This is a genomic window from Finegoldia sp. BIOML-A4, from assembly GCF_009679635.1.
Classification (GTDB): Bacteria; Bacillota; Clostridia; order Tissierellales; family Peptoniphilaceae; genus Finegoldia; species Finegoldia magna.
Map to the genome: position 1 here is coordinate 1 of NZ_WKZC01000011.1, position 57671 is coordinate 57671.

Here is a 57671-nt window from a genome sequence, read left to right on the forward strand (position 1 = left end):
CGTTCGTCCTGAGCCAGGATCAAACTCTCAATTTAATGTTTGTTTGAAGCTAGCTTTTCAGCTGACTTTTGCTTTTTATTCTCACCGAATTATTGTTTGGTTTGTACTTCTCTCAAAGTATTTACTTTATTTAATTTATTAAGGTTCTTTGTTAAATTATTTCGTTGCCTCAAGTGACAACTATTAAAGTATACTATACTTTTTTTAGCTTGTCAAGACTTTTTTAAAACTTTTTTAAATTCTTGTAAACTTAATCAAGTTTTTGTTACGTCTCTCTCAGACAACTATTACAGTATACGCTCCTAAATCATACTTGTCAAGTGTTTTTTGAAATTTTTTTAAAATTTTCTGTAATCATGTATAATAATAAGTAAGAAAGGGGTGCTTATGGGATTTACAAATTATGATATTTACAAAGTTTTCGAGATGTATCAGGAATGTTTGATGATTAATTGCTCCCTATTAAATAAATTGGATGAGAATTTGAGTAACAGAGATCACGGTAGCAACCTTAATAATGGTTTCGGCGAACTTTTTATACAATTTCCCGATTTTAAAGATGAAGATATTTCTACGCAGTTCAAAAATCTATCATTTCTATTTACATACAAAGTAAAAGGTGCCACTGCACCTATATACTCATATGTTTTTGATAAGATTTCTGTATACACAAAAGATAAGGATTACTTGGATCGTGAAATGTTCGGAGAAATTTTAAAAATTACAAATGAATCTGTGAAACTAGTTGGAAATTGTAAGCTAAATGACAAGACAGTTCTAGATTGCATTCACGCTGCATCTGAAAGCTTTGAAAAAAATAAAAATGAAAACACAATTAGATTAATGAAAAAAATAAGTGTAGATTGCAAGATAGCTTGTGAACAAACATCAGAAATGTCTGCCAAGAAAGGAAAAGCACGTCACAACGCAATCTACTCCGTTGGTGTAATCGACCCTGGTGCTTATTCGTTGTTTTTGTTTTTCGACACATTATACAAATACGTCCTCAAAAAAAGGCGCACAAAATAAAATCTCAATTCAACTTTTACGTTAAATTGAGATTTTTTCTTTATTCTTCTTCTAGCCCAAGGATTTTTAACTCCTCATCAGTAAGTTCTCTGAAGTCTCCCTCTTCCAAATCATCTGGCAACATAAAATCGCCTATTTGTACCCTCTTAAGTTCTACAACTTCATTGCCAACTTTTTCGAACATTCTTTTGACTTGGTGATATTTACCCTCCTTTATTGTAAGGTAACAATTATAATCGTCGATAATTTCCATCATAGCAGGTTTCGTTATGATATCTTCCGGCATAAGCTTGATGCCTTTTTCGAATGTGTCGTTGTATTTCTCATCGACCTTATCTCTCAAAGTAACCTTGTACTTCTTAGATACATCTTTCTTTGGAGATATCAAATTATGAGCAAATTTCCCGTCGTTCGTTATAATCAAAAGCCCTGTCGTATCCAAATCAAGTCTTCCCACAGGGTTCAAATCAAACACACAAAGCTCTCCCATATCGTCAATCACAGTCTTGTGCATAGGATCTTTCGAATGACTCGTAACACCTTTTCTCTTGTTCATCACGAAATACAAATACTTTCTGTACTCAATGACCTCGTCGTAGATTTTCACCACGTCATTATTTTCGTCTATATGCTCAGAAGACTTCTTCACAGTCACATCATTCACCGTGATAATCCCCTTCTTCACCATTTGTTTTATCTCTTTTCTCGTTGCGATCTTCATCTCGCTAAGCATTCTATCTAATCTCATATCTCTCCTTATGGTACAATAATTTTGGGTGATGTAATGTTTAGTATATATTTTTTAACAATAAATTTAATAACTTTCCTAGCCTTCCTCATAGATAAAAGGAAAGCCATTCACAACAAATACCGAATTTCTGAAAATTTTCTGATACTCTTGTGCATACTCGCAGGCTTCATCGGAGCAATGAGCTCCATGATAATCTTCAAGCACAAACTATACAAGAAGAAATTCACCATAGCAATCCCAATTATTTCACTAATTTATCTTGTAGTATTCGTCTTAATTAGCCGAGGAATTTTTTCATTAAATTAAGCTTTTTGTCCGTAAATGGTTTGAATCTAAATGGATTGTCGACTTTTCTGGAAACATAGACCGATTGTTTGTGTGAAAAAGTGTCAAATCCCCATTTCCCATGGTAATGTCCAAGTCCACTATTCCCAAATCCACCGAAAGGCGCCTTGTTGTTGGAGATGTGCATCATACAATCATTGATACATCCTCCGCCAAATCCCACAGAATTAGTGATATAATCGCACAATTTCTTGTCCTTAGTGAACACATAAAAAGCCAACGGATTGTCCATTCTTCTTATATGCATCAACATCGCATCAATATCAGTGTATGAAATCACAGGAAGTAAAGGCCCAAATATCTCGTCTTTCATTATCTCATCATTAAAAGTCGCATCAGTGAACACACACGGTTCAATAATCATCTCATCATCGTGGTATTTCCCACCGATTCTGTCCGTTCTATCCATCATAATTTTTCTGAACTCATCGTATTTTGCCTTCGTTTTTATCCTAGACATCTCTGAAATATCAGAATAATTCTCATCAATCTCCTTCAGTATATAATGCATAAGCCTATCTTTGATGCTTTCTTCAACCACCAAATAATCAACAGCCACACAAGTTTGTCCAGAATTTGTGAACTTCGCCCAGCAAATCTTCTTCGCTGTATCTTGTAAATCGACATCCTTGTCCACAATACAAGGACTTTTGCCACCCAACTCCAACACACAAGGCTTCAAATTCTCAGCCGCTTTTTTATACACAGCTCGTCCTCTGTTTTTGCTACCAGTGAAGAAATAGAAGTCAAACTCTTCTTCCAACACCTCATCGTAGCTTTTGTCATTTTCAAGATGAACTACATCCTCCACAGGCTTCAAAACCTCTTTCATAAGTTCCCTAATCTTAGGATTTTTTCTACTCATCATCAAATAAACACTATTTCCAGCGGCAATGGCATCAATCACAGGAATCATACTCAAATTAAAAGGATAATTCCACGGACTAATAATCAAACATACCCCGAAAGCTCTGTTTCTGATTTCCGTTTTGTTTGGAAAAGTCAGCAAATCAAAAGAAGTATTCTTAGCTTGTGCAAGTTTTACAGTGTTATTAATGAAGAAATTAAGCTCCTGCATCACAGTTGCATACTCTGTCATGAAACCCTCATATTCGCTTTTTCCGATATCTCCCTTCAAAGCCGAGATTATCTCTTCTCTATGATTTTTCACAGAATCTCGTAGTTTTCTCAGATACAAAACCCTAATAGAAGGCTTCAACAAAACCGTTTGAGATTTTTCTCGTAAGTTTTCAATCATAATTTACCTCTCTATAAAAAATAAGCCAACTGATTCGTGTAAAATCAGTCAGCCTATAATTACTTTTCATTAATACGTACAAGTCCTATCAAATTACCGTTAACATTTCTAATTGAATCGATTGATTTTTCGATGTCGCTCTTCTTAGTTTCTCCAACCTTGTACACCAACAAAGTCGCATCGCAAATCGCTGATAACGCAACAGCATCAGAATAAGCTTCGATTGGAGGAGTATCGATAATCACATAATCGTAGTTATCTTCCAAAATACGGATGAAATTCTTCATAGCTTCACTTGAAATAATCTCATTCGCATTTGGTGGAATAGCTCCAGCGTGAATAATATCCAAATCCCATATCGATTCGTCGTGACTAATCGCAAGATTATAGTCCATCTTATTTACAACGACATTTGTAACGCCGATTTCAGTGTCAATATCATAGAAATTTCTCAAACTTGGTCTTCTCAAATCCATATCCACAATAACAACCTTGTGATTGGACAACGCAAAGCTTTTCGCCAAGTTAGCAGCCACAGAAGTCTTACCTTCTCCAAAAAATCCCGAAGTAACCACGATAGACTTAATATTTGCCCCTGCGAACTTCACATTAGTTCTTAGATATTTGTATTGTTCATTAAACAAAGTCTTATCCTTCATCTATCATAGCACCCCTTTCATCAACATAAGGAATATCTCCAATAACATTTACTCCCAAATCTTCCACATCAGTATTCACTCTCATGACATCATCGTGAGATTCTCTCACCATAAAAGCTATCAGTGAAATAAAAAATCCCACAGCATATGCCAACAAAGTGTCCTTAACCAAATTTGGAGACACAGCTTGTAATGGAGCAGAAGAGTATTCCAACACCTTAACACTGTATTCATCTGCATCGTTCTTCACAGTGATATCTGCCAATTCATCCGCAATATCTCTTGCACGTTGAATAACAGTATCCTCAACATTTATACTAACAATCTTTGAATTTTCATCTGAAATGCTGATTTTCTTTCCCAAATCTTCAACATTTGATCTCAACTTCAAGTTTTGCTTCACTTCAGTCAACACCATTCTAGACTTAACCAAAGACTTCACAGTTTCTATTTGAGTAGTAGAAGTGTTGCCACTTTTCGCGCTCACCACAACCTTGGAATCCACACTGTACACAGGTCTCACCCACATAACATCGTAGCAAATCATCGCAATCCCGAACAAAAGTGCCACCATAACAATAGGCACAAATCTATTTCTCAAAGTTCTTACAAATAAGTTATCTCTCATCTTATCTCCTCTTACCAAAAATCTTCGACAAAACCCCACCGCTCTTCTTCTCTAATACAGGAATCCTGTCTATTCTTTCATCTTCCACAATAAGTTGTGGATTAAGTCTCATAATCAAATCAAAATAATCCGAATCTATAATCTTATGAAGAGATTTAATCCCATCTCTAATATATTCTGCCTCATATGCATTTTCAGATTCCGTAGCCACAACATCCACCATTTGTCTGTCCAACAACTCCTTAGCAGTCTTGAACAACCTGCTAGATTTAGGCTTAACCACAGAACTCATATCCAATTGCACCAAACAGTCCCTTTCCTTCAAAGAAATCAAATAATCTGGATTTTCTTGGACATACTTGCATCTTTCCGGATGAACGATAATCGGAACATATCCTTTGATTTGGATATCGTATATAAACTTATTCAAATCCTTGTATTCAGTTGTACTTGGAAGCTCCAGCAAAATATATCTGGAATAATTAATCGAACTAATCAGATCATTGTGAAAATACTCCATCATCTTAGGATCACAGCTCATCAAATTGCCCGATAACACTTGAAAATCAATCTTTTGATAATCAAGTTCCTCATTAATCCTGTCGATAAGAAGTTGCTTTTCATCAGATGTCAGAACCCTTCCATTAGTAGAAATCTCAGAGGCACTCACAACCTTTTTGTAACCAAGTCTCGCATATTCTATTGCAGTCGCAATAGCCTGATCCATATTACTCGAACCATTCTTCATGTCCGCCATTATCTTGCTATTAACATCAATCATTTACTCACCCAAAAATTCCTTAGAAACAAAACCTACTTGACCATTAAAATCAACCTTAACCCAAGTAGTTCCATCATCATTCTTAGTTTCTTCAATAACCTTAAGCTCATCATTCTTTTTTAACTTAGTCACAATAGAAGAATTAGTGCTAGCTTCACTTCTCATATTCAAAACATCTGTCGTAACCTTCATAGTCTTCTTTTCAGTAGATTCTTCTGGTTTATTAGAATCAGTATTTTCTTCAGAAGGCTTTTCAGTAGTTTCTTCCGGCTTTGAATCCCCAGGCTTAGCTTGTTCTGTAGACTCACCTTCCACAGATTCTGTTATTTCCGTATTTCTCATCGATTCGTAATGTTCCGGTTTTCTCAAGCAACCCGTCGTCAACACCAAAACCAAAATCGCAATAGGTATCAATCTCTTCATCTTATCATCTCCTAATTAACAATTATTATTTTAACATATATTAAGACTTTTATACACATAAAAATCCGCAAAAAATCACTACTTACATTATACCATCAAACGCAAAAATAGTAACGTGACAACCTACTTATTATTATATATAATAATAGAAGATGATCATATTAATATAAGGAGAAAATTTTGAAAATTTCAATAATAGGATATTCTGCATCAGGAAAATCCACACTAGCACAAAACATATCACAAACATACGATCTGCCATTGCTTCATCTTGACCAAGTAAACATGACAGAAAATTGGCAAGAACGTGACCTTGACGAAGCGATTAACATAGTAGAAAATTTTATGAAACAAGACGATTGGGTAATAGATGGAAACTATGATAAACTCAAGAAAACAGAAAGACTAGCTCTATCTGACATCATAATATTCCTCAACTTCAACAGATTCAATTGCCTTGCAAGAGCCATCAAACGCTACATCAAATACCATGGCAAAACCAGAGAAAGTTTACCAGACAATTGCCCCGAAAAACTAGACTTTGAATTCATCAAGTGGATACTCATTGATGGTCGTAGCAAAGAAAAACGCGAAAACTACGCCAACATGAAAAAACATTACTCCCACAAATGGATTCAAATCAATAACCAAGAAGAACTCACAAAATTTAAGAAATACCTCCAACGAAGTAACGCGAGCCTGTAATAGGCTCTTTTTTTGGTTGGGGTTTTTAAGAATCAAATATTTTTGCATATAAAAATACCCGATCGTACGATCGGGTATTTTCAGTTCAATAAACTACAGAATTAAAATCTATAATTTACTCTTCATCTTCTTTTTTCTTCTTTGAAACATACAATCCACCCAAAGTAGATAGAGCTGCAGCAGCCATCATCATAGCTTCTGATTCAATACCTGCTTTTGGTAAATTCTTAGCTGGTTTGTCTTGTTTAGAAGGTTTAGAAGGTCTAGTTGGTGCATCGGCAATCTTTTCAACTAAATCACTACCCTTGATAGTATCCTTAGATCCATCTGGATAAGTGATAGTAGCCGATCCGTCGTTTCCGATTTCAACCTTAGTTCCTTGTGGGAATTTATCCTTATTAGCCTTTTCAATAGAATCCTTAACCTTGTCTTTTTCGTCCTTAGTTAAGTTAGAAGGATCTTCAACCTTAGTCTTTCCTGGAACTGTTGGATCTACCTTATCAGCGATATTCTTGTCTGATGGTTTATTGTTATCACCAGGTTTGTTTCCATCGCCAGGTTTTTGATCATCGCCAGGTTTGTTTCCATCACCAGGTTTTTGACCATCGCCAGGTTTGTTTCCATCACCAGGTTTTTGACCATCGCCAGGTTTGTTTCCGTCGCCAGGTTTGTTTCCATCACCAGGTTTGTTTCCGTCGCCAGGTTTTGATGGATCAGTTGGGCCACCTGGAGTTGTTCCTGGGTTATCTCCAGTAGATTTTTCATTAACCAACTTGTCTGCTGGAATAGTATCCTTTGATCCATCTGGGTATGTGATTGTCGCATTGCCCTTTTCGTCAACGTCTACTTTTGTTCCTTCTGGGAACTTATCCTTGTTAGCATCTTCAATCTTCTTCTTAACTTCTTCTTTTTCCTTATCAGTTAAGTTATCTTTGTCACCTACATCAGTCTTTCCTGGAATAGTTGGGTCGATAATATCAGAGATTGGAAGTTCTGGTCTATTATCAATTTCTGGATCTCCATGCTTGTATTTGAATACAAGGTCTTCTGCTGGGATAGTATCCTTTGATCCATCTGGGTATGTGATTGTTGCATTACCCTTATCATCAACTGATACTTCTGTTCCTTCTGGGAACTTATCCTTATTAGCATCTTCAATCTTCTTCTTAACTTTTTCTTTTTCCTTATCAGTTAATTTATCAAGATCTTTAACTCCAGTTTTTTCTGGTAGATTTGGTTGAACTTTTTCTGCATCAGTTGCACCCTTTTCAGTTATAGTTTGATCAGGAGTTAAAGTATTTGTTGATCCATCTGGATAAGTGATAGTTACTGATCCATCATCGCCTACTTCTACCTTGTCAGCTTTTGGATTCTTTTCTTTAACTTTCTTTTCTACTTCAGCTTTTTCGTCTGAAGTTAGTTTCTTTTTATTTTCAACTTCTGTTTTTTCTGGCTCAACTGCTGGATTCTTTTCAGCGTCTGTTTGAGTTTTACCCTTTTCTACTACAGTTTGGTCAGGAGTCAAAGTATTTGTTGATCCGTCTGGATAAGTTATAGTTACTGATCCATCATCGCCTACTTCTACCTTGTCAGCTTTTGGATTCTTTTCTTTAACTTTCTTTTCTACTTCAGCTTTTTCGTCTGAAGTTAGTTTCTTTTTATTTTCAACTTCTGTTTTTTCTGGCTCAACTGCTGGATTCTTTTCAGCGTCTGTTTGAGTTTTACCCTTTTCTACTACAGTTTGGTCAGGAGTCAAAGTATTTGTTGATCCGTCTGGATAAGTTATAGTTACTGATCCATCATCGCCTACTTCTACCTTGTCAGCTTTTGGATTCTTTTCTTTAACTTTCTTTTCTACTTCAGCTTTTTCGTCTGAAGTTAGTTTCTTTTTATTTTCAACTTCTGTTTTTTCTGGCTCAACTGCTGGATTCTTTTCAGCGTCTGTTTGACCTTCTACCACTTTTACAATAACTTGTACATATTGTTTAGATCCATCTGGATAAGTGATAACTACATTTTCGGTATATTTTCCAGCTTCATTATCTTTAGTAGGAAGTTTACTTGAATCTACATAAAGCCATGCGTTAGATTTATTGCCGATTGGAAGTGAGATATTATTTTTATCATCCACAACAAATGTTTGATCTTTGTAAATGAGCTTAACCTTCTCATAAACATCATGAGCTGTTACATCTGTACCTTTTGATACAACTAGCTCTCCGCCTTCAGCATCGAAAAAGTCTTTCCAAGCTTTTACTGTAACTGGTACGTCTACTACTTCACTTGATCCATCTGGATAAGTTACTTCAACTTTTCCTGTGTAATCGCCAGGTTTGTTTGTATCAATTGCTCCTTCTGGAGTTACATCTTTAACTGTTGTACCTTCTGGAAGTTTATCTAGGTTTGTTACGTTGTCTGTTAAGTCAACTTTTCCACCTTTTTCTACTTCTTCTTTTTCTACAGTTGGCGTATACTTATCAGCTTCTGTTGGTGCTGGTGTTGTATCTTTGATTGTTACTGGAACTGTTAACTTATCTGTACTTCCGTCTGGATATGTTACTGTTACAGCTACATCTGTTGTACCAACTGTGTTTCCATCTGGTAATTTACNTTTGGTGTTTGTCCAGGGAATTTTGGATTTTCTTTGAAATCTGGAACTTTTACTGCATCTGTAACGTCTTTTTCTGTTACTGCTGTTCCTTTATCTTTTTCTACTGGATCTGATGTTGGTGTATACTTATCAGCTTCTGTTGGTGCTGGTGTTGTATCTTTGATTGTTACTGGAACTGTTAACTTATCTGTACTTCCGTCTGGATATGTTACTGTTACAGCTACATCTGTTGTACCAACTGTGTTTCCATCTGGTAATTTACTTGGATCATCTACTGTTACCTTTGGTGTTTGTCCAGGGAATTTTGGATTTTCTTTGAAATCTGGAACTTTTACTGCATCTGTAACGTCTTTTTCTGTTACTGCTGTTCCTTTATCTTTTTCTACTGGATCTGATGTTGGCGTATACTTATCAGCTTCTTGTTCAGTTTTTTCTTTTATTACTAGTGGTACTAAATCCTTGTGATCTTTTTTAACTAGAACTTCTTCGCCCTTAGAGTTTAGCTTGTAGATGTCATATGTTACTTCTACGTTTGGTCCCATTGCTCCATCATCTGTTGTTTGAGTTGCTGAAACTTCTTTTGTTGGAGTACCTGTAATTTGGTTATTTTCTATAGTTAGACCGTCGATAGCTTTTCCATCTATGAATTTTGAAGTAACATTCTTAAATACATAGCCTTCGATTGCTTGTGGCTTAACTTCTTGGTTATATGCTTTCCCAACTTCTCCATTTTCAAGTGGTGAGTCTGTTATTAGGGCTTCATAGTTTCTTGAACCCTTGATGTCTCCACTTTCCTCTTGTATAGTTGTACTGACTTTTACAGAATATTCACCAGCCTTGGTTGGTTTTCCTGAAATAGTACCATTTGCTGGGTCTATAGATAATCCTTCTGGAAGACCTTCTGCTTCGTACATACCGTTCTTTTGAGGGTTTGGATTTTTTATTGAGAAGTCATCATATCTTGATGCAACTAGGTTAGATATTTTAACTACAAAAGAGTCTACAGCAATTAATTCTTTATCTTTTCCATTTTTATCAACTCTGTAAAGTTTGGCTGTAAGTTCTGTTGTTTTAGTTATACCTGTTGTATCGAAAGGTTCTGATGGGATTTGGCCTGTTCCATCCGGTTGAACTGCCTTTCCTTCTTTAACAACCTTTCCGTCTTGATCGTACCAAACGATTCTGAATCTTTCAGAAGTCTTTGAGTATGGTAAGCCTGTTGTCTTAGTCTCAGCAACGTCTCCTGGTAGGGCTGTGTTGGCACCTGAATCATAGTTAGTGATGTCGAATTTAACATCGTTTATACCAAATGCAAAGTCAGATCTTAGAACTCTTGTTAAAGCATTTGTAACACCTACACCAAAACCTGTTCCTGACCAACCTGAGTGAATACCCCAGTCGGAGTTCATTGAAGTGTAGTAGTTGTTATTATAAGGAGTCATTACACGCAAACCATCTGTATCATCGGTGGATACAAACATCCAGTCGTAGTTGATGTGCTTTTCGTTATAATTCAGTGCAGCATCTGCAAATGAACCATCGCTTGCCTCAGTTGCTACATTTCCCAATCTATCAATAGCCTGTTGTGTCCAACCAAACTTACCTGCTTGTTCAGTATAGCCTTGAGCTACAGCAGCATTTTGTTTGTAGCCCCAAACACCATTAAATTGAAGGATGTATTCACCTTCTGCATTAGTCTTGGCAGTTACTGTCTCTGCAATCCATTTTGTTGGGTCCTTGGCTACTTGTTCTTTAACCCACTTTTGTAAGTCTGCTTCTTGGGCTGATGTCCAACCTCTTCCTCTAATTTTAGATGCATCAGACACTCCCATAATCTTAGCTGTTTCAGCACTATAGATTTGCTTCATAGCATAGTCAGATAGGTAGGATGCCCTTACAGTTACATCTGGAGCTGGAGTTGTGTGGTCTGCAACAGTATTCCATTGAACTCCACCAACACCTGATGTATAGTCCCAAGATACTTTACCAGTCATATATCCACCAGTTTTAGATTGAACCGGTGTTTCCTTAGCATCTGTTCTATGCATTTCTGCTTTTGGCTTTTGCATTAAAAGGATCTTCCAGTTTTCGTGGGTATTTTTAGTAGTGTCTGAACCTGACCCACCTTGAGTTATAGTGGCAGCTCCTTGTGGAAATATTACTTGTTCACCTGTAATATATTGAAGTTGGTAACCTTCTGGAATAGTAGTTTGGTCTACCCAGAAACGATACTTTTCGTGACCAGCTGATACAGTAGGGTCAGCATCAAATTTAATGAGCTTTCCGTCTCCTGCTATATATGGTTTTAGACCAATGTTAAGTCTACCGTTAGCATCTGATACTGCTGTATAAACCGGAGACACATGTCCACCATCTTCAAACCATTGGAAATATGCTCTAACACCTTCGATTGGTTTAAATTCTTGACCCGTCGCACCAGCTAATGGTAAGTTTAAGTCTCCACCTGTTTGAACACCTACAAAGGCATGAACAGCATTTTTTGCTTTATTACCTACTTCTGATTCTTCTGGCTGTGCTGCATCTCTCACTGCTACTGTTTCTTTTTCTGGTGCTAATGCTAATTCAGGTTGATTTAGTTTTTCTATAGCATCTTTGATGTGTTTTTCAACATCGTAATTAGCATCTTTTTCTAGTTCTAATTTAATGTCGTTTTCAATCTTTTGGATTTGTTCTTCATCAAATCCAGCGTCAAAAAGTTGTTTCTTTTGTTCTTCTGTTAATTTGAATTCAGTAGTTTTTTCTGCTGTTTCTTCAGTTGTTGCTTCAGATGTTTCTTCTGCAGTTGTTCTAACAGTTCTCTCTTGTGCATTTGTTTCTTTTGCATTTGAAGAATAAGCTTCTACGTGAGAAACTGGTTTTTCAGTTTCTGCAATTTCAGCAGTTTCTTCTTTTGGTTGTTCTGATTCTTCTTCAACGTTTTCAGTGTTTGCAACTTCCGTTGATTCAACTGTAGCTTCTACAGCTTGTGGTTGGTCAACTTTTTCAGCTGCAACAACGTTTGGGGTGAAGAACATCATGTAACCTAAAAGGCATGAAACTACACCTACTGTTAGTTTCCTAAGACCATATTTTGGTCTTTCGTTAGAGCTTTTGGCTCTTTTTTCGGTAATGATTTTTTCAAATATCTTTTTGTTATTCATTACATTTTCCTTTCTTAGAATATTTTCTCTATTGGGTGGTTGGTTTTTGTGACAAAAATAAAATTTCGTATTAAAAATTGTTACTTTTTTGTAATATTTCTCTTTTAAACTCATTTTAAAAAGCAAACCACAACAATTGTGAACTTAGAATTTTATTTTTTAAATAATGAAAAGCCCGGAAATCGGCTTGTAAACTAATGTACAAAAGGAATGATTTGTTCAAAAGTTTTCTAACATTAAATAAAAAAATCAACTCTTCGTATGGATATTTTACCACAATGAATAAAAAATGCAAGCATAATGGAAGCAAATTAAACAAATCTATTATTTGTTGAATTATCCTGATTCATAGGGATTACATGTTAATCAACCTGTCTATGACAACATTTGTGCATATGTTTTTATCGTGCTAAATAATGTATCGTTATTCTTTTATATTCCTAATTATCACATTTAGTAAAAAACACCTATTCTTTTAAAAATTATGGTTTTTTTGAAATTAGTTAAAGATTTTAAATTTTTGTTTGATTTGTTAAGTTTATATTGTTTTAAACATTATTTTTTCACTAGTAATGTTAATTCTATTTGGTTTTAAATTGTAAAATGAATTATTATTTTCAATCTAAATTAGTAATTAGACTTAATTAAAATAAAAGTATCAATATTTTCACAAAAATAAAGTGGTTTTTCAATCAATATGAATTTTTATGATTTTTGACATTTTGGGACAGAATTTTTTTAACCCGAAAATTTATTTCAAATTAAGTTACCAATCTATTACATAAAAAAAGAGAGGACTGACGTCCTCTCTAAATCTTTTTAGTATAATCTATTTGCGTAAATTATTTACGTTTTTTAAGTGAAAGATAAGCTCCACCCATAGTAGCCATTGCTGCTGCTGCTATTGTAGCTGCTTCAGCTGCTGCACCTGCTTTTGGTAATTGTTTCTTTACTTTTTTAGCTGGTTTAGCTGGTTTTTTGTTATCTTCTTTTTCTGGTTTTTTGTTGTTTTCTGGTTTCTTTTCGTCGTCTTTTTCTTTTTCAACTACGATTGTTCCACCTTCGATAACTTTTTCGTCATCTTTTTCTTCTTTTTTGTCTTCTTTTCCACCCTTGATAGTTACATATTCAGGAATTTCAACTTCTGTATCTTTAGCTTCTTCTTTTTTTTCAGATATTTCTTCAACGTTGTTTTCAGCTTTTACTTCAGCTTCTGGTCTGAATAATCCTTTAACTTCAGAAACTAATTTACCTTTTTGAACTACTTTGTATCCTGTTGGAACTTTAGTTACTGTAATCTTGTAAGTTCCTTCAGCAATACCTTTAACAATGATGTCTCCGTTTTCATCAGAAGTTCCAACGTAAACTTTTGAACGATCTTCGATGTTTGTGAAAGTTAATGTTAATCCTTGTACACCTTTACCAGCTGTGTCTTTTACTGCGAATTTGTAAGTGTAAACTGTTTTAACTTCTTTGATTTCGTCTTTAGTTTTATCGTATTCTTCTTTAAGTTTATCTAATTCTTTTTGTAACTTAGCAATTGCATCAGCTTGTTCACTCTTGCTTAATTGTGAGAAGTTTTCAAGTTCTTTGATCATGTCAGCATTTAACTTGCCAGTTAAAGAATTAATTCCTTGATTTTGATCTTTTAAGATAATGTTAATTCTAACATATTTTTCTTTTAATTTCTTTTCAATTGATTTTAATTCTTCAGTAACTTTGTATGCTTTTTGATTAGCTACTGCATATTCTTTAGAAGCCTTGTCATAAGCATCTCTAGCTGCTAAATAGCTTTCATAAGCTGCTTTTGTATTAGCTTTTGCATCATCATATGCTTTATTAACTTTCTTTGTTTCTCTTTCAATTTTAGTTAATTCAGCTGCAGCATCTCCATAGTTATCATTTAAGATATATTTTTTATCTAATTCTTGTTTTTTAGCTTGATATAAAGTATCAGCTTGTTTTTCAGCTTGTTCTAAAGTTGCTTTTGCTGCTTTTTTAACATCAGTTCTTTCATTAGATGCTTTTTCAGCCGCATTATTAGCTTTTGCTAATTCTAATTTAGCATTTTCAACAGCTTTTCTAGCTTCAGTAATGTGCGCTTCATCAGCTGGTTTTTGAGCTTCTGCTTCTTCTAATGCTTTTTCAGCTGCGTGTAATTCAATCAATGCTTTATCAGCTGCTGCTGAAGCTGATTCGAATTTTCTTTGCATATTAGCAATTGTAGTATCGTATTCTCTTTGAGCTTGTTTTTTAGCTGCATCACGAGTTGCTTCTGCTTCTTTTAATTGCTTGTAATATTCTCCAACTTTAGCGTCATATTTATCTTTTTGTGCAATTTTAGCTAATCTAGCTTTTTCTTCAGCATCTTTTGCTGCTTCCCAAGCTTTTGTAGCTGCTTCGTAGTTAGCTTTTGCTTTTTCGTATTTAGCTTTTGCTGCTGCTTCTTGAGCTTGTAATTTTTCAATTAGACCTTCAGAAGTTTGGCCTGAAGCCCATTCTTGAGTTACAATAGCTGCTCTTCTCTTTGATAATTCAGCGATTTCTTTTGCTAATTCATCCAATCTAGCAGCTGCTTGTTCTTTAGTTAAGTTTAATTCTTCAGTGTAAGAATTTTCTGCAGAATTCTTTTCAGCGAATGTTCCAGCTGGAACTGCTGTTACGATTAAAGCACCAGCTAATGCTGCTGTCAATAATTTTTTGTTTAATTTCATTGGTTTATTCCTCCTAAAATTTTTAACCTTCATAAACTTAAACTTATATCATTTATGACTGTTTATCTGTAATTATATTTTAAATCAAATAATTTAATAAATCAAGCCTTTTAATAAAAGTTTAGTGCTGATTTATCTAAAATATAACTTAGTAAACTTTCACTTTATGATAACGTGTGTCTATGTAACTTTTATTATACTATAATGAATTAAAATTTCAACCTTTTTTCGGGAAATTTTTGTGTTTTTACATATTTTTAATGGATTTTTTATGTTTTTTTGATATTAGATGTATTTATTCTTGGTTTTTCTTGGTTTGTATTTGTAGATTTCTCTTAATTTAAATTATTTTTTTGAGTTTGTTTTTGATTTTTATGTTCTAATTTTTTTCGATTTCTTTCCTTATTTATTATTATATGTTCGTGTGGTAATTATTAGAAGTGTTGTTATGTGAATATTGTGATATCTGTGAAAATATTTACCTGTCAATTTCGTTATAAAATTATTACTAGCAGTGGTACTTACAGCACAATGTTATTTCATTTTGAGTTTGTTTGATTTATGTCAGGTGCTTTGTGTTTACGCTGTTTTGCTAAAGTATCTGTTTGTTCGATGTTAACTATCGGTATTGTTAGTATAAATGAGATTTGTTTTTGTAACTTTTTTGTAATTTTTTTAAAATTATCTCTTATTTTTATTTTTTTCAAAGAAAAAACACCAAGTTTTTTTGTCCTTGGTGTGTTGTCGTGTTTTAACTTACAATATATTTCATTTGTATGTGTGGGATTCCATCTTCATCGAACGGTTCTGAGGTTTGAGAGAATCCTAATTTTTCATAAAATTTTTGGGCGTAGGTTTGAGCTTCTATGATTATGGTGTCTGCGTGAAGTGTTTTTTCTGCAAACTCGATAGCTGATTTCATTATTTGTGTGCCGTATCCTTTGCCTCTTTCTGATGCGATTACTCTTCCGATGTGGAATGTGTCTTCTATTTTGTACAATCTACAGTAAGCCAAGATTTTTGAGTTGTTGTTTTGCAAATATATGTGGTGGCTGATTGTGTCGATGTCGTCTACTTCGTGATACGGGCATCGTTGTTCAACTACGAATACATCGACTCGGAGTTTGTAGATGTTAAATAGTTCTTGTGTTGTGAGCTTGTCGAATAGTTTGATGATTGTGTTCATTGTTTCTCCTAGAATTATGCGATTATTGTTGGATAGTAAGTTGTGGTTCGGGTTGTCGATTCTTAAATGATTTGTTGTGTGTTTTTTCTGCAATTGTAATCAAAGATGTGATGATTAATGTCATTATTAGGAATGTGACTTTTGGTGTGAATTTCACTGGTACTGATTGTGGAAATTGTACTAGGTATCCGTAATTTGTGTGGATTATTAGGTTGACTGTCATGATTAATGCGTTCATTATGGCGGTTATGATGAGTGAATGTTTTAGTTTGAGTGTTGTTTGTTTTGTGAATAATATTGTCGCTCCACAATATCCTAATATCAAATGATTGATAATGTAGGTAAGGTTGGTTACGTGCGGCCACAGATATTTGGAAGGGTCCGGGAATGCAAATGATATTATGGCTCCGATTAATCCGAGCCACGCAAAGTATCGCATTAGTTTGTCGTTATTCAAGATGTAAGCTATTAGCATCATGATTGCTGATATTCGGCAATGAAACAGCGGCAATCCTTCTTTGATGAAAAGTGTATTATTTCCTGCGTACCATGCAAATAGTAGTATTTGACCAAACAATCCAACAAACAATGCTGGTTTGAGTAGGTTGGTTTTGTGTTTGAGTTTGTATGCCAAAAAAATTACTAGGACTAATGATAGTCTTAGTAATGTTATGTTGATATTGGTGTAGGTATCTTCGTTGTATCTGAAAAATTCTGTCATTAATTTACTCCTCGTAGATTTACGGTTTGTCCAGTGTTACATACTTTTTTGATTTTGCCGTCTTTTATGACGTAGCAATTTCCGTAGATTATGTTTTCTGTGGCTACGATATATGCTCCATCTTCTATGGCGTAGAATTTTTTTCCGTAGCTGTCTGGTAGTGTGACATCTTCCATGATTCGTTGGTTGTCAATTCGTTGATGTTTGATTTCTTTGTAGTGTGGAAGTACAGATATATCCACAATTCCTAGTCCTTTGAGAAATCTACGGTAGTGAGTGGATTTGACTTCGCCAAAATTTTCTGGCTGTGCGTATACTTCTGCTGCTGCATTCATGCTCCCTGCACTGATTCCTATTACAAGTCCGTTGTAGTTTTTGATGTATTTTTGAAGATGTATGTGATGGAAGAATTTGTTCTGTGTGGGAACGTGACCTCCTGCCAGTATTATTAGGTTAGATTTTGATATTAGCTGTTGTATGATTGATTTTTTGTAAATGGATAGTACTTCCCAGTCTTTTACAGTGAATCCACTTTTTTCGAAGGCTCTTTTGTGGTGCGAGCTAATTGTGTTGGTTAAAAGTGGTGTGTGTGGATCTGATGGAACGTACAGACAGTAGATATCCTCTACGTATTCGTGGATTTTGTCGACAAAACCATTTTGGCTGTTAAGTTGTCTTTTGTCAGGAGACATTATGTCGCTTGTAAGTATCACGTTCATTGCGTTCTCCTATATTTCGTGCAAATATATTTCGATTTGGATTTTGACCCAATTATCCAATATTTCCTTGGATATTACTTTGCCGTAGAGTAGTTTACCGGCGTCCATTAATCGTGAAAATACAATGTTGTCAGCTTTTGGTACGTATCCAATCTTTACGTTCATATCATTTCTGATTTCGATGGCGTTAGCATCGTAGGGGTTGTCCTGTTGTCTGTAAAATTCCAGCCTATCTCCTATGTGGATGTGCTTTTCTAATTCGTCCATTCCTTCGATGTGTGTGGTCCCTGCGATATGCGTATCGAACAGCAAAATATCACGTTGGAACGGTTTGATTCCAGCTAAGCCATGTCCATCAGTGTATTTTATTCTCAAATAATCGTTGTTCTTTTTTATGATGTCACTCATTTTATTCCTCTTTCAGAAAGTTTTCGATTTCTTCGGTGTATATTTGTATTTCATAAGAATACCTGTCGAACATTTCGTTAAGTTCCTTGTATCGTTCGATGGTTTTTTCTTTGTTTACCAATGTTTCTTTTAATATATATGGATAAGTCGATTTGATTTCTTGAATTTGTGAGGTGAGTTTGTCAACTAATTTGGTGAGTCTTTGTTTTTCTTCAAGGGAATTTTCAACTGTGATTGATTTATCCTCCAATGATATTTCTATCATTTGTAATTCAAGCAAGTTCCCGTTTTCGTAGCATTCTACAACCTTGTTGAAAAGTTCCTTTTCGTATTCTGTGACATTGGGATTCATGTCCGGATGTAGTTTTTTAATTAGTTTTCTGTAGAGCGATTTTAGTTCCTTATCTTCCTCAGCGGATAATCGCGGTAACCCTTGGCGAATTTTCGCATCTTCGATTTCTCCAAGCTTAGCGTTAAGTATCTTGTAGAATTCCTCTAATTCTTTCTCAAGTTGTTCGTCAATCGTATCCAAATCAATAGGCTCGTTGTGATTGCGAGAAGTTATAATTAATTCCAGCTTTCTTTTCAGCCTGCGATACTCACATTCCGCTTCATAGACCTTGTATTCAAGCTTTCCGAATTTCAGAACGTATTCAGCTTCAATATTCTTGCATTCATGAAACAACAAATTATCGCGTTCAAGTAAAAGCATCGACACAGACACTCTGAGCTTGTCGAGCTCATCGTCATATTTATCATTGTAATCCACCTTAACGATTTTTTTAATCATAGCCTTCTCCCCCGATAATTTCTTTAGTTTATTTTACCACAATATTGGTGATTTTGGAGTGTGGGGTGAAATGTTGTTAGTGTTTTGAGTGAAAAAAAAAGATAAGAAAATTTGGCTGAATTAATTAGCAATAAAATAAACAAAAAAGATCGTAGCTAAATGAGTCATCTGGAGAAAATTGTGCAAAATTCAATCGAAAAAATCCGGCTAAAATTTGACCGCGTAAGCAAAGCGTGCTTCAAATTTTAGGATTTTGAGATTAGAATTATCCAATTTTTGTAAGCCAGACGAATGTAATACGACTTTTCTTGTTTTGTAGTTATTGAAAAAAGTAGATTTCCGTGTAAACACGGTTTTCTTCCTCTCTCCCCTCCCTTTTTATAGAATTGAAAAAAGTAGATTACCATGTTTGCTAAGAATATCATATGGAGAAAATATTTATAAATTCAAGCGAAGCAATCCGTTAAGAAATCGCACTGTTTGAGCTTCAGCGAGTTTGCGATTTTAGGATTGCTAGCTTAGAATTTATCTATTTTCGTAATCTAGATATTCGTGCAAATATGGTTTTCTACTTACTATAACTAATCTACTGATTTTAATGCTTCAAGCATATCTACTTTTTTCAATTTGTGGTTGACTATTACTCCCAGTGCGTAAAGTATAACAATTACTAAAATCACTGGTAGGATGTATACCCACACTTCGATGTTTGGGTTGAAAAATATTTCCGCTGGTGCAACTTTTTCGAGGATTACTTTGTGAAGTATTTTCCCACCAAATATTCCAGCGATTATTCCAATAATCGACAAGCAGATTGTCTCACGATAGATGTACATGGTTACTTCATTGTTGAAAAATCCCAATACTTTTATCGTGGATAATTCTCTGATTCTTTCTGCTACGTTGATGTTGGTCAAGTTATACAGAATTACTATTGCAAGTAATAGCGACATTATAGTTAGCACTGTCATTACTTTCGTGAGCGAGTTGGTCATCGTTTCAACTTGGATGATGACGTTGGTGTTTTGTGACACGGCTTTGATTCCGTTTGACGCCATGAATTTCGCTGTGATTTTTTCGACGTTTGTTTTTGATTTGTCTTTGAGGGCAATGAAGTAGCTGTTGTTTGTCGGTTTATCATTTGTAATTTTCGCAAAATAATCATCACTCATGAAGATAAAATGTCCAGCGTACATTTTGGTGATTTGTGCGATTTTGAATTTTCTATCTTGGTTTGCGATTTTCAGCGTTATGGTGTCGCCTGTATTCACTTTCATCAAATCGGCTAGTTTCTGCGATATAACTATGCCGTCATTCGTTATTTTGAGTGCGTCTTCGGAGTTTTTGTGTTCCAAATTGATATATGGCGAAAATGTGTCGGCTTGTGTGACTAGCATGGTTATTGTTTGTTCGTCTTCAATTTCCGGGATGTTTTTCGTTATATTTTCAAAGTGGATTGGAATGTAGCCCTGAATATCATCTGATTTTAATAATTGATCGATTTTTGCTTGTTCTTTTTCTGTGACGAAATCTTTCTTAGCAACTACTGCATCGTATTGTATGATTTGTCCGTATTGTTTGGTTTGGATGCCTTTAATTGATGATGAGATTCCTAGTCCTGCAAATAATAGTGCGACAGACCCTGCAACTCCAAATATCGTCATGAACATTCTTTGCTTGTATCTGAAGATATTTCTGGCTGTGACTTTTTGCGTGAATGTCATTCTACTCCACAATGGTGTGATTTTTTCCATGAAAATCTTGGAGCCTTTTGTCGGTGGTTTTGGAAGTAAGAGCTGTGCTGATGTTTCTCTTAGTTCTTTGACCGAGATGTAAACCGCTGGCAACACGCTGCAAATTATCGCGAATAGAACTGATAGTCCGAGTATTTTTAATGAAAAATAGTACTTGACTGGTGGTATGGTCATATTTGCCAAAAGCGACGTGCACAAAATGTACGGAAGTGCGTACGTTCCAAGTAGCGTTCCCAAAATCGTGCCCAATCCTCCGGAGATTAGCCCGTACAACACGAATTTCTTGATGACATCAGTATCATTGTAGCCCAATGCCTTCAGAATTCCTGCATTGTTTCGTTCTTCTTGGACAAATCTTGTCATTGTCGTGACTGTTACTAGCGCTGCGACAAGATACAAGACTACCGGGAATAAGTTACTTACTTTCGTAATTCCCGATGATGTCGTTTCGACCATTTTGATTCCGTCGCCACCCGGCATTGTCCTTCTCGTGTATGTCGAATATTCAGGAAGCGACAATCCGTCGATTTCGATTTGCGCATCGTGAATTTTGGATTCTGCGTCTTGGATTTTGTCGTCGGCTTTTTTCTTTTCATTTTCAAATTCTTTTTTATTGTCGTCGAGTTCTTTTTGTGACGAGGAAATTTTGTTAAGTCCTTCTTGGATTTGTTTTTTTGATGAATTCAGCTGTATTATTCCATTCTTGTATTTTGTTTTGGAAGCGTTAAGCTGATTTCTTCCAGCGTCATACTTAGCAACAGATTTTTGATAGAGCTTCTTCTTTTCGTATAGTTTAGTTTGTGCTGTGTCGAATTCATCAATTTTTTTCATTCCGGCTTTGTATTGTTGAATTCCCTGATTGTACTTCGCCAACCCTTGGTTGTACTGAGCTTCGGATTGTTGTATCATTTTAGATTGTTCTGCGATTGAACTTTCAGCTTGTTGGATTTCTGGAACAATTTCAGGATTTATTCCCTGTTTTTTGAGTTCTGCTTTCTTTTGTTCAAGGTTTTGTTTTGCTTGTTGTAGCTTTGCTTTTCCTTGTTGGATTTGGGCGTTTGATGAATCAAGCTTTGCTTTTGTAGCATCAAGGGTTGTTTTTGATTGTGATAACTTCTTTCTGTTTGCTTCGACTTCTTTTTTCTTAGAATCCAACTGTTTTTGTCCGTTGTTAAGCTGAACTTTCGCATCGTCTAATTGTTTCTTGGTTGCTTGAAGACGACTTTCTGCTGATTCGATTTGGTATTTTGAATTCTTGATTACGGACTCCTTGTCTGCGATTTGTTTTTGTGCCGATACTAGTTTTGCTTTTTCGTCGTCGATTTTCTTTTGTCCGTCGGATAATTTCTTCTCTGCATCAGTTATTTCTTTTTTTGCATCTTCGATTTTCTTCTTGGATTTTGCGATTTTGTCGTTTGCCTTGGATTTGATTTCTTCGAGTCGTTGTTTGCCGTTATCTTTCAGTATTTCATCGAGTTGTTTCTGATGTTTGTCGACTTTTCTGGTGTATTCAGAGTCTGTATAATTAAGCCCACGTACATCGTGAAAGCGTGCACGTGCAATAGTGTAGACGTCTGTGTCGAAGTTGTCTGATGTTACTACTGCGTATCCTTCCAAGTTTCCAGATCCCGCAGAAGAATTTCCCAAAGCTGTCTTGGAGATTATTTCCGTAGAATTGACGAATCCCGTTACTGTGAATTCTTCTTTTTTCAAAATCTTACTGTCTTCGTCTTTTTCTTTGAATTTGATTGTATCTCCGATTTTGTATTTAGTTTTGTATTGATCGGTAAGTGCTATGTCTCCGACTTTTTGTGGAAATTTGCCACTTACTAGCTCGAACTTAGATATGTTTTTAGTATTAGAAAATATTCTGAATGATGTTGGCGTGTCATTTATCGTCGCATCTGAGAAATATCCGTACTCAACGTCTGCGATGTTTTTGATTTGGTCGATCTCCTTCGCATCATTTGTCGTTATTCCGTAATCGCTGATGACATTGACATCAGACAAATTATAATCTTCGTAGTATTTGTTAGCCGATTTGTCGATGTCAGGACCTGTGACTTTGAGAGCTACAAGTGTCATGGATCCAAGCATCATCAACAACATTATCGACAAAAATCGTCCCTTAGATTCTATAAACGATTTAAAAATCGTCTTGTTTAATGTTTTCTTCTTCATTTTAGTATTCCAACGTTTCTATGTTTTGTGGATTTGAATTCAATACGACATCGCGAATTTTCGAGTCGTGCATGTGAATAACTCTGTCTGCAATCGGAGCCAACGCTTGGTTGTGCGTAACGATAACAACGGTCGCTCCTTCTTTTCTAACCATATCTTGCAAGATTTTCAAAACTTGCTTGCCTGTGTGATAATCGAGAGCCCCAGTTGGTTCGTCACACAAAAGTAGCTTGGGATTTTTCGCAACTGCACGTGCGATTGCGACACGTTGTTGCTCTCCTCCGGATAATTGTGCTGGAAAATTGTCAATTCTCTCTCCAAGGCCAACTGATTTTAAAACTTCTGTTGCATCAAGCGCATCTTTTACGATTTCAGATGCTAGCTCGACGTTTTCTTTGGCGGTTAGATTGGGAACAAGATTGTAGAATTGAAACACAAATCCAACGTCATTTCTTCTGTAATTTGTGAGTTCTTTTTCGTTGAATGTGCTGATGTCCTTGCCATCTATGAGGACATTTCCTTCATCGTTTGTATCCATTCCGCCGAGAATATTTAAGACGGTTGATTTGCCCGCTCCTGATGAGCCGAGAATAATCGCCAATTCTCCTTTTTCTATTTCAAACGATATGTCGTTATTTGCAATTATTTCAGATTGTCCTGATTTATAGCGTTTATAGCTGTTTTTCATTTCAATATATGCCATGTTTCACCTCTTAAATAAACAATGTGTTGATTTATCTTATAAATTATTTTATATTAAAAGTAGAATTGTAACAAAACAATAGTGAACAGTTTGTTGATTTAAGGAGATTTTATGATTAGAGAAACAGATACCAGGGACAAATTAAAAAAAGCGTTGACGATTTTGTTGAACGAAAAAAGTTTGAACGATATTTCTGTGAGCGAATTGACGAAAGAGGCTCATATCAATCGTGGAACTTTTTATTTGCACTACGATGATAAAATGGATTTGGTGGATAATTTGGTGGAGGAAATCTTCGAGGAATTGAAGGAGATTTTGACGTCGGAAAAGGTCGGCAGCAAATATTCTTACGATATCATCAAAAAAGTTATCGATTATGTAAAGGATGATTTCGATTTTATTTACGCGTTGACGATGAATAGCTACAACTACATCAACGATATGTTGAGGAAGTTTTTGTTGGCGTTGATTGAAACACTTCCGGAGTTGAAGCATTCGATTGACAATCATCCGTTCTTGCCGAAAGATTATTCTACGGAGGTTTTTTTGTCGTTGAATTCGGGAATTATTTTACATTGGATTAGAAAAGGTGGCGTGGAAAGTACGGAAGAATTGGCAAATTATTTCTATCAAGTGAGCAATTTAAAAACGACTTAGCCATCAATGTGACTGAGTCGTTTTACGATTAATCTTCAATTATATAACTGTCGACTATTTCTCCGAAATATGTGATGTGAAAATCCTTGTTGGAGCCAGGATTTGTGCTATCGACATCTTGTGGGTAATTTCTTTTCAAAATATCGTCTGGAAGTAGGGACAAATCCTGTTCTTGACGATAAAGAAGTTTGCATTCAATAGTTAAAGGAAGTTCTTTGATTCCATTTACAGAAATAGTTTCTGGCTCAACGAGTGTGAGATTCGCTTCTTCTACTTTATCAACATCTCTTCCACTTTGACTGCCACAAACTTTCATGACTTTTTTGTCGTAGGAGCCGATTGGAACGCTGATTGTGAATTCTGGATTTGCATCCAATAATTCTCTTGTAAATCTTCCTTCTCTAACGTAGCAAACAAACACTGGCTTGTTCCAATTGTAGCCAATAGTTCCCCATGCAATCGCCATGCTGTTGAATTTGCCGTTTGCTTTCGTGTTCAAAAATATTCCTTTCGGTAGTTCCTTGACAATGTCTGATGCGTAGTCCATTACGTCGATTTTTCTTTTGTTCATTAGTTTTCCTTTCGTTTTGTTAATTTAAATAAATTTTACTGTTTCTGACAAATCTTTTCTTTTGTCGTGAAGTGGATTGATTTCAGAATCTTCTGCAGGATATCCAAGGTCTAGCATCATTAGCACTTCTTCTTGTGCAGGAAGACGGAACTTCTTGTGTGTGATGTCTGGATCCAAGAAATTAATCCAGCAACTTTCCAATCCTTGATTTTTTGCTGCTAACATCAAATGAGTAGCGACGATGGATGCATCTTCAATTCCAGAATCTCTTCTATCGCCAGGATATGTAAACACGTTTGTCTTATCAAATGTTACAAGCAAAACTGTACTTGCTCCATATCTACAAGGTGTCACTTCGTCGACTTTCTTCAAGTTTTTTTCTGATTGTATTACATAAATATGATGTTCTTGCAAGTTTTTCGCTGTTGGGGCTAGTCTTCCAGCTTCCAAAATCTTGTCCAATTTTTCCTTTTCTACCTTTTTGTCGCTATATTTTTTGCAAGAATATCGATTTTTGATTACTTCTTCAAAATCCATACTATTCCTCCCGTAATTTTTAAAAATCTAATACTAATATATCACATTTATGAGATTTTGTAATATTTTGACAAACAAAAAACCAGTACACATTTTCACGCGTACTGGAATATCCTATTAATTACTTTTGTTGAGTGAAGTTGTTGAAAACTTCTGTCAATTTTTGTTTTACATCTTCAGGGATTTGACCTTCTGATTCTTCAACTTTTTTGTAAAGATCAGGGTGTTGTTCTTTTACTTTGTTTACAATTTCTGATAGTGCACTACCTTGTAAAAATCCCGGTAATTTGTTCTTCAATTCTTCTGGAATTAAATCCATAATTTTTTGTTCTGTGTTTGCCATTGTTAATCCTTTCTTGATTTAAAATTATTTCGACGTTCCTACAGTACATTTATACCCACATTTGAACAAATTAAAAAGGTCCAACCAAAATGATTGAACCTTGTTGTATTATAATTTAACTACGTTAACTGCTCTGTCGCCTTTTTCAGAAGCTTCAACATCGTAGGAAACTTTTTGTCCTTCTTCTAATGTTCTGAATCCTTCTTGTTGGATTGCACTTTGGTGAACAAAAATGTCCTTGTTGTCTTCTCCTGTGATAAATCCGAATCCTTTAGTAGAATTAAACCATTTAACTGTTCCGTTACTCATAATATCCTCCTCGTTATTCCGCAGAATAACCGTACCACTGTACATTTTTATTTTTTGTGATAACTAATTAATTTAAGAGAATAAAATATTTTACAAAACTTTGATTCACTACCTTAATTACTTACTACTTTTTCAGTATACAACTTAAAAGTTATACTGTCAAGCATTTTTGATTAATAGTCTTTGTGTTTTATAAGTTTATCTTTTCATTTCTTTATGCTTCGCAGTCATAGATGTGACTGTTAATTTAAAAACTCTAGTTCTTGGAATTGCTTTTGGATTGAATTCAAAATGTTTTGTATGATATTTATCAGTCATCACGGTCAACGCTCTGAATTTTTCCTCAGCATCTGTCACATATTCTACGACTCCTTTTCCCATTATGCTCGAATAATTCATCGTGCAGTATCCTATTTTTCTATCAGAATACAAATCATGACCTGTGTCCATCTCGAAAGATGCCTTGTTGTTTTTGTCTATGAGTTCGTATTTGTATCCTTCCAACGCTCCATGAAAATACAACACCAAATCATCATCAATCACTTCATACCCAAAATTCAGCGGCAAAATATACGGATAGCCATCATCATCCACAAGCCCAAGCCTTACGACATCACACCAATCTATTATCTTCAATTGTTCCTCAAAACTTGTAATTTCACGATCTTTTCTTCGCATCTTATCTCCTTTTCTTTAACGATTTTAGATATTGTTTTTGTTCTGGTGTTATTCTGAAACTTTCCCTCGCTTTTTGAATGGTTTTATCGTGTGTCCAACTCTCCAGCAAATTATCTTCCAGCACGAATATAACATCGTCCCATTGTTTTGCCAATGCTGTCGCGAAAAACCACGCAACCATCATATTTACATAGTATTCTTCGCTTCTGATATCAGTCGCTATTTTCAAATACTCTACCTTGAACTCATCATCCAAGAAATATTTCATCAACAGGCAAATCGCCACTCTAATGGTGTAAGTGTGAGAGGATTGTGCCCACAATTTTATTTTTCCGATTAATTTATCGGTATTTTTGGTGAAAATTTTTGGCGAAATACAATCGCATACTGCCCAATTATCTATAAACGGAAGAAATTTTTCCAGGTGATTGATACAATCGTCGTAACTTTTCATATTAGAAATCATAATAGAATGAAGCATATTTTCTTCGTAGTATGTGTGTGGCAAATCTTTCATGAAAATTTGTGCCTGTTTTTCATCTATTTTCTTGGCTAATTTTCTCAAATCAGGCATTCTAACTCCAATTATCGTTGACTTGTCGATATTAGGAATTAGTTTTGCTTGAAAATCACGATATTTAAAATCTTGTAGAGATTTAAGTTCATTAATTATTTTCATTTTTATTTCCAATCAAAGTATAAATCTTATAACCAACGCTTACAGTCATCAAAATTCCAAATACAAAAAGCTTTACTGCAACTGACGAATTTCCTTGTTTGAAATATCCGTAACCTGCCCAGTACAGCAAGACTGTGACGATAGTAGCAATTATCCAAAAAATCACCACTAATATTTTGTAAATTTTGTTGAGCGTCGGATTGTCTTTTCTATTTCTAAAAATTCTTTCGAATAATGCTATAAGTCCTACAACTATCAGCACGTAAATTATATTATAAACAAATTTATTCATGACATCATCCTTTTTGTAAAATTCTATGTACAGCAATTTATGTTTATATTATAATATGAATGGTGATTAAATGAAATACGTGTTTTTGTTGAGTAGCAAGGCTGGAGCAGGCTCATTCTCAGAGTTAGAGCACTCAATTGTGAAGTGTTACTCAAGCAATAATTTGAAATATACAATAATAAAAACAGAACACAAAAACCACGCCTGTGAAATCGTTCAAAAATATTGTGATTGTTCGGACGTCGTTTTGTATGTGTGTTCAGGAGATGGAACATTAAACGAAGTAATAAATAAAATGAAAGAAATCAATGCTAAGTTCAGCGTGGGACTTATTCCATTGGGAACAGCGAATGATTTTTCTAAGAATTTCGATTATTCAAACTTCAAAATCGAAAACACAATCAAGCCCGTTATCGACGATATCGATTTAATCAAAGTCAATGGAAGATATTGTGTGAACGTGCTAAGTTTCGGTTTTGATACAGTGATTTTAAATTCTGCATATAATTTGTTGAAGAAAAACCCAAAACTCAGGGCAAATGCATACCCTCTTGCCGTTTTTCAAAATATATTTAAAATTCCAAAATACAAGCTGGAATCTAGTACAAGTAACGGACAAAACGGAGATGTGAATTTGAAAGGATATTATCTTTTAGGAGCCATTTGCAATGGTGGTTTCTACGGAGGAGGGTTCAATCCTTCACCATATGCAAATTTGACCGATGGAGTGTTGGAAATGTGCTTGGCAGAAACAATGCCATTGTACAAGATAATTCCTTTGATTTTCAAATACAAAAAAGGTGCTCATCTGTCACATCCCCTTATTCATTTTCAAAAATTGACTAAAGGAAGTATCAAATTCGAAAAGGAATTAATGGTCAACGTCGATGGAGAAATCTTCACGACTGATTTCTTGGATTTTGAAGTTATTTCAAAAGCATTGCGATTTGCTAAAGTTTGCGATTATAGGAAGAAATAAAGTTTTTGTCACGGATATGATACAATATCTGTGACAAAGGAGAATTTAAAATTACTCATTAAAAAATCAGAGCTTTTTAATCAGCTCTGATTTTTGTGTGTTATTTTATAAGATTTTTTAATGAATCAACATTTTCTTGTGGAACATATTTTTCTCCATCCACAAATATACATCTCTTACCTTAAGACTTGTAATTTCATACATTATTCTCTGTACTACCCTTCTTTTTTTACTCAAAAAAAACTTCCAAGATCGTTACAATCCCAGAAGTTATCCCCTATATTTTTACCTATTCAATTATTTTACATCATAGTCGAATTCATTTATTGACCTTTTGACGTCTATGTTTTGTTCTTTAAGAAATTCCATTTCTTTCAACCCTTTAGATTTTGCGACAACTGATTTTGGAAAAGACACGATTTCTTGGTTTATTATGCTGATATTGTTGTTTACGATTCTTTTTGCAGCGGCTAATTGTTCATTTTCGTCGCTAATTTCATCTTGTAGATTGATGAATTCTTGTGACGATTTAAGATCCGGGTAGGCTTCTGCAAGTGCAAATATTTTGCTGATTTCACGGTCTTGATTTTGTATTGCGGAGTTGAATTCTTTGATATTTGCATTTTGTCGAAGCTTAATTACATCCGAAAAAGTTGAGCTTTCATGTTTTGCGTATGATTTGGCTACTTTTATCATTTCACAAATTGTGTCGTATCTTTTGGCTAATGCTATATCCACGTTTTTCTTGGATTCGTCTATAACGACTTTGTATCGGTTAAATCTATTCGATGTTTTTACCCACCAAATTAATACTATAAAAATGATTAATGCAATTATTCCAATTGCTGTGAATTCCGAATTTAAAAATCTGTCCATAATTTCTCCTTATAATTTTTCACCTATTATATCTATTAAAGAGTAAAATCCTGATAATTTTTCTCTAACTTTTTCGTATTCTGTTGAAAGCGACAATTCATCAACTTGTTTTTTCGTTTGTGGTAATGCAAATAAAAACACATTCGATTCGAATGATACGGAGATGTATTGTTCATTCATGTATAAGCACACTCTCATTTTTTCTTTCCAATCGTTCAATAACTCTATAATTTTAGGATCTAGAATTAATCTTGTGTAGAAATCATCTGTTGAATATATTGCGTATGAGTTGTTGAATTCCAGGGATTCCGTCTCAATTCCTTTTTCTATTTTTGTTTTCTTGCCGTAGTTTCCATGATTTCTAAACCCAAGTACTTTACCTTTTTTTATGGGTACTACTCTTATGTGTCCATTTATTTTAGTGTCAAATTTGGCCATCAAAACCTGTCCACAAAAATCGATAATTTGTCGTGTGTGTCCTTCGCTATCTTCAGTTTCTGTATATGCTTGCATATTGGAAAACTCTGTTTTGTAATCATCACCAAATACTATGTGGCAGTTTCCAAAATAATACTGAGAATCAGGAACCAGCCTTTTCATTACTTTCACATCAATTTTCTTAGAATAATCAATTGTTGTATCCGGCAAGATTTCATTCAACACTGGTAATAGGAAATTATCAATGTAGGAGTTTGCAAGTTCATTTCTTCGTTGTTTTGAATATTTGTTCCAAAAATACACTATAGCAGCCATTACAAGAAGCGAATAAATATCTAGCATCGCTCTTAATGCAATAAATCCGAATATGGCACCTATAACTAATACAAATGGATTAATGATGTTATTCTTCATTCCATTTTTTACTGAATGTAGTTTTGATTGCATTTGTGGAGAATTTTCTATTTGTTTAATTCGTTTTACGATTTCGGGATTGGTAAATTTATCCCTGTATTTTTTCCTCACTGCTTTTCCTTTCACTCACTTTAATTGCACGTGTATTTATTTATATTTATACCCGATTATTCGTGAAAAATAAGCTATTTATACTAATTTTTGATATTTTTACAAATATTTTACACATATTTATTGTGTACACAAAAAAGACACCTTCTTACTGGTGTCTTCTACGTATAAATTTATTTTTTTGTTATGCTCATTCCTATAACCATACCCAAAAGCATACCGATCGATATAAAAGTCGCGATGTTGTCTTTCCCAAAAGCAGTTCCGAAACCCGCGCCTAGCATCATTCCTAACGCCATTCCAAGTGACATATAATTATCATCGGATTTATCTGATTGCTTTTTCGATTTTTTGATGACGATTAGGACTAATATCACTACTATAATCAAAGGTAAAAGTATTTTAAATATTTCCATATCTTCTCCTTATTATAAACCTTTCTTGAAACAAGTAATACTGTTTGATTCTTAATCTAATTGTAGAATTTCTTTAAATTCTTCTAATTCGTCTTCATTTTGGTTTTGCCGCATTTTCGTGGCCATTTTTATGACAATAAGTGAATCTTTTTGTGTAGATTCTAATATTTTCATTTATTTTACCTTTTTCTCTCAATTAGATTTTATTCTTAGTAAATTAACTTGTCAATGATCACAATAAAAAAACTGACCTTCTAAGTCTTATAACTTTTGAAGATCAGTTATATTTTATTCAGATAAATTTTTCCCCGATAATTTGTACACTTTTTTCGCTCTGTTTTTGAGTCTTGAATCGTGTGTTACACATATTAGTGTTGTTTTTTTGTTCAATTCATCGAGCAAGTCCAAGAATTTGTCGACGTATTCTTCATCCAAGTTAGCTGTTGGTTCATCTAGTATTAATAGCTCTGGTTCATTAATTAACGCCCTTAGAATCATTAATTTTTTGATTTCTCCCCCAGATAAGTTCTTAGCGCTGTTTAGTTGAAGAAGTTCTTCCATGTCGTATTTTTTGATGAATTTCTCATAATCAAAATTATCCACGCCTGAAATGTCTGCTTTCATTTCCAAGTTTTCCTTAACTGTTAGCGCTGGAAATACTATCAAATCTTGTGGTACAAATGATATTTTCTTGGAGCGAAGATCAGATATTTCTTCATCTGTAAAATCTTTTACTTCTTTGGAGAAAACTTGTACGCTTCCTTCATCGTAATTTAAAAAACCTAAAATCACATTTAGAAGTGTACTTTTACCTGCGCCACTTGCTCCGACTATCGCGATATAGTCATTTTCATTTACAGTTAGGTTTACATCTTTTAGTACTTCGTTTTTTCTATCAGAATTGATAAGGTAGCTTTTTGATAAATTTTGTATTTTCAATATTTCCATCTAATTACCTCTCAATGTTAGCGCTAATTCGTCTTTGGATATTTTGATTACGTTGAATATTTGCGTGATTAAGGCAATTACAACTACAACTAATAATGTTATCGCCGAAATAATTAGTATTTCTTTTGCATTAACGCTCATAAATGCCAAGTCCAAAGATTTCTCGATTTGACCGGAGAATAGCTTCACTGTGAGTATGGATAATCCAATTCCTATTACTGCCCCAATAAATGATAGTACTACTGAGTATTTTAGGATAATGGATTTTAGTTTACTCTTTGTTATACCAAGTATTCTAAGTGTTGCCATTTGTTTTTCTTTGTCTTTGAAATCAACTGTAAATATCGAAATTAATACGATTATTGCCATTATCAATGTAAATGTTAGTAGTATTTTCAAATATTTCATAAGAGAGAACATTTCTTTGGATAGATTGTCTACGAAGTTTTTGTTCATGACAACCATAGTGTGTGTACCTCTAAGTGATTTCATAAGGTTAACTGTTAATTGTTCACTATCTGCATTATCTTGTTTTTTTATTAAAATTGAAGATATTTCAGAATTTGGAACGTATTTTTGTGGATGAACTTTAACAGAATCTTGTAGCATTTTCTTCGCCGTATCAAAATTCATGAATATTGCATTATCAAATCCAAGACCAGTTTTCATTAATTTTGATTTCACTTTGTATTTTTTGCCGAAAAAAGTCAATGTGTTTGCATCAACTACACTCACATTATTTCCGATTAAAATTTCTCCGTCTTTCAATTCCTTTACATCTTGTTTCATCCAAGGTTTAATTGTAAAGTCCTTTTCAAAATCAATTCCTATAGCTTGGACAGGGAATGAACAACAAGATTCTTGAAGAGTCGCAATGTACAATTGTGGAGCTGCTTGTTTTACTCCTTTGACTTTTTGTACTTTATCAAGCACATCATTTTTCATGTAGAACTCAGAAGGTTTACCAGATACGAATAATGCTTCCTGTTCTTTGCCACTTTTTTCTGGAACAATCATCATATCTGCGCCCAATCTTTGTTTCATATTATCAATTGAATTGTTAAGTCCAATTGAAAAATACATGCTTACAAACAAAAGTGCAGACACTATCGCCATAATCAAAACTATTATAAATGTTCTGACAGGATTTGATGACATCCAGTTTTTAAGGTAAAGTTTATCTTTCATTGATACTCTTCTTCAATACCACAAGATAAGCTATTGAAATTATTGCAAGGATTATCGAGCAGATTGACACTGCTGGAATTGTCTTCATTTGACAAGCGGCACCTGCGTGTTTACAACCACCTATTACAAATTTTGCTAATAAGAATAAATCAATAGCTAAAACTGGAACTGCGATATTAATTCCCCATTCGATTTTTTCGTCTTTAATGATATATGCTATGATTAATAAAATCACGATACTTATTGCTATGACAAATACCGCATTTGACATGTGAAAGCATTTCATTGGCATTTTGCCTGGCATTACTTTGCATGGTTTTGCGATAACTTTTGGTATTAATGCTAAAATAACTGCCGCTACCAATTGTAAAATTTTCAAAATTTTCTTCATATTTTCCCTCTTAAATATTTAATGTTTCTAATATTATTTACTTTTTACATACAAATTATTTTATCATAAATATCATTAGTTCATTAATTGAAATTTTCTATAAATAACGCCGTTTTTTTAACTTTTTGCAAATTTTTATCATTTATATTCTAAAAATTATCTTACAAATATTGATTTATTAACATTTTGTAGTTTTAAATTACTTATAGATTTTTCCTATAAATAGTAAATCGTTTGTTAAATTTATTTACAATTGGGTATATTACTACAAAGTATTTGCGTATTTTGTAAAATAAAAGGTATATGATAAAATATATATATTAAATACCACGAAGAGAGAGATATTATGGATTTAAAACAATTAGAAACGTTCATAACTGTTGTGGAATGGGATAGTTTTTCTGAAGCTGCTAAAAGACTTTATCTTACACAGCCTACGATAAGCACCCACATCAAACAAATTGAAAATGAACTTAATGCAGAATTATTAAAAAGAACAACTAAAAAGTTAGAGCTTACTCCTGAAGGAAGAGAATTTTACAACTACGCTAAGGCTATTTCAAGGATTATGGAAAGCATGCAGGATTCTTTTTCAAAAAAAAGTCTAACTACTTTTAACATCGGTGCAAGTTCTGTTCCTGCAACCTATATTCTGCCTTCTCTTTTAACAAAATATCACAAATCTCACATCAAAACTTTGGTTAATATAATTCAATCAGATAGTTTAACTACGATTGACGGAGTTATAAATGGTTCAATCAATATTGGAATTGTAGGCATGACTACAATGGATAAAGAACTTACCTTTGAAAAAGTTCTAAGCGATAAGTTAGTAGTAGTCACACCATATAACGATTATTATAATGCATTGAAGAAAAATAATGTCAAGATAAGTTCTATTTTGAAGGAACCAATAATTTTTCGTGAACAAGGTTCTGGAACATTAAAGGAATCTATGAAGATGATAGACGCTTTAGGAATCAGCAAGAATTCACTGAATTTGATTGGAACAGCAAATAGCACAGAAACTTTGAAGCAATGCATTCGAAGTGGAATGGGAATATCAATTATGAGTAAACTTTCAGTAGAAGAAGAAGTTGCAAATAATCAATTGATTTCTTTCAAAATCGACGATTTCGAATCGGTACGTCACTTCTATCTTGTATATCGTTCCAACTCTTTACTCTCAGAGCCAGTTATAGATTTCGTAAAATTCACAAAAAAATACTTAGAAGAGAATTTTTAATTCATAAAAATAACCGCAATAGCTCATACTGTAAGCATTGCGGTTTTTTTTGGTTTGTTTTTATTAAACGAGATGAATTAATTTATATCAAAGTATAACGAGTGAGTCCTCTGGAAAAAATTTTATAAAATTCAATCGAGAAATTCGTAAAAAATTCAACTGTTTGAGCGTAAGCGAGTTTTGAATTTTAGAATTTCGAGATTAGAATTTTCAAATTTTTGTAAGCGAGACGAAATGAGTTATACTTTGATATATTTTAGGTCTCACTCACTTTACTTTTTTAGGACATTTAGCTACTACTCCCTTTTCATCAAATCACTTCAAATTTTTTTGCTTTTCCTTGTCTTTTTTGTCGATTATTTTAGCCATTATCAAGCTCACAACAGTAAGTCCTACTACCAAAATAATCGCTTGGTAGAATTCCTTGGATCCTACATTCAACACTTTATCTCCCAAATTCAAATACACAAGTGTTCCAGGAATTATTCCAAGAACTGATGCAAACATATATTTGGACAGGCTTATGTTCGTCAATCCAAATCCGTAATTTATAAGATTGTATGGAATAATCGGAATCAATCTGCAAATGAACAAAAGAGTGAACAGTTTTGAATCTGGTGCATTTAGTATTCTGTCCCTATTTTTTTCGGAGAATTTTTCATTAATCATCTTAACAACATAATCGTGTCCAATTTTTCTAGAAAGTTCAAACATAAGCAAGCAGTTCATCGATGCTCCTATAACTGTGTAAATACTTCCCTTAACAAGTCCGAAGCTAACTCCACCGATTAACGCTAATGCTGGCACTGGAAAAAAACCAATTGGAAGTATTGTGAACAATAAAATATACACAACTGCTCCCCATGGGCCAGATTTTTGTACCAAGTTTCTGATTGAATCATAAGGAACAAATACCATTAATCCGACTGTCAATGCTATCAATAGGACTATCAAAAATATTTTCTTAAATTTTTCCATATTTCACCTACTAATTATATTTGAATTCATTGTATCGTATAAATTTAATATAATCAACTAAAAAAATGCACACAGCCTACTAAGCCATGTGCATTTCTAATATTTTTAAACTTTCAAATCAACAGAGTATTCTGTGTCGTATTTTGAAATAACTGGTTTGACGTCTTCTTCGATAAATTCAACCACTTGTTCTGGACTTCTTCCAATATAAAGTTTGCCGTCTAAAAGTGAATTCAAATCGTCTTTGTTAAGATTAAAAGCTTCGTCTTTTTCCAATAATTCTAATAAATTGTTGTCTAGTCCTTCTTCTTTTACTCTTCTACCTGCAACCATTGAATATTCTCTGATTTTTTCGTGAAGTTCTTGTCTGTCGCCGCCACGTTTTACAGCTTCCATCAATATGTTTTCAGTCGCCATAAATGGTAATTCTTCATTAACGTGTGCTTTGATTTGGTTTTCGTAAACAACAAGTCCGTCTGTAACGTTGATTGCTATTTCCAAAATACTATCCACAGCCATGAAGCTTTCTGGAACGCTCATTCTCTTGTTTGCAGAGTCATCCAACGTTCTTTCAAGCCATTGAGTACTTGCTACAAATTGTGGGTTTTGAACCAAACTCATCACGTATTTTGAAAGCGATGAGATTCTTTCGCATCTCATTGGATTTCTCTTGTAAGCCATCGCTGATGAACCGATTTGTGTTTTTTCAAACGGTTCTTCCAATTCTTTTCTGTTTTGCAAAAGTCTGATGTCGTTTGTCATTTTGTGAGCTGATTGTGCGATTGATGATAGAACTTGAAGCACGTGATAGTCGATTTTTCTTGTGTATGTTTGTCCACTCACGCTAACCGCGCTGTCAAATCCCATTTCCTTTACGATTTTCTTTTCCAATTCTTTTACTTTGTCGTGGTCATTGTCGAAAAGTTTTAAAAATGATGCTTGAGTTCCAGTAGTTCCCTTTACTCCTCTCAATTTTAAATTTTCTTTTCTGTAGATGACTTCTTCCAAATCCATAAGAAAATCTTGAATCCACAAAGTCGCACGCTTTCCAACCGTCACTAATTGTGCTGGTTGGTAGTGAGTGTAGCCAAGTGTTGGCAAATCTTTGTATTTAATTGCAAAATCAGACAAGTGTTTAATCAAAATCGCTAACTTTTTCTCTACGATTTCAAGAGCATTTCTCATCACTATAATATCAGTGTTATCAGTTACATAGCAACTTGTCGCTCCCAAGTGGATAATTCCAGCTGCGTTTGGACACACTTCACCGTATGTTTTCACGTGAGCCATTACATCATGACGAAGAACTTTTTCGTATTCAGCAGCCTTGTCAAAGTCAATATCTGAAATGTGCGTTTGCAATTCTTCTATTTGTTCGTCTGTAATATTAAGTCCCAATTCTTTTTCAGATTTCGCCAATGCCAACCACAATCTTCTGAAAGTTTCAAACTTAACTTGAGAGCTGAAATTGTGGCTCATTTCGTGGCTTGCGTATCTCGTGTTTAATGGACTTTGGTAAATATCGTTGTTCATTATTTCTCCTTGAAGTATTCTACTGCATTTCTAAAAATATTTTGCTTGTCGATATCGTAAATATTTTTGTACAAATCGTCTGCGATTCTTTCAGTGTGACACATTCTTCCCAAAATCTTACCATCTCTGGATAAAATTCCTTCGATATTATAGTCTGATCCGTTTGGAGAGATTTTGTAAGCGGAGAAAACTTGTTCATTATCTAAAAGTTCTTGGAGTTTGTCTTCTTTGATTACAAATCTTCCTTCACCGTGTGAAATCGGCATTCTGTAAGTTTTGTTCAAGTCGATTCCATTTGTCCAAGGACTGTTATTAGTCAAGCACAAAGTGTCTACAAATGTCGCAATGTGTCTTCTGTTTGTGTTGAATGTCAAGTTTGGATCATCTTCTTGTGGTGATGTAACTTTTCCATAAGGAAGAAGTCCAGTCTTCACCAATGCTTGGAATCCGTTACAAATTCCAATTACCAATCCGTCGTTTTCGTTCAACAAATAATCTATCGCACTACTTATTTTCTCATTTCTTAGGATATTTGCCAAGAACTTAGCTGATCCGTCTGGCTCATCTCCTAGTGAAAATCCTCCAGGAATGGCAAATATTTGCGCTTTTCTAATTTTTTCAGCCAAAACATCAATAGAATTCAATATATCTTCTTGGTTTCTGTTTTTGAATAGAACAATTTCTCCATCTGCTCCATTTTCTTTGAACGCATTCAATGTATCCCATTCACAGTTTGTTCCAGGAGCTGCCAAGATTACAACGTGAGGTGTATCAGTTGGTTTCTTGGATTTCATTCTACGTTGTTCGATTTTTTTGTTTTCTATTGGTTTGTACTCGATTTTTTCTTTTGGTGTGAATACTTTATTTAAGACTGTAGTGTAGCCTTCTAGTAATTTTTCTGAATCTAATTTAACATCATTTACGATAATTTCATCTGCAAAATCACCGATGTGTTCGATGTTTTCGTCGTCATCGATGTATTCAACTACGAAACTTCCGTACATTGGGTTGTACAAATTATCAAATTTGATATTAAATCCAGTGTTTCCTACAGATTGTTCAAATATATTTGCCAACAAGCCTTTTTTGTCCAATGCAATCGCGGAAATAATATTTTTCTTTCTGATTTGTTCTGTGATAAAATCGAAATTTTCTTCTAATTTTTCAAGGTTCAATGTTCCATCTTCTTCGTAAACAGTTTTGACAAGACCGATTTTACCCTTACCTTTCAAATCATTTGTAATGATATTGTCCACATCTTCGTGAGTCACTGCAAATGAAATCATTGTTGGTGGAACCTTGATGTCCTCGAAGTTTCCACTCATACTGTCTTTTCCACCGATTGGCATTGCTTTAAAATATTTGGAAACAGTGAACGCTCCAAGTAATGCTTTCAATGGTTTGGACCAGATTTTTTTGTCTAGCATTTTTTCGTAATATTCTTGGAATGTCAATCTGATTAAGTTTTTGTCAGAACCCAATGCGATTAGTTTACTGATTGATTCTACAACTGCGTAGTATCCTCCCAAGTATTGAGATTGTTCCGACAAATCAGCGTCAAATCCGTAACTCATCATAGATACAGTTTTCATAACTCCATCCATTGTTGGAATCTTTGCAACCATCGCTTGTGATGGATTCAATTGTAATTTACCACCCATTGGATTGATAACAGTGTTTCTTCCGATTGTGGAGTCGAACATTTCGATCAAATCTCTCTTGGATGTGATGTTAAGTTGTTTTACTTTTTCGTATAACTTGTCGGCATCGTCTGATTTTCCAGTCAAAATTTCTGGAACATCTTCTGATACAACTTCAACTTCAGCGTTTCTGTCTGAACCATTTGTGTTGATGAAATCGTAGCTGATATCTGCAATCAAATCTTCGTCGTAGAACATTCTCATTCTGTTAGTGTCTGTGATGTCTGCAACAACAGTCGTTTCGATGTTTTCTGCGTCTGCGTATTTTACAAATTCTTCCAAATCTTTCTTGGCGATTACACACGCCATTCTTTCTTGTGATTCACTGATTGCGATTTCAAATGGTTTAAGACCTTTGTATTTCAATGGAACTCTGTCCAAATAAATATCTACACCATCGTGAAGCTCACCAATCGCAACGCTCACTCCACCTGCTCCAAAGTCGTTACATTTTTTGATTAAACTTGCAAGTTCAGGAATTCTGAAAAGTCTTTGGATTTTTCTTTCTTCAGGTGCGTTACCTTTTTGAACCTGTGCAGATTCTGTTTTGATACTTGTAACTTTGTGACTCTTTGAAGAACCTGTCGCTCCACCAATTCCGTCACGTCCAGTTCTTCCGCCAAGTAAGATTACGATGTCTCCTTTTTCAGGTTCAATTCTTTTGACATTTTCAATTGGCGCAGCTGCCATTACAGCTCCACATTCCAATCTCTTAGCAACATATCCGTCATGATAAATCTCATCTACAAATCCAGTTGCCAAACCAATTTGGTTTCCGTAAGAAGAATATCCCTTCGCAGCTTCTTGTGTGATTTTTATTTGTGGAAGCTTTCCATCCATCGTATCTTCCAATGAAGTAAGAGGATTACCTGCTCCTGTAATTCTCATAGCTTGGTAAACGAATGCTCTACCGCTTAGTGGGTCTCTGATTGCTCCACCCAAACATGTACTCGCGCCACCGAATGGTTCGATTTCTGTTGGGTGATTGTGTGTTTCGTTTTTGAACATCAACAAATAATCTCTTGTTTCATAGGCACCATCAACTTCCACGCGAACTTTGATTTTTACAGAACAAGCGTTGATTTCAGATGAAATTTCCAAATCATCAAACTCGTTTTTGCTTCTCATGTATTTGGACAAAATCGTTCCAAAACTCATAAGATTGATTGGTTTTTCTATTTTTAATTCTTCTCTGACTTTCAAATATTCTTCAAAACTGTTGTGAATTGCTTCATCAAGTTTTGTTTTTGCATTGAATTCAATGTCCAAGAAAGTGTTGAACGTTGTGTGTCTACAGTGGTCAGACCAATAAGTATCCAAAATCTTGATTTCTGTTTCGTTTGGATCACGGTCTTCTGATTTGAAATAATCTCTGATGCACTTCAAATCCTCATCATTCATCGCCAATGAGTGATCGTCGACGAATTTTTGAAGCTCATCATCTTTCATATCTCTGAAATTTTTGTATGTTTCGTTTTCCAAATTCTTAGGATTTTCTTGTTTCAAAGTTGTTGGAATACCAAGCAAATTAACCTTGTGACTGTCAACAGGGTTTACCAAATATTTTTCGATTTTTGCCAAATCTTGTTTGCTGGCGCCTTCGATTTCGTAAACTGTCGAAGTCTTGCAGTCGACATATTCATCCAAAATCAAGCTTACTGTGTCAAGCACACCTTGTTTTCTTTGGTCGAATTGTCCTGGCAAATATTCTACAGCGATTGCGTTTTTCATATCAGCTTGTAATTTCAACGCATCTTCTCCATAGAACACATCATCTACAGATTTTTCGCTAAGGACAGTGTAGACAATTTTTCCCAAATTATCATCGCTAATTTCCAAATCGTATCTCTTGTAAATTACGAATTTATCCAAATCAATTCCAAGTAAGTTTTCAATTTGCTTTTTCTTTTCCTTAGATTCATAATCGTATTCATCTTTTTTTCTGACATAAACTCTTTTAACTCTAGGACCAATATCAGTTCTGTGATACATATTTTTAAAATCCACCTTTTCTATATCTTCATAACAAGCCTTAATAACATCATCGAAATTCTTCTTAGAATTTACAATATTTAACACACGACCGCCGTTTGTGACGATTTTGCCGTCGACTTTTTTCGTTCCTGCATGAACTACAACGCTGTCCATCTTGGATATTGTAATCTCATCGCCCTTGTCATAACTATCTGGATATCCACCAGCACTTAGCACAACGCAAAGCGCCTTGTTGTCATTTATTTTTAAATCGACATCGGATAATTTCCCCTCGCTTGTTTTCATCATTATATCGAGCAAATCATTGTCGATAAGTTCAAGCACGACTTGAGTTTCAGGATCTCCAAATCTCGCATTAAATTCCAACACGTAAATTCCATCATCAGTAATCATAAATCCTATGAACAACAATCCTCTGAAATCAATGTTTTCTTCTTTTAATCCTGTGAGAATTTTGTCCAAAACGCTTTTTTTGATTCTATCTACAAATACTTCTGCCTCGACATTTGGAGCATAAGTTCCCATGCCACCAGTGTTTGCTCCCATTTCTCTTTCAAAAATCTTCTTGTGATCCTTCGCAGTTGGAAGTGGAAGAATCGTCTTAGAATCAGTAAAGCACAACAAACTCATTTCAAATCCGTCGAGAAATTGTTCGATGACAACCATGTTGTCTTTTTCTAGAACATCTTGCAGAATCTCCTTCAAATCATCAGAATTATCTACAATGTAGACACCTTTTCCAGCTGCAAGGCCATCTCTTTTAACGACAACTTTGCCATTTTCTTCCAACAATTTATTTGCAAAATCATAAGACTCATCATAATCTTTGCTTTCCAAATACTTCGCTGTTTTGATGTCGTATTTTTCTAAGAATTTTTTCGTAAATGATTTTGAATTTTCAAATTCCGCAGCTTCTTTTACAGGTCCAAATATTTTAAGACCATCTTCTTCGAACAAATCTGAAATTCCGTCGCACAATGGATTCTCAGGGCCAACAACTGTGAAGTCTATTTCATTTTTCTTTGCAAATTCAAGCAGACCTTGCAAATCATCTGCTTGAATATCTACGTTTTCTCCGATATCTTCAGTTCCAGCATTGCCTGGTGCGAAGAAAACTTTCCTATTTTCATCAAAAGATTTTATTTTACGTCCAAGCGCGAACTCTCTGCCACCTGAACCTACAACTAAAATTTTCATAAAACCTCCCAATTTTTAATGTTTGAAATGTCTGTTTTTTGTGAACACCATGCTAATTCCGTACTCATTGCATTTATCGATGGAGTCTTGGTCTTTTATACTTCCACCTGGTTGAATAATAGCTTTTACTCCTAATTTGTGTGCAAATTCTACGCAGTCAGAAAATGGGAAGAATGCATCTGATGCCAATACGCATCCTGAAAAATCAACGTCCGGGTGATTGTTGGCTATGTTTTCTAACGCCCAAATCCTAGATGTTTGTCCTCCACCAATTCCCAAAGTGTGAGAATCTTTTGCTAGTACAATTGCATTTGATTTTGTGAATTTAACCACTTTCATGGCAAATTCCAAATCTTTCTTATCTTCATCACTTGGTTTTTCGTCAGTAACTACGTTGTATTCGTCAACACCGAAGTCCTTGTCTTGGATTAAAACTTTTCCGTTCAAATACTTAATGTCTTCTTTTACTGAATCGTTGTCGAATTTTATCTTAACAAGTCTGATGTTTTTCTTTTTAGTCAAAATTTCAAGCGCTTTTTCATCGAAATCTTTTGCAGCTATAATTTCCAAGAAAATTTGACTCATTTCTTCGGCACATTTTTCATCTACAACTCCATTGATGGCGATAATTCCACCGAAAATCGAAGTTGAATCTGCCAAGTAAGCCTTGTGGTACGCTTCAGAAACGCTGTCTGCAATTGCAACTCCACATGGAGATTGGTGCTTCAATGCAACACAAGAATTTGCACCCAATTCGTCTGCTAATTCCACTGCAACATTCAAATCGTTGTAATTGTTAAAGCTCATTGCTTTTCCGTGAATAACCTCGCAATCTGTCAATTTGCCGTTTACAAATGGGTCTATGTAAAGATTGGCACTTTGATGTGAGTTTTCACCGTATCTAAGTTCTTCTTCTTTTTTGAAACCAAAAGTTCTGTAGTCACTACGTTCTCCAACTTGTTCTTGGAAATATCTTGAAATCACAGAATCGTAGTAAGCTGTCAAACTAAAAGCCTTCATTGCTAGTTTTTCTCTGTATGAATTATCCACGTTGTCGTTTTTCAATCTGTCGATAAGTTCGTCGTAATCAGACGGATCTGTTACAACCAAAACGTCCTTGTAATTTTTTGCGGCACTTCTTATCAAAGTTGGACCACCGATATCGATGTTTTCAACGATGTTGTCATGGTCACCTGTTTTTAATGCGTTTTGGAAATCGTACAAATTAACCACAACAATGTCGATTGGTTGAATGTTCAATTCTTCTACAGTTTTCTTGTGTTCTTCATTATCTCTCTTATACAAAATTCCACCGTGAACGTATGGTGACAAAGTCTTCACTCTGCCTTGCAAAATTTCAGGAAAATTTGTAACCTTGGAGATGTCTATTACATTTACTCCAGATTTTTCGATTTCCTTGTAAGTACCACCTGTAGATATGATTTCATATCCCAATTCTTGTAAACTCTTTGCTAATTTTCCAACATTTGTCTTATCCGTAAGTGAAATTAATGCACGCATGAACTCTCCTCCAATTTTTTTATAGCATCTTTTAAAATGCCATGTTCTATTTTCAAAACTTTCTTTGCTATCTCATCTTCCGATTTACAATCAGAAATATCCACAGACCTTTGAAGTAAAATATCTCCATCGTCTAATTTTTCATTCACGAAATGCACAGTTGCACCGCTAATTTTTTCCTTATTAGCAAAAACTTTTTCGTGAACATGGATTCCATAACATCCCTTGCCACCGTATTTTGGAAGCAATGATGGATGGATATTTACAATTGTAAACTCATTTATAATTCTCTTTGAAACTTTAGGCAAGAAACCTGCCAACACGATCAAATCTACATTTTTTGATTTTAAACAATTGATGATTTCTTCGTCATCTTTTGAAACCAAAGTATCCACGTTGAAATCTCTTGCAAAACCAAGACCAGCTGCATTTTTGTTACTAACCACAACAACAATATCGCTTTTGAAATAATTGTCTTTTTTTGCATCCAACAGAGCTTTCAAATTGGTACCAGTACCTGAAATAAAAACTGCAATATTCATTTAATCACCTATATAACTATCGGATCTACTGGATAATCTCCATCAAAACAAGCCTTACAGAATTTGTCGATTTTGTCGCTGCTGGATTTTACCATTCCTTCCATTGAAATAAACGCTAAGCTATCTGCCCCGATTTTTTCACGGATAGCTTCGATATCCATGTTTGCAGCAATCAAATGCTTTCTTGAAGGAGTATCGATTCCGTAATAGCAAGGGAATTTTACAGGTGGCGATGTAATTCTCATGTGAACTTCTGTCGCACCAGCTTCTCTAATTCTTTGAATCAAATTAGCGCTTGTAGTTCCTCTTACAATGGAATCATCTATAAGTACAACTCTCTTTCCTTTTAATACATGTCTTAGTGGATTTAGTTTCAACTTAACGGCCATTTCTCTTTCTTTTTGAGTTGGTTTGATGAATGTTCTTCCCATGTATCTGTTTTTTACCAAACCTTGTGCGTAAGGAATTCCTGTTTTTTGCGCGTAGCCAATCGCTGATGGAATACCTGAATCTGGAACTGGAACTACCAAATCAACATCACATGGAGATTCTTGTGACAAATATTCTCCGCATCTTCTTCTAAAATTGTATGCATTTGTTCCATCTAATGTGGCATCTTCTCTTGCGAAGTACACATATTCAAAGAAACAATGACGTGGTGCTTCATCTGTTGTATACATCGAAGAATTTGCTCCTTCTTTGTCTACGACAATTATTTCTCCTGGTTTAACATCTCTGATTTCAGTTGCTCCGACGATTTCTACTGCTGCATTTTCAGATGCAAACACAACATCTTCATCATTTTTCCCCATAACAAGAGGTCTAATCCCCAAAGGATCACGAAATGCTACAAGCTTATCCTTCAAGCACAACACAACAGCGTAGGCTCCTTTGATAAGTTTCATTGTTTTTTTGATAGCTTCGACAATGTCTCCCTTGTAATATCTAGCAATCAAATACAAAATAACTTCACTGTCAATCGCCGTTTGGAACATCACGCCATCTTCTTCAAGTCTAGTTCTTAAAATTTGATGGTTGATAAGATTTCCATTGTGTGCCAAACTCATTTCAATTCCTTTAGCAAAAGCCATCAATGGTTGAGTGTTGTAATCGTGAGAACCACCAGCTGTCGAATATCTTACGTGTCCAATTCCTACATTACCGACTAAATTATTCAAATTTTCTTCCTTAAACACATCGATAACAAGTCCCATGCCTTTTTCTCTATGTAGGTTTTCACCGTTACTAACGGTGATACCACAGGATTCTTGTCCTCTGTGTTGTAAGGAGTTAAGTCCGAAAAATAATTTCTTATTAACTTCGGACTTAGAATATATCCCTATAACTCCACACATCCTAGCCTCTCATTCTATTTAGAACTTCTTTGTAGCCTTCTGTCAAATCTCCCAAATCTCTTCTGAAAATATCTTTGTCTAATTTTTGGTTAGTGTCTTTATCCCACAATCTGCAAGTATCTGGGCTGATTTCGTCAGCTAATAAGATTTGTCCGTCATCAGTTTTACCGAATTCTATTTTGAAGTCAACTAATTTTAAGTTAATTTTTAAGAAAAATTCTTTAAGTAATTCATTGATTTTCAAAGTTTCTTCTCTTAAATAGTCGTATTCTTCTTTTGTGATAACTCCAAGAGCAATTGCGTGGTCTTCGCACATCAATGGATCTCCCAAATCATCATCTTTGTAAGATAATTCGAAAGTTGGTTGATTTAAAACTTTTCCTTCTTCAACGCCGTATCTTTTTGCAAAAGAACCTGCAGTGATGTTTCTAACGATAACTTCAAGTGGCATGATAGTAACTTTTTTAACTCTCATATCAGTATTGTTGATTGTTTCGATGTAGTGAGTTTTGATGCCGTTTTTTTCTAGCATTTCAAAAATCATAGTAGTGATTGCCAAGTTTAATTCGCCCTTACCAGCAATTGTAGCTTTCTTTTCACCGTTACCAGCTGTTGCATCATCCTTGTATCTGATGATATATTCATCAGCCTTTTCTGTTAAATAAACTTCCTTTGCTTTACCTTCGTACAATTTTTCCATAATACCCTCCTAAAATAAAAAAATAGAGAATTCTAGATAGAATTCTCCTAAATTTTTTGACAATTATACACTTTTTTATTGGACGCAAAAATAGCTATCAATTTGCCTCTCAATTTATTGATAAGGCTTAGATCGTGATTTGTAAATCTCAAATCAAAAAGCTTTTTTATGAAATTTATTGAAATATCAATAACGCTCATCATTTTGCCCCCACTAAAATAATTTACAATATATTATATCACACAGACCTATAATTTGCACCATGAAATGTTAAAAAATAACAAACAATTTCATACACTACATTATTGTAAAGTCATTGTAAATTATTTTGCACTCATTTCACGTGCTTTTTCAACACAGGCAAGCTGAGCTTGAATGACGGCATTCCTAAGCCCGTATTTTTCTAAAACTTCCACAGCCTTAATTGTCGTTCCTGCTGGTGAACACACCATATCTTTCAATTCTCCTGGATGTTTGTGAGTTTCCATTAACATTTTAGAAGCGCCAAGCACCGATTGTGCGACGAATTTATATGCCATATCTCGTTTCATTCCCGTTTGTACAGCTGCATCAGCCATCGCTTCCATAAACATAAACACATATGCAGGAGACGATCCGCTAACTCCAATCACACAGTCCATCAAACTTTCGTCTATTACTTCGCTTTTTCCAAACGAATTGAAAATATCCGTCACGATTTTCAAATCATCATCATTTATATTTTCATTCGGACAAATCGCAGACATTCCTTCCCCGACAAGACATGGCGTGTTCGGCATCACACGCAAAATCTTGTGGTCTTTTCCCAAAATTTTTTCAATATCTGAAATATTAACCCCTGCTGCAACAGAAATCACAATAGTTTCCTTATTAATATTATCCTTGATTTCTTCCAAAACTGTTGGAATAATATGTGGCTTCACTGCAAGTATTACAACATCAGAATTTACACAAGCTTTCTTGTTGTCAGTAGTCGTGTTCACTTTCAATTCTTCTTTCAAATCGTTTAATTTCTTCTCAGATTTATTTGAAACAAAAATTTTATCTCTATCTATTAACTTAGATTTCACAACGCCAGAAATCATCGCAGATCCCATATTCCCAGCGCCAATAAAACATAATTTATTCATAAATACCTCGCTTGATTTTCTTAACTATATTCTATCAGATTTCATAAAAAAAGAGCTAGAAATCAACTAGCTCCAATTAGAATTTATTTGATTTTTTCCAGAACTTCTTTTGTTTTATCCGCATTCATGTGGTGATAGAATTTGCCATTAATCATAATATTGGGGCCATCTTTACATTTTTTGAAACAATTTTGAGTTCTGAGTCGAATTTTTCCATCAGCAGATGTTTCATTAAAATCCATTCCAAGCTCTTTTTTCACCGTCATCAACACTTCCATCGAACCGTTCTTCGCACATCTCGGTCCCGAACAGCACACAATCTCGTATTCAACCTTTGATTCTTTGATAGATGGAATGAATTTAATAATCGTCTTGATGTATTTTTCATCAATATCAAAAGCGTCTGCTATTTGCTTTTGGTGACTAATCGAAACACAACCAAAAAAATCCTGGCAATTTCTAATAGAAACCTTCGCTCCCTCTTGGCTACCCTTGCCAAAACTCTCCACAGCTTCCTCTAGCTTTTCCTTGAAAATCAGCTCCTCATTCTTTCCTTCACACATATAATCACCCTCTACCTTTTTTCTTATTAAGTTTATTATTAATATATATACTTATATCCACAAATTGATCCAGACTTCTGAACGCTTAAAAAATTGCAGAACGAATAGCAAAATCTTCGTGACTTTCTGGCAATTTCATCATATTGAAATGATTTTTCAGAAAATCAATTCTATTTTTTACTTTCGTGATTTCTTCACCATTTCTCAAATTTTCAGAAGTTTCAATTAAAATATCCGAAATGTATTTTCCATCTGAGTATTCAGCAGGAATTGTCTTCAAATCATGATACATCTCTTCTAATAAATCCATCTCCCTATCTCTCAAACGCAAATTGTCCAGTATATCTCTGCTATTTTCAATTAAATTATCATTTTCAATTATCGCAATTTCAATCGCCTTATCGATGTCTTCATCAAGTTTTGAAATCTTGTCTTTGTATAACTTCACATCTAAATGTGTTATCAGAGATTGGCCGAACAAATTCAAAATGAATGTCATATCTTCGTCAATATTATCGATTAACTTGTTTAATCTATCTTGGCTTGTAGGAGCGTAGAAATTGGTTAGCATTGCAAATCCTGTCCCTATAAACACTAGTGCCATTTCATTCAAAATAATAGCTGAGTCAATTCTTCCGAACGCCAATAAATGTGTCACAATTACACTTGAAGGTCCCAACCCCAGCTCTATCGTTAACAAAAAAGACACAGGCACAAATAAAAGCAAATACAATCCGAAAACCCAAGTTTTGTATCCTAATTTTTCAAATAAAAATCCTCCAATCAAAAGAGCGATTATTGCGGACAAAGTCCTCTTCAAGCCACCTTCTATCGTAGCTTTTCTCGTATCAAACACATTGAGTATTGCAATAATTCCTGCCGCAGCTGCAAATTCAAGAGATAACTCTTGCGAGACAATTATCGCCAAAAGTGAAGCCAAAGCCGTTTTAATAGTTCTAGATACTATCGATTTTTTCATAATAAACTCCTATATACTTTCGTTGTATTATTTATACCCAATTTGTGTTTCAAATGGTAATTTTAGCCACAATAAAAGCACCTACAAATGTAGATGCCTAATGATTATTTTCAATATCTATCAAACTCAAAACCAACGTCATTATCATAATGAAAAATGTAAAAAACGCGTATAAAAAATTGGCACTCATAATATTAAGCTTGAAAAGCGCCGCAATGCAATAAGCATATATACTAAACCAAAAAACAAATAGTGACCAATCCTTTTTGTTTTTGAACGTAATTGATTTGTGATGACTAATTAAAATTGAAATCAATTTTATAAAAATAAAAATCCAAATCAACAAAAATGCAATGCACGAAAACCATTCATCAGTTATTTTATCTAAAACGAGTGAAATTCCACTTGCCACCGCTACGAACAATACTGCGCAAATTCCTATCAATAGCGATTTACCGATGTTAAGATCTGATTTGCCAGAAGTTTTGTCCCATTGTTTCAAAGTCATAAAAATAATTGCTGGCACTTCAAACATATATCCCAAAAAATTAACCCAAATTACGCTCATGAACATATGATGATTGATAGCAAGAGTGATTGGGCGCCCATCCCACACCCAGAAGCCTCCGTTTAACCTTATGGCCACTACATCCAAAAGCAAATCCATGCTCACAATCAGCCAACCACTCAACAAAGCCTTCATTACATTGCTGATTGAAAACTTGTTTGCGATTCTAAGCGCACACACGCTGATTCCTCCCCACATCAGGCCTCCGAAAAAGGGAAACTGATACGGATAAAAACCAATACTAATGAAAAAATCATTGCTATAATGATAAATATCTGTAAATCTCACTGCCAAAAGTTCCAAGCAAAACCCAGCCAAAGCTCCCGAAATCAAAAGACCAAGCTCTCTGTAGTTTTTGCTTTTCAAAATATCGACAACCAAGACAAATACGATAAAATAGCATAAAATCTCAAAACTATTAATCCAGTTCATAATTTTCCCCACTCTTATCTCGATCTGCTACCCACAATTAATCCCATCAACGAAATCGCACCGTAAATAAATATATAAATTGTGGCACTTTCATTCATATAAACAAGTACGTAAGGCACAAAAATCGCCATAACTAAAAGAGGGTAAAGAATGTCAAAAGAATTCTTCTTTCCACATATTATTGCATTCACAAAAGTTATAACAGGAATTACAAATAATAAAATAAACATTGCACTGCCCGTATCTTTCATTAACAATGTCAACAAATAAAAACAGATTATGTTAACCATTAAATATGGCAAAAGTTTTTTAATTCTATTCATAATATCTAATCATTTTCGTCAATTGATTTGAACGATTGCAAATTATAATCTGATTTCAATTTCTTGAAAAATATACCAGTATCATAGTTTTTATGAAAAGATAAAGTTGTCTCAATCATAGATTTATCATCCATATCCTCATCAATTATGTCGAGTTTTCTCACCTCTACCCCTTGTTCTGAAGTAAAATCATAAAAGCTATTTTGATCAAAATTGTTATTATTAAATATCATTGAGTAGGATTTTGTAGTTTTCTTGTTGATTAAATCACTGATTCCTTTAAGTGAAACCAAAGTTATCAGACAAATAACAGTTGCAATAATTGCCCCTTCATAATATCCAATTCCTACAGCAAGTCCAATCGCTCCTGAAAGCCACAAAGTCGCAGCCGTAGTAAGACCTGAAACACCGTTCTTTTTTTGAAGAATGGTACCTGCTCCCAAAAACCCAATTCCACTCACAACTTGACCTGCAAGTCTTGCAGTATCTCTTGCTTGGTCCTTAGAAATATCACCTATCGCATCTATACCTATGAGCATAATCAAACACGCCCCAACACTAACAATAATGTGAGTTCTAAAACCCGCAGCTCTGTTCTTGATTTCTCTTTCTACACCAATAATAGCGCCTAGTACAGCAGCTAAAATCAACTTAAATGCCACTAAAAAAATATCCATAAATTCCTCCTCATATATTTATACCCAATAATTGTTGTTAATAAGTCATTTTACAGAAAACCAAAATAAAAAAGACGATATTTCTATCGTCCTGTGGATTATTATTTTATAAAATTCAAAAAATCTTATTTGCTATTTATTAAGTAAACATAGAAATCTCGGATGGAATTTTCTCCAAAGAGAATATCCGCTCAATTACTATATCTACCTAAAAATTTCTCAGATATGGCACTATAACATCATAGAATTTTTTGCTCCACTCTGCATGAAACTTTGCCATCTGCAACCAATCAGTTTCGTTTTTTATACTTACATTATTTAGTTTATATGAAATTTTTGATGTCTTCATATCATCTTCGCGACTCCAAACGAGGGATACTCCAAGTGCTTTTTCAATATCATCTTTATATCTTATAAGCATATCAAAAGCTTTTTTATTCTCTTCTTTCTTAACTTTTCCTAAGTACAATTCAACCATTGCGAAATCAAAGTTAGCCACGCAGTTAATTTTAAAACCGCTAATTCCAAAAAAACCGCTAATCCAGTTTGATTTTGATGGATTTACGTTAGCAAAAGAGTTGCCCTCTTCATGAGCTTCTTTTATTTTTTCTAATGCATATGCCCAGTACTTTCTTCGTAATTAATATCGCGTTCCTGTTTCTTTATCTACACTTTCATTTTCATCACGTAAGTAAAAAACCAAATCACTTGGATCGGCATCATATAATTCAAACACTCTATTCAATACGGAAATTTTGCTTTGTGTACTTGAATTAGTCCATACGAAAATGCCATCTCCTATTTCAACGCTCTTTTTGAAATCTGATTCATTCGTTGTAAAATGTCTTGCAACATTATCCTCTGTAGAAACGGCAAGTTTTATGATTATACTCCTGTCTTCTGCATATAGAATTTGCAATACTTTCTGGAACATTTCTACCCAACTTGAAACTGGTTGTTCTGTATTTTTATAACTGAAGCTTGTAATTAATCTTCCGCTTAATGAAGCATCGTCGTCCAAAGTAAATGAATCCATCTGTTTTTTTGCCGGCTTAAATTTGCTTGTCGGCGCGGCCCAAATTTCGAGAGCCCTTCCCATCAAATATTTGCTACGTTCTTCGAGTTCAGTCAAAGTCCATTTATCTTTCTTGGCAATATAAGTGTTCATTCGAATGCCACTGTCTTCAAATCCATTCTTCATTGATTTCTTCTCTTCAAATGTACTGTTACTATATTTTGAGTTATAAGCAGTCAAAGTCAGATTTGCAATTCGATGAATCCATGTCTCATGAATTTCTTCATAGTCATCACCAAGCGCCCTTACCTACGCTGGAGTCAGATGTTGCGGCATAATATGCTCGATGGAATAAGTCCCATCATCACAATGGCCATATACATCTTTATCTTCTGCAGTAGAATAATTTTCCAGACGTTCCATAATATAAACCTTATTCTTGCTATTCATTTGGTAAACAGGTCTCTCTGTAAATTTTTCAGAAAATTCATCGTCGTTAGGAAAGCGCGCTCTTTCCTTCTTTGATAAAAGTGCATACTTAAATTTCTCAACATATTCCTGATCATTACCTTCATATCTCGTGATTTCTCTATGAAGCGTATAAAATATTTTACTCAATGCATTTGCCGGTAGATCACATATTGTTCTTCTGAATACATAATTTTCTGTAATCAAAAATGTTTCGGAAAGCTCTGACATATCCAGTTTATTTTCATCATAAAGCCTTAATACTTCAAGGAAGAATGGTCTTGTAACTGTTGTCTCCAATCTGTTTAGCCTGTATATACATGCATCTAAAGCCTTATTCTTTGTGCTACCACATAGCAAAATTTCATATCGTTTAGCATATGCCAGTAAATCTTTCAAAAGCTCTTCTGTTTCGATCGATTTTTGCTCAACGTACTCTTTAAAGCTGATATAAATCTTTCTCTGTGATGGTATTGCCAGCTGCTTGATGCTCAAATAATCCCTTACAAAGGAGCTAACATCATATTTAGTACATTCTTCAATTCTGTTCCAATATTTATCATAGTACTCATCTTGTTCTTTTGAAGGTAGGCCCATCAATATAAAGTTCCTGATTTTATCACCCTCGCTCAAGTCAAGACCAGTTGAGTTCAAGCTTTCAAATATTAACTGAGGGTTATCCTCATTGTTCAACGTTATGTTAATAATCTCCAATCTGCATATTGCATCAAACAATTCATCAATCGTTATTTCCTGCTTTTGGATTCTTTCATAGAAATAATTGTAGTTAGTGGTAAGATTTGACTCCATAATGTATTCATTAACCTCATAAAACAGCTTACCAAAAGCCTTTTGATCGTTTTTTACAGGTTTTAGCTTAATACGAGTTTCCTCTGGCTGATATTTATCAACCAAAAAATCCTCATAAATCTGCTTGTCTAAGAAACCGTCTCTCGGAATTACTATCCCAGACTTAATAAGATTATACATAGCTAAGAGCAATAATGACACCGTTGTTAGCCTTTGCTGGCCATCGATTACAAGAAACTCCGTATTTCTTCCAGATGGTTCATAAACAGAAACCAAACTCCCAAAGAAATGACTTTTTCTTTTGTTTTTTATCACTTTAACAAGGTCGTCAAAAAGCTGTTTGCAGTTCTCTATCTTCCAGTCATAGTTACGCTGGTAAATCGGAATTATGAAACGTTTTTTGGAACCTTCCATATACTCTATTAATCTACATTCTGAACCTTTCATGCTACCTCCTTGTATAATTAACGCATAGTAATTAGTGATTTTGATTTTTACTATATGATAATCACAAACTTGTGAATTGGCTTTTTCTCTTTTTTCATTATATCAAATAATTATTGTGGACAAGTCATTTAATGGAAACTAGAATAAAAAAAGACGATATTTATATCGTCTTGTGGATTTTGTTTAGAAAAAATATATTTAATTTTTCTAAATTTCAATATCTCTATTAATTATTCCCTTGTCTTTTCTTTTAAAATTTCTGCAATTTGTTCAACTTCTGGTATTTTATCAGTATTTAATATTCCAGTTAAATCAAATATTCTCGCACCCATTGATCCTCCTGTGGACACTTTTTTAAAATCTGTTTCATAAAATTTGTCAACAAAAAAATATTTATGCTTATAATTTTTCAAATCATAACCATAGCTAAGAGCATCTTCCATTGCTTTTACAATAGTGCCTTTACGTTCCTGTGTTGCTTCTCCTAATTCAGCTTCATATTCAATTTCTCCATCTTTTTCTACAGCAGCAATTATCGCACACACTTTACCTATTAATCTTATGCTCTTTTGTGTGTATAATCCTAAATAATCATAAGGTCTAAATCCTCTTTCTGCCCCTTGGTAATACACATTGTTATCCTTGTTGAAATCAAATGTTTTACTAGCAAGTTGCATTCTTAAATATTTCCAAGAATCTGATGTAGGAATAAGACCATCTGTATAACAGTAATCTCTATAATCATCCAATATATCTTTGATTTCATAATCACGATCATCAATGACCTCTTCAATTGCATTTGCCAATAGCTCGAAAGTTGTGTTTATGTGCATAACAGGATATTTTTGAGTTTTGTTATACTTTTCTAGTTCGATATTAAATTTCTTTAACTTTATTTTTTCCATCGGCTCAGAAGAAAGTGTTATTAATAATTTCTTTTTCACATCTCCAAAGGATTTCAAATGATTAAATAATTGGCTATCATAAAACCAATCTGTCATCTTTGTCTCCACAACGATCTTAAACCCTTCTTGATTAATAGTCGCATCTGGTATACTATCTTCACTTTTCTCTTGTAAATTAAAAACTATCTCTGGCTCAAAGGAATCCATAAAAAATTCACTTTTTAAAAACCTAAAAAATTTATTAGGTGAATAAGAATATAGTCTTGAAATTAATAACATTGTATTAGCAGTAGCTACATTCTCTTTTTGATGATATCTTTGAAAATAATGTATTCTCATTGTGTTCTCCTTTAAAAATAGATTCTGTGATATTGCAATATTTTTCTCAAAATTCTCGTATGCGCAATCTTTATATAAATCCCAAAACTATTAAGGTCTTAATGCAGTAATAGGTACTACGTAAACACCATCATTTCTTTTATATGCAAAAGGTGATTTGGCACATAGCACCATCATAAATGATGGTTTGGACATGTTTTTTGTATCTATTTTGGATGCTAAATCTTTTAAAGTCTCAACGCCTTCTTCAATTGATTTATCGCCACCGAGTTTAATTTCAACAAGCCCATAAGCGCCGTTTCTGAGATGAATCACTGCATCACATTCTAATCCGTACCTATCTCTATAATGATAAACTGTTCCGTCTAAATAATCTGTATAAATTCTTAAGTCACGAACGCATAAGTTTTCAAATAAAAAACCCATGGTGTTTAAATCAATTAGTAAATCATTAGGACCCATACCTAATGATGCCGTCGCAATAGATGGATCCGTAAAGTATCGGGTATCTGTTGTTCGTATGGCTGTTTTTGATCTTAAATTCGGATTCCACGCCGGAGAATCTTCTATGACAAATATTTTTCTTAAAGCATCCAGGTAAGAATAAAGTGTTTGCTGATCAAATGTATCTGATTGATTTGCTAGCATATCTTGCCTAATCGTTTCTAGAGAACTTTGCGTACCTACATGTCTTGCGTAGGATTTGAGTAATCTTTTAGCTTTTTCTTTGTCTCTCTTTACTGAATCAACTCTACTAATATCAGTAGACACAACGGCATCAAAATAATCTATAGCTTGGAATAGAGCTGGTTTTTCATCTAATCCAATTGCTCTTGGCCATCCGCCTCTACAAATTAGAAAAGCAATTTTTTCAAGACTCGTTCCATCAACTGCTGTGATGTTTTCATCTTCAAATAAATTTTTAAGAGACACTTCACCGCTAGAATCCCTTGACTCAAATAAACTCATAGGTCTCATCAAAAGTCTAGAAATTCTTCCTGTACCTGTGTGCATAGAATCATCAAATTCATGTGGTACTGCTGAACCCGTCAATATAAATTGACCGAATTCATCTCTATTATCAACTTCATAACGCACAGTATTCCATAAATTAGGGGCTATTTGCCACTCATCAATCAGTCTTGGAGTTTCTCCTTCAAGCAAAGTATTAGGAGAAATCTCTGCCATTTGTTGATATTGTCTCGTCATGTCGGGACGATCCATAGATATAAAACTTTTAGCCTGTTGTTTCGCTGTTGTTGTCTTTCCGCACCATTTAGGTCCTTCAATTAAAACTGCTCCTTTTGCATCTAATCGTTCTTCTAACAATTTGTCTGAAATTCTCGGTAAATACTCCTTCATAATTTCCTCCCATACTTATTACTTAAGTAGATTTTATCAGTTATTCAAGTATTTGTCCATTTTTCATTCAAGTATTTGGCAAGTTTTCGTTCAAGTATTTGTTCAGTTTTCATTCAAGTATTTGTCCAATTTTCATTCAAGTATTTGGCGTGTTTTCATTCAAGTATTTGACGGTCTAGATTTATATTTTTCTGTATTTACTACCTCTTCCTATAATTATCCATAAAAAAGCACCTACAACTGTAGATGCTTGCATAGAATTAATCTTATTTTCTTCTGATCCGTGGTATTACTCGATTTACTTGTTTTAAATATATTTCATATTCTTCTACAAATTCATTTTTTAACCATTTTTCTTCTGTGTTTTTCATTAGTATTGTTAAAAAAGCCCAAAATACAAATGGAAGTATTAACAAAATATAGTTTGCTGTAAATAAAAATATACCTGTGAATATAATTGTAAATGCTGAATAAACAGGATTTCTTACTATGCTATATACTCCTGTTGTTATCAACTTTTTTTCTGTAACTTTTTTATTTATTTTCTGAAATATTACTGCTTGGATCCATAAATATATTCCTAAAAGGATCATGAATATTCCGGCTATGATAAAAAATATTTTGCCTTTAATCATTTTCCCTTGATAAATGTATCCATTGAGATGAAGCCATATCCCAGCGATTGTAAGTATTAGACATGTTATTACATATATTGGCCCGACACCGAATGCGGGCATTTTAAATTCTTGTGATTTCATTGTCTGTCCTAAATTATTGTCCTAACAATTCAATAATTTCATCTTGTGCTTCTCTTCCTTCTTTAAAAAATCTCGCCAATGGATAACAGTGGCACATTCCTTTTCCGACAATAATTTCGTATGGTACGTGGTATTTTTCCATTGCTTTTTTAAAGGTTTGCGCAAAGGCGTAGAGGCATTCATTTTCGCCGTAATAAAAATATGTTTTCGGAAAGTCTGTAAAATCTCCTACAGTTCCATCTAACATATATTCAGGTATGTCTTCATCGCCTTTTGCGATTTCTCTTGCAGTTTTGATATACGTCGGTTCAATCATTACATCCTTGTAGTTAAGTGCATTTACTCTTTCCCAAATTTCTTTGTTTTCATCGACAGTTACATCCGGAATTCCTCCTGGAGAAACTGAAATAATCTTGCCTGGCATTGGAAGTGGTCTTCCTATGGCGTTGTTATGCAAAAAAATCCCTAGTGATAGACAAGCTCCTGATGAAAATCCAAGGACGCTGATATTTTCTGCCTTGTAACTTTCGGCCATCAGTCTATAGGCTTCAAATGATACTTCATATGTCTTATCTATCTTTACATTTTCTGAACAAAGAGGATAAAATAAAAACCAAACATCTTTTCCGGTTTGTTCCATTATTCTTTCCGATAATTTAAAATCCAGTTTATTCGGTTGTGTAATCATTCCTCCGCCAAATAGATAAAGAACTGCACCGTCGGCTGGCGTTTGATTTTTTTGATATGAAATCAGTCTGTATCCCATAACATCCC

At 34.3% G+C, this 57671-nt stretch carries 52 protein-coding genes and 2 pseudogenes (1 of these 54 running past the window's edge); 6 read left to right on the top strand and 48 right to left on the bottom strand.

The window, feature by feature from the left end; all coding sequences use genetic code 11:
* Window positions 1-387 precede the first annotated feature (387 nt).
* Window positions 388-1029, top strand: coding sequence for a dihydroxyacetone kinase subunit L (locus GKG01_RS07680; RefSeq protein ID WP_154271966.1), 642 nt, complete (start codon window positions 388-390; stop codon window positions 1027-1029).
* Window positions 1030-1069: 40 nt separating this feature from the next.
* Here GKG01_RS07680 and GKG01_RS07685 read toward each other — a convergent pair whose 3' ends face one another.
* The gene (locus GKG01_RS07685) at window positions 1070-1777 is read right to left on the bottom strand and encodes a pseudouridine synthase (protein ID WP_154271967.1); all 708 of its coding nucleotides are present in this window, start codon (window positions 1775-1777) and stop codon (window positions 1070-1072) included.
* A gap of 36 nt (window positions 1778-1813) precedes the next feature.
* On the opposite strand from GKG01_RS07685, the gene GKG01_RS07690 reads away from it, so the two are divergent.
* Window positions 1814-2086, top strand: coding sequence for a DUF1294 domain-containing protein (locus tag GKG01_RS07690; RefSeq protein WP_154271968.1), 273 nt, complete (start codon window positions 1814-1816; stop codon window positions 2084-2086).
* Here the strand turns inward: GKG01_RS07690 and GKG01_RS07695 are convergent.
* Genes GKG01_RS07695 through GKG01_RS07715 form a run of 5 tightly spaced genes read right to left on the bottom strand, consistent with a single transcriptional unit; the run spans window position 2058 to window position 5874 of the window.
* Complete coding sequence (locus GKG01_RS07695) at window positions 2058-3383, bottom strand: aldehyde dehydrogenase family protein (RefSeq protein WP_154271969.1); 1326 nt, start codon at window positions 3381-3383, stop codon at window positions 2058-2060. The genes GKG01_RS07690 and GKG01_RS07695 overlap by 29 nt on opposite strands.
* Window positions 3384-3442: 59 nt before the next feature.
* The gene (locus GKG01_RS07700; RefSeq protein WP_094207647.1) at window positions 3443-4042 is read right to left on the bottom strand and encodes a CpsD/CapB family tyrosine-protein kinase; all 600 of its coding nucleotides are present in this window, start codon (window positions 4040-4042) and stop codon (window positions 3443-3445) included.
* A complete protein-coding gene (locus GKG01_RS07705) occupies window positions 4032-4670 on the bottom strand; it encodes a Wzz/FepE/Etk N-terminal domain-containing protein (protein WP_154271970.1) in 639 nt (212 codons plus the stop codon). Before GKG01_RS07705 ends, GKG01_RS07700 begins: the two co-directional genes overlap by 11 nt.
* Window position 4671: 1 nt before the next feature.
* Window positions 4672-5451: a CpsB/CapC family capsule biosynthesis tyrosine phosphatase gene (locus GKG01_RS07710; RefSeq protein WP_154271971.1), complete on the bottom strand. Its 780-nt coding sequence runs from the start codon at window positions 5449-5451 to the stop codon at window positions 4672-4674.
* Window positions 5452-5874, bottom strand: coding sequence for an SH3 domain-containing protein (locus tag GKG01_RS07715; protein ID WP_154271972.1), 423 nt, complete (start codon window positions 5872-5874; stop codon window positions 5452-5454). It abuts the gene before it with no gap.
* Window positions 5875-6054: 180 nt separating this feature from the next.
* Between GKG01_RS07715 and GKG01_RS07720 the strand changes: the two genes are divergently transcribed.
* Window positions 6055-6579 (top strand): DNA topology modulation protein, encoded by a 525-nt coding sequence (locus tag GKG01_RS07720; protein WP_154271973.1) that lies wholly within the window; start codon window positions 6055-6057, stop codon window positions 6577-6579.
* 115 nt (window positions 6580-6694) lie between these two features.
* Here the strand turns inward: GKG01_RS07720 and GKG01_RS09285 are convergent, their stop codons facing one another.
* The 10 genes from GKG01_RS09285 to GKG01_RS07780 all read right to left on the bottom strand — a co-directional run bounded on the left by GKG01_RS09285 (window position 6695) and on the right by GKG01_RS07780 (window position 23527).
* Window positions 6695-8710: a Rib/alpha-like domain-containing protein gene (locus tag GKG01_RS09285; RefSeq protein ID WP_154274626.1), complete on the bottom strand. Its 2016-nt coding sequence runs from the start codon at window positions 8708-8710 to the stop codon at window positions 6695-6697.
* 437 nt (window positions 8711-9147) lie between these two features.
* Window positions 9148-12351 carry a Rib/alpha-like domain-containing protein gene (locus GKG01_RS07740; RefSeq protein ID WP_172980585.1) on the bottom strand — a complete coding sequence of 1068 codons (3204 nt, stop codon included), beginning with the start codon at window positions 12349-12351 and terminating at the stop codon, window positions 9148-9150.
* 842 nt (window positions 12352-13193) lie between these two features.
* A complete protein-coding gene (gene faf / locus GKG01_RS07745) occupies window positions 13194-15065 on the bottom strand; it encodes an adhesion factor FAF (protein ID WP_172975110.1) in 1872 nt (623 codons plus the stop codon).
* 751 nt (window positions 15066-15816) lie between these two features.
* Window positions 15817-16251 (bottom strand): GNAT family N-acetyltransferase, encoded by a 435-nt coding sequence (locus tag GKG01_RS07750; protein ID WP_154271976.1) that lies wholly within the window; start codon window positions 16249-16251, stop codon window positions 15817-15819.
* A gap of 22 nt (window positions 16252-16273) precedes the next feature.
* Window positions 16274-16972 carry a YwaF family protein gene (locus GKG01_RS07755; protein ID WP_154271977.1) on the bottom strand — a complete coding sequence of 233 codons (699 nt, stop codon included), beginning with the start codon at window positions 16970-16972 and terminating at the stop codon, window positions 16274-16276.
* Window positions 16972-17691: a Type 1 glutamine amidotransferase-like domain-containing protein gene (locus GKG01_RS07760; protein ID WP_154271978.1), complete on the bottom strand. Its 720-nt coding sequence runs from the start codon at window positions 17689-17691 to the stop codon at window positions 16972-16974. Before GKG01_RS07760 ends, GKG01_RS07755 begins: the two co-directional genes overlap by 1 nt.
* Before the next feature lie 9 nt (window positions 17692-17700).
* Window positions 17701-18099: an HIRAN domain-containing protein gene (locus GKG01_RS07765; protein ID WP_154254838.1), complete on the bottom strand. Its 399-nt coding sequence runs from the start codon at window positions 18097-18099 to the stop codon at window positions 17701-17703.
* Between the two features lies 1 nt (window position 18100).
* Window positions 18101-18889, bottom strand: coding sequence for a DnaJ domain-containing protein (locus tag GKG01_RS07770; RefSeq protein WP_154271979.1), 789 nt, complete (start codon window positions 18887-18889; stop codon window positions 18101-18103).
* Between the two features lie 581 nt (window positions 18890-19470).
* Window positions 19471-22824 (bottom strand): ABC transporter permease, encoded by a 3354-nt coding sequence (locus tag GKG01_RS07775; protein WP_154271980.1) that lies wholly within the window; start codon window positions 22822-22824, stop codon window positions 19471-19473.
* Window position 22825: 1 nt separating this feature from the next.
* On the bottom strand, window positions 22826-23527 hold the full coding sequence (locus GKG01_RS07780; protein WP_154271981.1) for an ABC transporter ATP-binding protein: 702 nt from the start codon (window positions 23525-23527) through the stop codon (window positions 22826-22828).
* Between the two features lie 111 nt (window positions 23528-23638).
* Between GKG01_RS07780 and GKG01_RS07785 the strand changes: the two genes are divergently transcribed.
* Complete coding sequence (locus GKG01_RS07785; protein ID WP_154271982.1) at window positions 23639-24184, top strand: TetR/AcrR family transcriptional regulator; 546 nt, start codon at window positions 23639-23641, stop codon at window positions 24182-24184.
* A gap of 28 nt (window positions 24185-24212) precedes the next feature.
* Here the strand turns inward: GKG01_RS07785 and GKG01_RS07790 are convergent, their stop codons facing one another.
* From GKG01_RS07790 to GKG01_RS07820, 7 genes are all read right to left on the bottom strand, one after another.
* Window positions 24213-24755 (bottom strand): flavin reductase, encoded by a 543-nt coding sequence (locus tag GKG01_RS07790; RefSeq protein WP_154271983.1) that lies wholly within the window; start codon window positions 24753-24755, stop codon window positions 24213-24215.
* Window positions 24756-24779: 24 nt separating this feature from the next.
* On the bottom strand, window positions 24780-25292 hold the full coding sequence (locus GKG01_RS07795) for a nitroreductase family protein (protein WP_154271984.1): 513 nt from the start codon (window positions 25290-25292) through the stop codon (window positions 24780-24782).
* A gap of 121 nt (window positions 25293-25413) precedes the next feature.
* The gene (locus tag GKG01_RS07800; protein WP_094206192.1) at window positions 25414-25635 is read right to left on the bottom strand and encodes a hypothetical protein; all 222 of its coding nucleotides are present in this window, start codon (window positions 25633-25635) and stop codon (window positions 25414-25416) included.
* A gap of 108 nt (window positions 25636-25743) precedes the next feature.
* Window positions 25744-25944 (bottom strand): cold-shock protein, encoded by a 201-nt coding sequence (locus GKG01_RS07805; RefSeq protein ID WP_035108999.1) that lies wholly within the window; start codon window positions 25942-25944, stop codon window positions 25744-25746.
* Between the two features lie 198 nt (window positions 25945-26142).
* The gene (locus GKG01_RS07810) at window positions 26143-26622 is read right to left on the bottom strand and encodes a pyridoxamine 5'-phosphate oxidase family protein (RefSeq protein ID WP_154271985.1); all 480 of its coding nucleotides are present in this window, start codon (window positions 26620-26622) and stop codon (window positions 26143-26145) included.
* A gap of 1 nt (window position 26623) precedes the next feature.
* Window positions 26624-27301 (bottom strand): DNA alkylation repair protein, encoded by a 678-nt coding sequence (locus GKG01_RS07815; RefSeq protein ID WP_154271986.1) that lies wholly within the window; start codon window positions 27299-27301, stop codon window positions 26624-26626.
* Window positions 27288-27593 (bottom strand): hypothetical protein, encoded by a 306-nt coding sequence (locus tag GKG01_RS07820; protein ID WP_154271987.1) that lies wholly within the window; start codon window positions 27591-27593, stop codon window positions 27288-27290. The genes GKG01_RS07815 and GKG01_RS07820 overlap by 14 nt, the downstream gene beginning before the upstream one ends.
* 70 nt (window positions 27594-27663) lie before the next feature.
* Between GKG01_RS07820 and GKG01_RS07825 the strand changes: the two genes are divergently transcribed.
* The gene (locus GKG01_RS07825; RefSeq protein WP_154271988.1) at window positions 27664-28572 is read left to right on the top strand and encodes a YegS/Rv2252/BmrU family lipid kinase; all 909 of its coding nucleotides are present in this window, start codon (window positions 27664-27666) and stop codon (window positions 28570-28572) included.
* Window positions 28573-28869: 297 nt separating this feature from the next.
* Here the strand turns inward: GKG01_RS07825 and GKG01_RS07830 are convergent, their stop codons facing one another.
* The 6 genes from GKG01_RS07830 to GKG01_RS07855 all read right to left on the bottom strand — a co-directional run bounded on the left by GKG01_RS07830 (window position 28870) and on the right by GKG01_RS07855 (window position 33354).
* Complete coding sequence (locus tag GKG01_RS07830; protein ID WP_154271989.1) at window positions 28870-29448, bottom strand: LemA family protein; 579 nt, start codon at window positions 29446-29448, stop codon at window positions 28870-28872.
* Window positions 29449-29457: 9 nt separating this feature from the next.
* A complete protein-coding gene (locus tag GKG01_RS09310) occupies window positions 29458-30411 on the bottom strand; it encodes a DUF3137 domain-containing protein (protein ID WP_347233100.1) in 954 nt (317 codons plus the stop codon).
* Between the two features lie 173 nt (window positions 30412-30584).
* Entirely contained in the window at window positions 30585-30827 is a 243-nt protein-coding gene (locus tag GKG01_RS07840) for a DUF2700 domain-containing protein (protein WP_154271990.1), read from the bottom strand.
* A 288-nt stretch (window positions 30828-31115) separates the two neighbouring features.
* A complete protein-coding gene (locus GKG01_RS07845; protein ID WP_094206200.1) occupies window positions 31116-31775 on the bottom strand; it encodes an ABC transporter ATP-binding protein in 660 nt (219 codons plus the stop codon).
* The gene (locus GKG01_RS07850; RefSeq protein ID WP_154271991.1) at window positions 31776-32963 is read right to left on the bottom strand and encodes an FtsX-like permease family protein; all 1188 of its coding nucleotides are present in this window, start codon (window positions 32961-32963) and stop codon (window positions 31776-31778) included.
* A complete protein-coding gene (locus GKG01_RS07855) occupies window positions 32953-33354 on the bottom strand; it encodes a DUF4418 family protein (protein ID WP_154271992.1) in 402 nt (133 codons plus the stop codon). Before GKG01_RS07855 ends, GKG01_RS07850 begins: the two co-directional genes overlap by 11 nt.
* 346 nt (window positions 33355-33700) lie before the next feature.
* On the opposite strand from GKG01_RS07855, the gene GKG01_RS07860 reads away from it, so the two are divergent.
* Window positions 33701-34600 (top strand): selenium metabolism-associated LysR family transcriptional regulator, encoded by a 900-nt coding sequence (locus GKG01_RS07860; protein ID WP_094204309.1) that lies wholly within the window; start codon window positions 33701-33703, stop codon window positions 34598-34600.
* Window positions 34601-34915: 315 nt separating this feature from the next.
* On the opposite strand, the gene GKG01_RS07865 is transcribed toward GKG01_RS07860, so the two are convergent.
* From GKG01_RS07865 to GKG01_RS07960, 19 genes and pseudogenes are all read right to left on the bottom strand, one after another.
* Entirely contained in the window at window positions 34916-35578 is a 663-nt protein-coding gene (locus GKG01_RS07865; protein ID WP_154271993.1) for a TVP38/TMEM64 family protein, read from the bottom strand.
* Between the two features lie 105 nt (window positions 35579-35683).
* Window positions 35684-37111 carry an adenylosuccinate lyase gene (gene purB, locus GKG01_RS07870; protein ID WP_154271994.1) on the bottom strand — a complete coding sequence of 476 codons (1428 nt, stop codon included), beginning with the start codon at window positions 37109-37111 and terminating at the stop codon, window positions 35684-35686.
* On the bottom strand, window positions 37111-42003 hold the full coding sequence (locus tag GKG01_RS07875) for a phosphoribosylformylglycinamidine synthase (RefSeq protein WP_154271995.1): 4893 nt from the start codon (window positions 42001-42003) through the stop codon (window positions 37111-37113). The genes purB and GKG01_RS07875 overlap by 1 nt, the downstream gene beginning before the upstream one ends.
* A 15-nt stretch (window positions 42004-42018) precedes the next feature.
* The gene (gene purH / locus GKG01_RS07880; RefSeq protein ID WP_154271996.1) at window positions 42019-43524 is read right to left on the bottom strand and encodes a bifunctional phosphoribosylaminoimidazolecarboxamide formyltransferase/IMP cyclohydrolase; all 1506 of its coding nucleotides are present in this window, start codon (window positions 43522-43524) and stop codon (window positions 42019-42021) included.
* Window positions 43512-44066 carry a phosphoribosylglycinamide formyltransferase gene (locus GKG01_RS07885; protein ID WP_154271997.1) on the bottom strand — a complete coding sequence of 185 codons (555 nt, stop codon included), beginning with the start codon at window positions 44064-44066 and terminating at the stop codon, window positions 43512-43514. Before GKG01_RS07885 ends, purH begins: the two co-directional genes overlap by 13 nt.
* Window positions 44067-44074: 8 nt before the next feature.
* Window positions 44075-45421 carry an amidophosphoribosyltransferase gene (gene purF / locus GKG01_RS07890; protein ID WP_102164336.1) on the bottom strand — a complete coding sequence of 449 codons (1347 nt, stop codon included), beginning with the start codon at window positions 45419-45421 and terminating at the stop codon, window positions 44075-44077.
* 1 nt (window position 45422) lies between these two features.
* Window positions 45423-46121, bottom strand: coding sequence for a phosphoribosylaminoimidazolesuccinocarboxamide synthase (gene purC / locus GKG01_RS07895; RefSeq protein ID WP_154254858.1), 699 nt, complete (start codon window positions 46119-46121; stop codon window positions 45423-45425).
* 323 nt (window positions 46122-46444) lie between these two features.
* On the bottom strand, window positions 46445-47251 hold the full coding sequence (gene proC, locus GKG01_RS07905; RefSeq protein ID WP_154271998.1) for a pyrroline-5-carboxylate reductase: 807 nt from the start codon (window positions 47249-47251) through the stop codon (window positions 46445-46447).
* A gap of 83 nt (window positions 47252-47334) precedes the next feature.
* On the bottom strand, window positions 47335-47814 hold the full coding sequence (locus GKG01_RS07910) for an NAD(P)H-dependent oxidoreductase subunit E (protein WP_154271999.1): 480 nt from the start codon (window positions 47812-47814) through the stop codon (window positions 47335-47337).
* Between the two features lie 85 nt (window positions 47815-47899).
* A complete protein-coding gene (locus GKG01_RS07915) occupies window positions 47900-48793 on the bottom strand; it encodes an aromatic acid exporter family protein (RefSeq protein WP_154272000.1) in 894 nt (297 codons plus the stop codon).
* A 97-nt stretch (window positions 48794-48890) separates the two neighbouring features.
* Window positions 48891-49793 (bottom strand): carotenoid biosynthesis protein, encoded by a 903-nt coding sequence (locus GKG01_RS07920; protein WP_154272001.1) that lies wholly within the window; start codon window positions 49791-49793, stop codon window positions 48891-48893.
* Between the two features lie 14 nt (window positions 49794-49807).
* The gene (locus tag GKG01_RS07925) at window positions 49808-50116 is read right to left on the bottom strand and encodes a hypothetical protein (protein ID WP_154272002.1); all 309 of its coding nucleotides are present in this window, start codon (window positions 50114-50116) and stop codon (window positions 49808-49810) included.
* A gap of 5 nt (window positions 50117-50121) precedes the next feature.
* Window positions 50122-50793 carry an MgtC/SapB family protein gene (locus GKG01_RS07930; protein ID WP_154272003.1) on the bottom strand — a complete coding sequence of 224 codons (672 nt, stop codon included), beginning with the start codon at window positions 50791-50793 and terminating at the stop codon, window positions 50122-50124.
* A 208-nt stretch (window positions 50794-51001) separates the two neighbouring features.
* Window positions 51002-51421, bottom strand: a pseudogene (locus tag GKG01_RS09220) (DUF4268 domain-containing protein); the annotation flags it as partial.
* Between the two features lie 12 nt (window positions 51422-51433).
* A pseudogene (locus tag GKG01_RS07940) lies at window positions 51434-53533 on the bottom strand (DUF262 domain-containing protein).
* A gap of 230 nt (window positions 53534-53763) precedes the next feature.
* On the bottom strand, window positions 53764-54777 hold the full coding sequence (locus tag GKG01_RS07945) for a hypothetical protein (protein ID WP_154272005.1): 1014 nt from the start codon (window positions 54775-54777) through the stop codon (window positions 53764-53766).
* Between the two features lie 90 nt (window positions 54778-54867).
* Window positions 54868-56139 carry a DUF4143 domain-containing protein gene (locus tag GKG01_RS07950; protein WP_154272006.1) on the bottom strand — a complete coding sequence of 424 codons (1272 nt, stop codon included), beginning with the start codon at window positions 56137-56139 and terminating at the stop codon, window positions 54868-54870.
* 266 nt (window positions 56140-56405) lie between these two features.
* The gene (locus GKG01_RS07955; protein WP_154272007.1) at window positions 56406-56897 is read right to left on the bottom strand and encodes an isoprenylcysteine carboxylmethyltransferase family protein; all 492 of its coding nucleotides are present in this window, start codon (window positions 56895-56897) and stop codon (window positions 56406-56408) included.
* A 13-nt stretch (window positions 56898-56910) separates the two neighbouring features.
* Window positions 56911-57671, bottom strand: partial view of an alpha/beta hydrolase gene (locus tag GKG01_RS07960; RefSeq protein WP_154272008.1) — the 3' portion only. 178 nt of this gene lie beyond the right edge of the window; the window shows 761 of its 939 coding nt (coding positions 179-939); its start codon lies beyond the right edge, outside the window; it ends in the stop codon at window positions 56911-56913.

Coding starts and splice junctions, on each gene's coding strand:
- GKG01_RS07680 (WP_154271966.1), top strand. CDS start 388: ATGGGATTTACAAATTATGATATTTACAAAGTTTTCGAGATGTATCAG.
- GKG01_RS07685 (WP_154271967.1), bottom strand. CDS start 1,777: ATGAGATTAGATAGAATGCTTAGCGAGATGAAGATCGCAACGAGAAAA.
- GKG01_RS07690 (WP_154271968.1), top strand. CDS start 1,814: ATGTTTAGTATATATTTTTTAACAATAAATTTAATAACTTTCCTAGCC.
- GKG01_RS07695 (WP_154271969.1), bottom strand. CDS start 3,383: ATGATTGAAAACTTACGAGAAAAATCTCAAACGGTTTTGTTGAAGCCT.
- GKG01_RS07700 (WP_094207647.1), bottom strand. CDS start 4,042: ATGAAGGATAAGACTTTGTTTAATGAACAATACAAATATCTAAGAACT.
- GKG01_RS07705 (WP_154271970.1), bottom strand. CDS start 4,670: ATGAGAGATAACTTATTTGTAAGAACTTTGAGAAATAGATTTGTGCCT.
- GKG01_RS07710 (WP_154271971.1), bottom strand. CDS start 5,451: ATGATTGATGTTAATAGCAAGATAATGGCGGACATGAAGAATGGTTCG.
- GKG01_RS07715 (WP_154271972.1), bottom strand. CDS start 5,874: ATGAAGAGATTGATACCTATTGCGATTTTGGTTTTGGTGTTGACGACG.
- faf (WP_172975110.1), bottom strand. CDS start 15,065: ATGAAATTAAACAAAAAATTATTGACAGCAGCATTAGCTGGTGCTTTA.
- GKG01_RS07750 (WP_154271976.1), bottom strand. CDS start 16,251: ATGAACACAATCATCAAACTATTCGACAAGCTCACAACACAAGAACTA.
- GKG01_RS07755 (WP_154271977.1), bottom strand. CDS start 16,972: ATGACAGAATTTTTCAGATACAACGAAGATACCTACACCAATATCAAC.
- GKG01_RS07760 (WP_154271978.1), bottom strand. CDS start 17,691: ATGAACGTGATACTTACAAGCGACATAATGTCTCCTGACAAAAGACAA.
- GKG01_RS07765 (WP_154254838.1), bottom strand. CDS start 18,099: ATGAGTGACATCATAAAAAAGAACAACGATTATTTGAGAATAAAATAC.
- GKG01_RS07770 (WP_154271979.1), bottom strand. CDS start 18,889: ATGATTAAAAAAATCGTTAAGGTGGATTACAATGATAAATATGACGAT.
- GKG01_RS07775 (WP_154271980.1), bottom strand. CDS start 22,824: ATGAAGAAGAAAACATTAAACAAGACGATTTTTAAATCGTTTATAGAA.
- GKG01_RS07780 (WP_154271981.1), bottom strand. CDS start 23,527: ATGGCATATATTGAAATGAAAAACAGCTATAAACGCTATAAATCAGGA.
- GKG01_RS07785 (WP_154271982.1), top strand. CDS start 23,639: ATGATTAGAGAAACAGATACCAGGGACAAATTAAAAAAAGCGTTGACG.
- GKG01_RS07790 (WP_154271983.1), bottom strand. CDS start 24,755: ATGAACAAAAGAAAAATCGACGTAATGGACTACGCATCAGACATTGTC.
- GKG01_RS07795 (WP_154271984.1), bottom strand. CDS start 25,292: ATGGATTTTGAAGAAGTAATCAAAAATCGATATTCTTGCAAAAAATAT.
- GKG01_RS07800 (WP_094206192.1), bottom strand. CDS start 25,635: ATGGCAAACACAGAACAAAAAATTATGGATTTAATTCCAGAAGAATTG.
- GKG01_RS07805 (WP_035108999.1), bottom strand. CDS start 25,944: ATGAGTAACGGAACAGTTAAATGGTTTAATTCTACTAAAGGATTCGGA.
- GKG01_RS07810 (WP_154271985.1), bottom strand. CDS start 26,622: ATGCGAAGAAAAGATCGTGAAATTACAAGTTTTGAGGAACAATTGAAG.
- GKG01_RS07815 (WP_154271986.1), bottom strand. CDS start 27,301: ATGAAAATAATTAATGAACTTAAATCTCTACAAGATTTTAAATATCGT.
- GKG01_RS07820 (WP_154271987.1), bottom strand. CDS start 27,593: ATGAATAAATTTGTTTATAATATAATTTACGTGCTGATAGTTGTAGGA.
- GKG01_RS07825 (WP_154271988.1), top strand. CDS start 27,664: ATGAAATACGTGTTTTTGTTGAGTAGCAAGGCTGGAGCAGGCTCATTC.
- GKG01_RS07830 (WP_154271989.1), bottom strand. CDS start 29,448: ATGGACAGATTTTTAAATTCGGAATTCACAGCAATTGGAATAATTGCA.
- GKG01_RS07840 (WP_154271990.1), bottom strand. CDS start 30,827: ATGGAAATATTTAAAATACTTTTACCTTTGATTATAGTAGTGATATTA.
- GKG01_RS07845 (WP_094206200.1), bottom strand. CDS start 31,775: ATGGAAATATTGAAAATACAAAATTTATCAAAAAGCTACCTTATCAAT.
- GKG01_RS07850 (WP_154271991.1), bottom strand. CDS start 32,963: ATGAAAGATAAACTTTACCTTAAAAACTGGATGTCATCAAATCCTGTC.
- GKG01_RS07855 (WP_154271992.1), bottom strand. CDS start 33,354: ATGAAGAAAATTTTGAAAATTTTACAATTGGTAGCGGCAGTTATTTTA.
- GKG01_RS07860 (WP_094204309.1), top strand. CDS start 33,701: ATGGATTTAAAACAATTAGAAACGTTCATAACTGTTGTGGAATGGGAT.
- GKG01_RS07865 (WP_154271993.1), bottom strand. CDS start 35,578: ATGGAAAAATTTAAGAAAATATTTTTGATAGTCCTATTGATAGCATTG.
- purB (WP_154271994.1), bottom strand. CDS start 37,111: ATGAACAACGATATTTACCAAAGTCCATTAAACACGAGATACGCAAGC.
- GKG01_RS07875 (WP_154271995.1), bottom strand. CDS start 42,003: ATGAAAATTTTAGTTGTAGGTTCAGGTGGCAGAGAGTTCGCGCTTGGA.
- purH (WP_154271996.1), bottom strand. CDS start 43,524: ATGCGTGCATTAATTTCACTTACGGATAAGACAAATGTTGGAAAATTA.
- GKG01_RS07885 (WP_154271997.1), bottom strand. CDS start 44,066: ATGAATATTGCAGTTTTTATTTCAGGTACTGGTACCAATTTGAAAGCT.
- purF (WP_102164336.1), bottom strand. CDS start 45,421: ATGTGTGGAGTTATAGGGATATATTCTAAGTCCGAAGTTAATAAGAAA.
- purC (WP_154254858.1), bottom strand. CDS start 46,121: ATGGAAAAATTGTACGAAGGTAAAGCAAAGGAAGTTTATTTAACAGAA.
- proC (WP_154271998.1), bottom strand. CDS start 47,251: ATGAATAAATTATGTTTTATTGGCGCTGGGAATATGGGATCTGCGATG.
- GKG01_RS07910 (WP_154271999.1), bottom strand. CDS start 47,814: ATGTGTGAAGGAAAGAATGAGGAGCTGATTTTCAAGGAAAAGCTAGAG.
- GKG01_RS07915 (WP_154272000.1), bottom strand. CDS start 48,793: ATGAAAAAATCGATAGTATCTAGAACTATTAAAACGGCTTTGGCTTCA.
- GKG01_RS07920 (WP_154272001.1), bottom strand. CDS start 49,793: ATGAACTGGATTAATAGTTTTGAGATTTTATGCTATTTTATCGTATTT.
- GKG01_RS07925 (WP_154272002.1), bottom strand. CDS start 50,116: ATGAATAGAATTAAAAAACTTTTGCCATATTTAATGGTTAACATAATC.
- GKG01_RS07930 (WP_154272003.1), bottom strand. CDS start 50,793: ATGGATATTTTTTTAGTGGCATTTAAGTTGATTTTAGCTGCTGTACTA.
- GKG01_RS07945 (WP_154272005.1), bottom strand. CDS start 54,777: ATGAGAATACATTATTTTCAAAGATATCATCAAAAAGAGAATGTAGCT.
- GKG01_RS07950 (WP_154272006.1), bottom strand. CDS start 56,139: ATGAAGGAGTATTTACCGAGAATTTCAGACAAATTGTTAGAAGAACGA.
- GKG01_RS07955 (WP_154272007.1), bottom strand. CDS start 56,897: ATGAAATCACAAGAATTTAAAATGCCCGCATTCGGTGTCGGGCCAATA.